The sequence below is a fragment of the Bacillus sp. 05T21 genome (genome assembly GCF_056396785.1).
On record NZ_JBFTMD010000011.1, the window covers coordinates 1 to 57671 of the forward strand.

A 57671-nucleotide genomic window follows, 5' to 3' on the forward strand; every position below is an offset into this window, starting at 1 on the left:
CATTCGCTCGACTTGCATGTATTAGGCACGCCGCCAGCGTTCATCCTGAGCCAGGATCAAACTCTCCAATAAAGTTAGTTTGTCTAGCATCTAAAAATAAAAATTGACGTTCACGTTGTTTGTTTCGTTCAGTTTTCAAAGAACTACTTCGTCGCTCAATTGCGACTTTCTCATGTTAACATCTTCGTATTCCGATGTCAACTAAGTTTTTCAAATTTCTTTTTTTGTCGTTCACTGCGTTTCCGCATCAGCGACGTTTATTAATATATCATGCAGTATATGTAGGGTCAATACTTTTTATAAAAAAATTTCACGTCCCGTTAAAAGCTTAAAAAATCATATCTCCTTATCATTTTACTAAGTTTACACACGAGTGAAAATTCTAAATTTTATGTTATATTATTATTATAGGAGCGTGGTGAGAATGAGCATTAAATATTCGAACAAAATCAATAAAATTCGGACCTTTGCATTAAGTTTAGTATTTATCGGCCTCTTCATTGCATACTTAGGTGTCTTTTTCCGTGACAACATTATTATTATGACAACATTTATGATGGTTGGCTTTTTAGCTGTTATCGCTAGTACTGTCGTTTACTTTTGGATTGGTATGTTATCTACTAAGACTGTACAAATTATTTGTCCAAGCTGCGATAAGCCAACAAAAATGCTTGGTCGTGTCGACGCATGCATGCATTGCAACCAACCTTTAACACTGGATCCGAGTTTAGAAGGAAAAGAATTTAATGAGAAGTACAATAAAAAAAGCTATAAAGGATAACACGTACTTTCACTTTAGTATTTTTTCATCCCTATATAATAAAGAAAGAGGGTGACTTAATCGTCACCCTCTTTCTTTATTATATATTACGCCTTATGACACTCTGGACAAACGCCATAAATTTCTAAGCGATGACTATTAATAATGAATCCTGTCGTTTTCGCAGCTTCCTCTTCAAGCTGTTCCAAACCTCCATAAGGAAAATCAACAATCTTACCACATTTTTCGCAAATCACATGATAATGTTGACTTGTAACATAATCAAATCTACTTGAAGCGTCCCCATAAGTTAATTCCTTTACAAGTCCAACTTCTTTAAACACACGTAAGTTATTATAGACAGTTGCAACACTCATATTTGGAAACTTACCTTCTAATGCTTTATAAATGTCATCCGCTGTTGGGTGCGTCATAGATTCCACAAGGTACTCTAAAATAGCATGACGCTGTGGAGTAATGCGTACACCCGTATTTTTCAGCATTTCTAGCGCTTCTTTTAATTCTTCTTTGACCACCGTCATGCACCCCGATTCTATACGGATTATTATTTTATAATTCTTATAAAGAGTGTACTCCTTTTCTTATAAATCGTCAATATTTCTACTATAAGTATGTGGTTTATTTTTGTATATAGCCTTATTCTTATGTAACTTCCCGTATTTCCTATACATTTACATAGAAAAAAGTGCGACATAATCGCACTTGGAATACTATCATCTGAGGAGGTATGCCCTACACTTTCACTTTATGTATCGCAAGAAAATATGTATAGACGCATGCCTTACATATGTATTTTTTTCCACATTAATATAGATTTATTTTATATAAGAAAGAACGTCCTCAATATGTCCTTTCACTTTCACTTTACGCCATTCTTTTACAAGTTCACCATCTTTATTGATAAGGAATGTAGAACGCTCGATTCCCATGTACTCTTTTCCAAAGTTCTTTTTCAACTTCCAAACATCGTACAATTCTGCTACTTTATGATCTTCATCTACTAAAAGTACAAATGGAAGCTCATGCTTCTCGATGAATTTCATATGTCTGTTCACCGAATCAGGACTTACGCCAAGGATGACCGTGTCCTTCTCTTGGAATAATCCATATGCATCACGAAAATCACATGCTTCGGTTGTACACCCTGGAGTCATATCTTTCGGGTAAAAATATAAAACTACATTTTTACCTCGGAAGTCAGCTAAGCGAATTTGTTCTCCGGTACTTCCCTCTAATGTGAATTCCGGTGCTATTTCTCCTACTGTGATCATTGTTATCACTCCTTTTCTTTTCTATTACTATAACAAATGCTACCTTATTTTTCATTGTCCATTACAGTCCTTACCACAAAAGCAAACGGTAATGTATATCCAATTAATGCTTCTCCAATTGCAATCCATCTTCCGATTCCAATCGGAGCTATATCACCATATCCAACGGACAATAAAGTAACCGCGCTAAAATATAAACATATTTCAACGAGTTGAAAGGAATGAGCACTTAGCCTATCCCCATCTTCTTTTAAAACCGCAAAACCCATTTCCTCTAGCACAACATAACTTAATCCAAACGCAATCAGTACCGTTGTATAAATTAAAAACAACGTAGCTAAATTGTACAGCGAAAAGAAACGATTGGAATTTGAATATGAACTCCATAATAATTGGACACTTCTCAAAATAGCGATTGCCGCAATTAATAGAATAAATCCCCATAACATGTCCTCCACCTCATTTTATATGTATGAGGACTATAGCGGATTTATCCCTTAGAAACGAACAAGCTTCTATAATTAATTTCCCGCACCACGATATCGTTTAACCCCTTGATTCCAGAGGGTAATTGCAATAGTAAAACAGATAACACCAACAATTGGTGTTGCGAAAGCATAGCTATTCCACTCTGTTTTTCTTAAAAAGTATGCTGCTGGATATACCCCAACAAATGCAAACGGTAAAACAAACGTTAAAACAAAGCCAATAACACGGTTATAAATATCAACAGGGTAGCGTCCATAATTCCCTATGTTATACATAAGCGGCATAATGGAACTTTTCGCATCCGACCAAAAGCCAAGACTTGCAAGCGTAACAAATATCCCGCCGTACACAAGTGCCCCCCCCCCTACCATAAGTAGGAATAAGAAGAAATCATACCAGTAAAAAGATAATTGCAGCTCCATTGCTGCATAACCCATCACAATAATCCCCGTAATAGCTCCAATTAAAGATTCAAGTTCCATTCTTTCTAATATAATTTGAAATAAACTATGAATCGGTCTCGTTAATATACGATCCATTTCTCCTTTAATAATGTAACGATCATTAAAATCCCATATATTAAAGAAAGCTGAAAAAATGGCAAACGGTACTAAAAAGAAACCATAAATAAAGATTACTTCTTCTCGGCTCCACCCTTTTAGTGCTTGGGTATGCCCAAACACAACGAGAATGAAGATTAAATTAACAGCTTGTAGTGATAAATCTGAAAGTAATCCGACGATAAAATCGCCACGATACTCCAATTTTGTTTTTATATATTGACTTGCATATTGCAAAAATAATTTTATATATATCATCTCGTCATCCCCCTTGTACGATTAGACGTTTTCTCGCCGTTTTCCACATCAGTACAATTGGAATAATAAGTATAATTGCCCAAATCACTTGAAATAATAAAGCTTCATATAACTTACTTCCTTGTATACCTTCAGAGAAAATCATACTTGGAATATAACTAATTGCTTGAAACGGTAAAAACACCATTGCTTTTTGGGCCCATAACGGATAAAAACTAATCGGTAATAATAAACCAGAAAATAAATCGATAACAACACGTTTCGCATACATAATTCCACTATTATTAAATAAGAAGAATGTAAGCATTCCTGTCATTAAATTTATTTGTGTATTAATGATAAAACTAAATATTAAAGATAGGAAGAAATATAACCACGTTTGAAAATTCGTTGTAATTTGTAATGAAAATAATAACGTAACAATAACCATGCCCGGAATCGAAAAGAAAGCAAAACGAAATATCCCTTCTCCAAGCCCTTGCATAACTTTCATACCTAAATAGTTGTACGGACGAATTAGCTCTACCGCCACACGCCCTTCTTGAATTTCCATCGCAATTTCTCTATCTATATTATTGAAATAAAAAGCGCGTGCCATCCATGCGATCGCAATATACGTAGTCATTTGTGAAATAGATAAACTTTCAATATTCTCTTTCCCGCTATAAATTGCTTGCCATAAAAAATAATACGCACCAATGTTAATCGTATAAATTAAAATCCCGCTGTAATAATTTGTACGATAAGCAAGCATCATTAAAAAGCGAATCCGAATCATTTCAATATACTTACCCATGCATAATACCTTCTTCATAAATGTTACGAATAATTTCCTCTGTAGACACTTCGTTAATTTTCAAATCTTTAATTTGAAAGGCTTGTACTACTTTAGAAATCAACATAGAGATGATAACTTCTTCATTCGGTATTTTTGCAACCCATGCGTTTTCTTCTTTCGCTTTTAACCAAACAACATGACTATCTGGCATAACCATTGATAACTCCTGGTATGAAACCGGGGCAACAAACTGAAAATGTATTTCCTTCTCTACTCCCCACTGCGTACGAAGATTATCTAAAGATCCGTCATACATAATATTCCCTTCATCAAGCATGATGACACGTTCACATAAAGCTTCAATATCAGTAATATCATGTGTCGTTAATAAGATTGTTGTTTTATAACGTTCATTCATCTCTTTTAAGAATTCTCGTATTTTCAATTTCACAAGAACATCTAGTCCAATTGTTGGCTCATCTAAAAATAATAACGGCGGATTATGAATTAACGCTGCTGCCAATTCACAACGCATTCTTTGACCAAGAGATAATTTCCGTACCGGTTTATCTAACAAAGGACCAATATCTAACGTTTCAATAACATGTTCCATATGTTCCTTATACTGAGCGTCTGATACACCGTACACTTTCTTCAATAAACGAAATGATTCTTGTACAGCAATATCCCACCAAAGCTGGGAACGCTGACCAAACACAACGCCGATTGTTCTTACAAATTCTTCTCTCTGTTTGTGTGGATTCATTCCATTCACTGTAATTTGTCCTGATGTCGGAGTCAAAATCCCTGTAAGCATTTTAATCGTCGTTGATTTACCAGCACCATTCTCACCAATATAACCAACCATTTCACCTTGCTTTACAGTAAAAGAAACATCATTTACTGCTGGTACTATTTTATAATTACGATTTAATAAATCGCGAAATGCACCCTTTAATCCCGGACGACTTGAATAAGCTGTAAATTCTTTACGTAACCCTTGTACCTCAATTACCGATTTCATAATCGGACCCCCTTCCTAAATGTCACAACGAATAGTTTACCCAACTGCTCCTTCTATCACAAACAATACGTCTTTTCAAAAAACATGTTAGAATAATACATAGATTTTTGTAAGGAGATGAATTGTAGTGAATTTCACAAAATCAGAAGCGTTACATAAAGAAGCTTTAGAACATATCGTTGGTGGTGTTAATAGTCCTTCCCGTTCTTTTAAAGCAGTTGGAGGCGGTTCTCCTGTTGCAATGGAACGCGGAAAAGGTGCTTATTTCTGGGATGTAGATGGAAATAAATATATCGATTATTTAGCAGCGTATGGCCCTATTATTACTGGACATGCTCACCCACACGTGACAGAAGCAATTAAAACAGCGGCTGAAAACGGCGTACTATTCGGTACTCCAACAGCATTAGAAGTAAAATTCGCAAAAATGTTAAAAGAAGCAATGCCCGCTTTAGATAAAGTCCGCTTCGTGAACTCTGGTACAGAATCCGTTATGACAACCATTCGTGTTGCTCGTGCTTACACTGGCCGCACAAAAATTATGAAATTCGCTGGTTGTTACCACGGTCATTCCGATTTAGTACTTGTAGCAGCTGGCTCTGGTCCTTCTACTCTTGGAATTCCCGATTCAGCTGGTGTGCCACAAAGTATCGCTCAAGAAGTTATTACTGTTCCATTTAATAATGTAGAAACTTTAAAAGAAGCGTTAGATAAATGGGGACACGAAGTAGCAGCTATCCTTGTAGAGCCAATCGTTGGAAACTTCGGTATTGTTGAGCCAAAACCTGGCTTCCTTGAAAAAGTTAATGAACTCGTTCACGAAGCTGGTGCACTAGTAATTTATGATGAAGTTATTACTGCTTTCCGCTTTATGTATGGCGGCGCTCAAGACTTACTTGGCGTAACCCCAGATTTAACAGCACTTGGTAAAGTTATCGGCGGTGGACTTCCAATTGGTGCTTACGGTGGTAAGAAAGAAATTATGGAACAAGTTGCACCGCTCGGCCCTGCATACCAAGCTGGTACAATGGCTGGGAACCCTGCTTCTATGGCATCAGGGATTGCCTGTCTAGAAGTACTTCAACAAGAAGGCGTATACGAGAAATTAGATGCACTTGGCGCAATGCTTGAAAAAGGAATTTTAGATCAAGCTACAAAACATAACATCGATATTACAGTAAACCGTCTAAAGGGTGCATTAACTGTATACTTCACGACAAATACAATTGAAGATTACGATGCWGCCAAAAATACAGATGGTGAAATGTTCGGTAGATTCTTCAAGCTGATGCTTCAAGAAGGTATTAATTTAGCACCTTCTAAATATGAAGCATGGTTCTTAACGACAGAACATACAAAAGAAGATATTGAATATACAATTGAAGCTGTTGGCAGAGCATTTTCTACCCTAGCGAACAATAAATAATCTCTTCATTACAAAAGGAAAAAAGAAAGCCCATCTTTCTTTTTTCCTTTTTTCTATTTCATAAATCCCTCATTAATAGTATAATTATTCATAATTATCTGTTTTATATCCTTTTATATCTTTACTATCCATGTATACAAGGCAGTTCACGCCTTAAATAGTAAGATTATTCAAAAATCATTTTCCAGAGGGGGGATTGACGGATGCTCAATAAAAAAAATAAATGGACACCGTCTTTATTTCGGAATTATAAAAATGCAGAACATGATGCGTGTGGAATCGTTTCCGTTATGGAAAAACGAAGAATTCCTACAAAAGAAAACATCGATCTTTGTATACAATCTCTAGTCAAAATGAATCATAGAGCTGGTTTCATTAATGGCGAAGGAGATGGTATCGGAATTCATATCGACATGCCAAAAGCACTTTGGAATGAAAAACTGAAAAGTAGCGGATATAATCCAACGATTGTGGATCATCCCCACTTTATCGTTGGACATTTTTTTCTAAACAAAAAAGAAAACATTGCCGAGTTAAAAGATTACATTCGTACGCAACTAAACAATGAAAGCTTTACAATTGTTCTCGAAAATGATGATGTAATAAACTCAGATGCACTCGGTCCTCTTGGTAAACAAGAAGAACCTTTATTTTGGCAAATTGCCCTTATCGCCGAAAGTGAAGTTAAAAACATTGAACAAACATTATTTTCTGTAACAATAAAAATCGAAGAAAATGAAGCAATTCATGTTGCCTCATTAAGTCATGAACATGTTGTATATAAAGTTCTCGGTGCTGGCGATACACTCGTTGCTTATTACAATGATTTACAACACCCACTTATCGCTTCAACTATGACACTAGGACATAATCGCTATTCTACTAATACGTTATCTAATTTTTTTCGTGTACAACCATTTAGCATTCTCGGACATAATGGCGAAATTAACACGATTGCAAAATTACGCGATCAAGCTGAAATGATTAATGTACCACTTACTGCCGGGGGCAGTGATTCCCAAGATTTAAACCGCACCTTAGAAACCCTTCTCGTTCAGTATAACTACAGTTTATTTGAAGCAATGGATATATTATTTCCACCAATTATTAATGAAATAAAGCTTTACGAAACAAACTTACAAAACTTATACACTTATATACGTGAGGCTTGGGGGCATTTCGCACAAGGTCCAGCTGGTATTATTTCACGTTATAAAGATGAAGCTGTTTTCAGTGTCGATTCCCTTGGATTACGCCCAGTTTGGAAAGTAGAGACAGAGAGCTCCTATATTTTCTCTTCTGAACCTGGAGTTGTATCACCAACTGAATATGTAGCAGAGCCGAAACCACTCGCTCCTGGAGAAAAAGTTGGATTAAAATGGAATCAACAAGATGAGCTCGTTCTCTATGAATACGACAATTATCAAATTGAAGTATATAACCGTTTTAAGAAACGAATCGATGTTACCAATTATCATGTAAACTTATCTATCCCTGAAACGAAAGAAACTGAGGGATTATGTGATTCGGTTCAAGTTGAAACGAACCAATACGTCGCTTTCGGCTGGGATCGAGAACATATTCAGCTCCTTGAACAAATGGCGACAAAAGGCGTCGAACCAATTCGTTCACTTGGGCATGACTCACCACTTGCCGCACTTGATACAGATAGACGAAATATTGCTGATTTCATTAAGGAAAGTGTAGCCGTTGTTACAAATCCAGCAATCGATCGCGATCGAGAAGTTGAACACTTCTCCACACGTACTGTACTCGGAGAGCGTCCGGGTTTATTAGATAACTCTAAACAACCATTTGTAATCGAGATGCTTTCACCCATTATTTTAGAAGGGAATTTAGCTCAATCTATCGCGGCAGACTTACACACGATTACGTACGAACAACTTATACAGCTATTCATTACTCATAGCTCTGTCTCTACAATTTCTGTTACATTTAGTCCATCAGAAACTCTACAAATCGCATTAAATCGAATTAGTTCCGAAGCGATAGCAGCCGTTAAAAATGGTGCTTCCCTACTATTATTAGATGATGCTAAATCTCATCAAAATGAACTGTTATGGATTGACCCACATTTAGTTACTGCCAAAGTACATCAAGCATTAACTAAAAATAAATTACGCCGGAAATGCTCTCTCGTTATACGTTCCGGTGCCCTTCGCTCCTTACACGATATCGTCACGCTATACGGATTAGGGGCAGATGGTATTAATCCATATTTATTGTTCGCAACGGTAAATGATGAAACAAAAATACCAATTACTAATTTGTATACCGCACTTAATAAAGGACTAGAGAAAGTAATTTCAACGATTGGAATTCATGAATTACGCGGTTACGGTCGCCTCTTCTCCTCTATTGGATTACATGAGGAAATCGCAAATATATTACAAATTACAAACTTCTGCGGTTCAAATAATTTAGCTTTTTCACTTGAATCACTTGCTGAAGATGCAAAAATTCGAGCTGAGGATTTTAACAATCCAAAAGTTAGAATGCGAAAATCATTTCATATATTCCCGCGGATTTGGAAAGCAATTGGTGATGTTGCAAAAGGAAACTCTTATGATGATTACCGCGACAAGTTAAGTGAATTAGAAGAAAACACTCCCATCGCAATCAGGCACCTTGTTCAAACAAAACAAGCACAGCATGTAGTTCCGACTGAAGAAGTGTCCATCGGCATTCACAATCATGATTTACCATTTATTATTAGTTCTATGTCATTTGGTTCTCAAAATGAAATTGCCTTTCGCGCGTATGCAGAAGCTGCCGATCAGCTAAATATGATTAGTTTGAACGGTGAAGGCGGCGAAATTAAAGATATGATTGGTAAGTACCCACATACACGCGGACAACAAGTTGCATCTGGCCGATTTGGAGTAAACGCTGAACTACTAAATTCATCAAATTTAATTGAAATTAAAATAGGTCAAGGAGCGAAGCCTGGTGAAGGTGGACATTTGCCTGGTTCAAAAGTGACTGCCAAAATTGCGGAAGCACGTAATGCTACAATTGGTTCGGATTTAATTTCACCTTCTAACAACCATGATATTTATTCAATTGAAGACTTGGCTCAAATGATTACAGAAATTAAAACGGCTAATCATCTTGCAAAAGTAGCTGTAAAAGTTCCTGTCGTTCCTAACATCGGAACAATTGCTGTCGGTATCGCAAAAGCTGGCGCTGACTTTATTAACATTAGTGGATTTGATGGCGGAACAGGCGCTGCGCGTATTCACGCATTGCAACATGTAGGTCTTCCTGTAGAAATCGGTGTTAAAGCTGCACATAACGCTCTATTAGAAGCACATATGAGACATAAAGTAGAAATTTGGGCAGATGGCGGTATTCGAAGTGTCAATGACGCCTTAAAAATCATGCTTCTTGGAGCAAATCGGATCGGATTTGGCACATTATCAATGATTGCAATTGGCTGTACAACTTGCCGTGGTTGTCATCTCGATACGTGCCACGTCGGAATTGCAACACAAATTGAATCTGAAGCTCAAGCGAAAGAACATGGACTGCGCCGTTTCGTTCCACGTGAATTAGAAAGCGCAGTTACAGGGCTATTAAGCCTATTCACTACTTTCGGTACAGAATTGAAACGTTTAACAGGGCAGCTTGGTTACACAAACTTACAAGATATTATCGGACGATCGGATTTATTAGAACAAACTCGAGGCAAGGACTTATTAGACTTACGTAATTTAATACAAACGATAGAAGATTTATCTGTGAAAATAACGGCATCTGTACAAGAAAAACAATTTGAAACAACAAATTCTCTCCAGTCAAAAGAATTAGTAAGCGTCGGCGTAGAGCAACGCGTAATGGGCGGTCTAGAATCCTGTTATCGTATTCGTAGCAAATTATATGAAAACACTCATCTTGAACCACTTACATTAAAGTATACAAACGGATCTGTTCCCGGAAACGGATTAGGCGCGTACAATAGCGAGAACTTATTTATACACGTAAATGGTGGCGCGCAAGATGGAATTGGAAAAACTTCATTTGGCGGTGGCATTTATATAACGAAAGCAAAAGGAACAGATGGAACATATTATAACGGTTCTGTCGGGAAAGGATTTGGATACGGTGCTCAAAAAGGTGCATTATACGTGCAAGGTAACGCCGATGCTCGTGCTGGCATTCGCCTTTCTGGAGCAGATATGATAATTGGAGGCAGAATTACAAAACCACTCCGCGAAAAAGAACAAGGAAATATCGGAGTATATTCTAATATAAAAGGATTTGCTTTTGAATATATGACAAATGGTCGCGCTCTTGTTTTAGGAGATCCTGGTCCATGGATTTGTGCCGGCATGACTGGTGGTGTTGTTTATTTACATCATGATCCAAACTTAGGTTTAACAGAACACGCTTTAAAAAGAAGAATTGCTAAAGGTGCAAATGTAACATTACAGCCAATTAGTAAAAATGGTTTGCAAGATGTGAATGAATTATTATTAGACTACATTCGTGTATTAAATGAGCACGAACAATATGAAGAAGTCGCTTTGTTAACACCATTATTAGATGATATCCAGCTTCACTTCTATGAAATTATCCCGAAAAAAGAACAGGCGGATCCATCTATTTCAACTGAATGACATGTACAATATTTATTTTCATAAAAAAATTGACGAAGCGAGCATCGCATAGTAATCTAGAATAACAATTTGAAACCTGCTGAAATTCAGCAGGTTTTTTTATTAAAGAATAGATGTTTAAAGAGAATTTGGAGAAATTATAAATTGATTGTAATTTATTTATTAAACTTTTTAACGTCACTAAAATATCACTTGCTAACATATTGTAATGAATGTATAGTATCATGTTGTACATTCATTATGACAAGAGAAAGGATATCAATAAGGGTATGAAACTTGGTGCTCGCATTTTAAAAACGGGTATTGCCATTACATTAGCTTTATTTGCTTGTATTTTACTTCAATTACCGAGTCCTGTATTTGCGGGAATCTCAGCTATCTTTGCTGTTCAACCGTCTGTATACCGCTCGTATTTAACTGCTCTTGAGCAAATTCAAGCAAACGTAATTGGTGCTGTATTCGCTATCGTATTTGCTACTGCTTTTGGACATAATCCTTTTATTATTGGATTAACGTGTATATTAGTAATTGCTCTTACTTTGCAATTACGCTTAGAAAAAACAATATCACTCGCTTTAGTAACAGTTATCGCCATTATGGAGTATCAAGGCGAAGATTTCTTTAATTTTGCCTTACTTCGATTCGCGACGATTATGATTGGAATTATTGCGGCTTCTCTTGTAAATTTAGTATTTATGCCGCCAAAATATGAAACAAAACTTTACCATCGCATCGTTGATAATACAGAGGAAATTGTTAAATGGATTCGTATGAACAGTAGGCAAGCTTCTGATTTTACAACGCTAAAAACCGATATTGATCGCATGAAAGAAAAAATGATTAAACTAAATCATTACTATTTGCTGTATAAAGAAGAAAGAAGCTATACGAAAAAAATACAGTTCGCGAAAATTCGTAAGCTCGTTTTATTCAGACAAATGTTAGCGACAACAAGCCGCGCTTTAAGCACGTTAAAATCATTACATCGCACCGAAAATGAACTGCGCTATATGCCAGAAGAGTTTCAGGAATCTATTCAAAACGAACTTGATTCATTGACGCATTATCACGAACAAGTGTTATTAAAATTTATTGGTAAAGCAAAGAAACAACAATCCGTTGAGATGCTTGATGAAGTTGAAACAGGTAAACAAGAATTGATTGATATCTTTATGGATTATCAAAATAAGGACGATGAGGAAGCATATAAAATATGGTTACACCTCTTCCCTCTTATTTCTTCAATTATTAACTACAGTGAGGAAGTAGAGCATTTAGATTTACTTGTGGATAGCTTCTACACATACCATAAACCAGAAAGCGAACTCCAAATCGAAGATAAAAAAGAAGACGAATAAAAAACAGCTCCTTTTACGCTAAAGGAGCTGTTTCTGTTATATGCTGAAGTTGATATAGATTGTAATAAAATCCCCTCTTTTTCATTAACTCTTCATGAGAACCCTTTTCTTTTATTTCACCATCTTCAACATAAATAATTGTATCAACATGCGTAATCGTCGCTAATCGATGTGCAATAATAATTGTTGTCCGATCTGCAGCTAACGTTTGCAGTGCCTCTTGAATATATCGTTCATTTTCTAAATCTAAAGCGGAAGTTGCTTCATCTAATATAAGTAAAGACGGATTCTTTAGAAAAACCCGTGCGATTGCTACACGCTGTCTTTGTCCACCAGATAATTTCACACCACGTTCCCCAACGACAGTATCATAGCCCTCTGGCAACTCTGTAATAAAATTATGAATTTGTGCAGCTTTGGCAGCTGAAATCACTTCCGCCTCTGTAGCTTTCGGATTGCCATATAAAATATTAGCCCCGATTGTATCGCTAAATAATAAATTATCTTGTAGCACAATTCCAATATGACTACGTAAATTTCTCATATTATACTTTCTTACATCTATCCCGTCTATATAAACTGCACCTTCAGAAACATCGTAAAAACGCGGAATTAAACTAGCAAGAGATGACTTTCCTCCTCCACTTGCCCCTACAAGCGCAACCTTCTCTCCCGGGCGCATAGTTAATGACAGATTATGCAATATTTCTTTTTCATCCGCATTATAACGAAAAGAAACATTATCAAATATAACTTCCCCATCTAGCCTTTTCGTTTGCACCGCATTTGGCACATTAACAATATCGTATTTTTCATCCAACAATTCAAACACTCGATCCATCGAGGCGAAGGACTGTGTTAATGTTGTAGATGAATTAACAAGGCGACGAAGCGGACTATATAAACTATCCATATATCCAACAAAAGCAACCATCGTACCCAGTGTTAACGACCCTTGAATTACCTCATATGCCGCAAAACCAATAACAAGTAACGGCCCTAAATCCGTTAACGTATTCACTACCGAAAACGTTCTCGCCGTCCAACTCGTATGAGTTAGTGCTTTCGTTAAAAATTCATTATTTCTCTTTTCAAACTGTCCTCTTTCATACTCTTCTAATGCAAAACTACGTGTCACTTGCATCCCTTGAATACGTTCATGTAAATACCCTTGCATAGTTGCTAACGCTTGCGAGCGCTCTTTCGTCAATTTTCGAAGGCGCCCGAAAAAATATTTCACTGCAACTACATAAATAGGTAAGATTAATAAAGCAACAAAGGTTAATTTTATATTCATAGAAAACATAACGATAATGGCAATAACAATTGTTGCAGTATCTAACCAGACATTCATAAGACCAGTAATTACAAAGTCCTTCGTTTGTTCTACATCATGGATTACACGTGAAATAAGCTCCCCTGTTTTTGTGTTCGAATAATAACGTAAGCTCAATTTTTGCAAGTGCCCAAAAATGTATTTTCGTAAATCATATAGTATTGTATTGGCAATGCGCTGTGCGAAATATTGACGATAATATTCTATCGGCGGTCTTACTACTGCAAAAATAAAAAAAGCAATCCCAATTGCGGTTATTAATTGAGACGTTTTTTCTTGAAGCGATCCCGTGCCTTGAATAACATCATCAATAATATACTTTAATAACCATGGCATAATAAGCGGGATACCGAACTTCACAAGACCAATAATAATTGTAATAGCAATAAGCCATCGATATGGTTTAACAAATTGTAAATATCTTTTTATACCTTGCACATAATCCCCCCTCTAATAGGACAAACCTGCCGGGAAATTCCCTGCAGGTTTGTTTTAATTTCTGTACATTAAATATCTTTCGTACCACATATCTACGAAATCCGGTGCGAATGGACCTTTCCTTTGATGAATCCACTGTGTTAAATGCGCTACATTTCGTTTTAAAATTGTATCAATAACAGGTGGATACTGCATGATTTGACTATGCTTCTCATACTCATCTTCATCTAAAAGTGTATATGTCATATCTGGATACACTTTAATGTCTAAGTCGTAATCAATATACTTTAATGCTTCAGAGTCATATGCAAAAGGAGAACTTAAATTACAATAATAATATACTCCTTCTTCTCTCAGCATTCCAATTACATTAAACCAATAATTAGCATGGAAGTAACAAATCGCAGGTTCGCGAGTAACCCATGTTCGGCCATCTGATTCCGTAACTACTGTACGATCATTCGCTCCGATCACAAGACTCTGCGTCCCTTTTAAAATCGTTGTCTCTTCCCACATTCTATGAATGGCGCCATTATGTTTATAACTATGTATTTGTACCTTTTCTCCTTCTTTGGGAAATCCCATATATGCTCCCTTCTTTCAACTGCAAATGCCATTCTTAAGTTGTCTTAACTACCCCTTGAACTGCATTCACTTTTTTTCTATTATAACTTTTTTGTCAAAATTTTAAAACTAAAGCGATGGGACACTTGTTTTCATGAGGAATATAATGAAGTTTGTATTATTGAATACCACATCACTAACCCTTTTAACTAAGGAACATTTCCTATGAATTAGCAATACGTATTTTAGAAGATTAAACGAAGATATAACAAAAAGAAAAGTCCCCCTCATCTCTGTTTAAGAAAGGACTTTTCCCTAAAATCAACAACATATCTCACCCTTAATTTCAAATTATTTTTTCGGTTTCAAAAGATTGAATCACATTATTCGTTTGCCGTTCAAATTTTTCATGTAAAAGTTTTAATGCTATTTCTGTTCTGTATATTTCTTGACGGATAAAATGCAATTCTTTTTTATCGCACGTATCCCTTCCACTCATTTCAATTTGCTGATACTTCTCTAAATGTGATTGTAACTTTAAAAGCTCATCCATCGTTTCCAACTGCTCTCCTACCAACTTATCAAAATCGCTCATCACTTACCCCCTTTTTGATTCATTCGCCATTTATAATTCCTATTACATATTTCTAATCGTGAACTTCTTTCTCCTTTGACTACATTTGTTGACTTATTAGAAGTTATGTCGTTCCCTTTATTTTCATTACAGTGACACGCACACAAAGAAAACACTTCTCTCGAATTGGAGAAGTGTTTTTCTTTCATTACTCGTTTGAACTAGAAGATTGTGATTGTTTTGCAGCTGATTGTGCATTTTGTTTTTTCACTGCATGCACATCTGTTTCAGTTGCAAACTCTGTACCATAACTAGCATTTGCACTTTGAGCACCAGAAGCTTGTGCTTTCTGTGCCTCTGATTGTGCGTTTGCTTGTTTTACTGCTTGTACATTCGTTTCAGTTGCAAACTCTGTACCATAGCTAGCATTTGTACTTTGAATGCTAGCACCAGAAGTTGCCTTATTATAACCTTGTTGTTTTTTACTCATCTTTCTCACCTCCACAATCAATAATGTAACCAATTCATTTAGAAGTTATCCTTAATTTTCTTTTAAAAAATTCACGCATATATCTCTTATCACTCATTCAAACTACATATGATGGAGGTGGGAATATGTATACTGGACGTGATATGACTGAGCTAACTATGATTTCCAAAAATGAATGGAAAGCGGATGAATTAGCTTATTTTCATCATTCATTTCAGCAAATTATGCCTTATCTAAATGTAGAGGGCCAAACGATTTATAAAGAAGTTGTGAAAGAAATCGAGTCACGGGGCGGATTATAAACGCGTGGATTTTCAATCTCAAAATACAAATTTATTTTCAATATAAAAAACGTGTTCCAAAGTTCTGGAACACGTTTTTTATTATTTATCCCGCTATTTGCCGGGCAGTAAGACCCCACCTCAAAATGCAGCGAAAGCAAAGAAGGTAGGTTGGGGTCGGGCTACCCATAAAAGCCCGATTGGTGAAGGCTAATAATCAGTGGGGGATGAAGAAACCCCCCACTGATTAAAGTTTCACTTTACTGCATTGTAATTTTCTCAACACACTTTTCGTAAATTGTACGATGTGATTTCGAGAAAGGTAACTGTTCAAACGCTTCTTTCGACACAAACTTTAATGTATCCGTTTCGACAATATTACCTGTTACTTTTCCGTAAAATATAAATATATCCCAAGTACGATGTGTAAAAGTATGTTGTACATTCATCGCGTATTCATCAATAGAAACAGAGAGATCAAAGCTCTCCTTCATATAATCCGTAAGCTGTTGTTTTTGATTACGAATACCTTCACTTAGTTCAATATTCGGGAACTCCCACATATTAGCCAGTAATCCCGTACTTGGGCGTTTATTAATTACGTAACGGCCATCTTCAGTTTGAAGTACTCCTGCAACGAGCGGTACCATTGTAGGTGCTTTCGCTTTACTCTTCACTGGTAGTTCTTTTTGAACACCTTCAGCATACCCTCTGCAATGTTCACGTACAGGACAAAGTAAACAAGATGGATTTTTCGGTATACAAATTAATGCCCCTAATTCCATCAAACCTTGGTTAAAATAAGATGGATTTTCTATAGAAATAATTTCACGCACAATCTCTTCAAAAACTTTTCTTGTTTTCGGTTTTRCAATATCATCCCACACTGATAAAATACGAGATAATACGCGCATAACATTTCCATCAACCGCTGGCTCTGGTATTCCATATGCAATGCTTAAAATGGCACCTTTTGTATATGGTCCCACTCCTTTTAATTTTTCAATTTTCTTTACATCGCTCGGTACTGTCCCGCCGTATACTTCTTTTACCTCTTTTACTGCAGCATGTAAATTTCGTGCTCTAGAATAATAACCTAAGCCTTCCCATGCTTTTAATACTTCTTCATCATCGGCAGTTGCTAGCGCTTCAAGCGTAGGAAACTTCCCCATAAAGTTTGCGTAATATGGTTTTACAGCCTCTACCCTTGTTTGCTGTAACATAATTTCTGAAACCCAAACACGGTATGGATCTTTATTTTTTCGCCACGGTAAATCACGTTGTTCTTTTTCAAACCAACCAATTAAATCATTTTGAAACTGTTCTATGTTAAACTCATTTAATATTTCAAGTGTCAAACTTGATCCCCCTCATTTTTTTGCATATACGTACTATTATAAAGATTTTAGGAAAAAATTTAAGTAAGATGACATAGGAAATAGAAGGCAAAGGACTTGAGGTATCGAATAAAAAGAGTTACATTAATAAAAAACGGAGGTGGATTTCTATGGACACAGCCACTCACCTTGTTATGGGCGTTACTCTAGGCAGTTTGGCAACATTAGATCCAGCTATAGCACAAAGTGATATTGGGCCACAAGCAGTAATGCTTGCAACAATTGCCGGTTCCAATATTCCTGACATCGATACAGTTTTAAAATTGCGTAATAACGCTAAATATATAAGAAATCATCGCGGGATTACTCATTCCATCCCTGCAGTGATCCTTTGGTCACTCCTTATAAGTGGCATCTCTTTCGCCTTCTTTTCAGACGCTCCCTATCTGCATCTGCTACTTTGGTCATTTATTGCCGTCTTTCTTCATGTCTTTGTGGATATTTTCAATGCCTATGGTACACAGGCATTAAGGCCCTTCACAAAAAAATGGGTAGCGCTCGGCATAATTAATACGTTTGATACTGTCATTTTCTTTATCCATATACTAGCTATCGCCTGTATGCTTGTCGGAGCACATAAAGGCTATACTGCTTTAGCAGCGTATATATTAATGTTTGTTTACTACATTGGCCGCATTATGATGCATCGAAATATCAAAAGTGTAGTATACAAACGTTTCAAAAATGTAGAGAAAGTAATTATTTCTCCTTCTTACAAGTTTTATCATTATCATTTAGCCGTCGTTACAACTGAACATTACTACGTCGCAAGATGGCACCGCGGTAACATCCTTGTATATGACAAATTCGATCGCGTACCGTTCCCGAATACCGCCATTATGCAAGCTGCTGTGCGAGATGAAAATATATCTGCTTTCTTATCTTTCTCGCCTGTATATCGCTGGGATATTTTCGATTATGATAACTATTATGAAGTTCGCTTTATTGATTTGCGGTATCGAAGTAAAGATTATTATCCATTCGTCGCAATCGTTCAGCTCGATCAAAATTTGAATATTATTAGTTCATATACAGGATGGATTTTCAGCGAAGAGAAACTTCGAAAGAAACTGGAATTGCTTCCACATTAAAAAAAGCGACCTACGTCGCTTTTTTTAATGTTTCAAATGATCTTCTTGATTGATTAAATGGCTATACTTCGGATTATTTGTACGCATTTCATGAAGGCGCCCTCCATGATTATTAACCCATGTTCGTACCACTTGTTCAGTCATTTCCTCACCTTGGTAACGACCTGATTTAGCATAAGTTGTTCGGAAGTCTTCCCACAGTAATTCAACCCATGCACGAGCTTGTGCGTAAGAAAGGTTGTCATTTTTATCTAATAATTCTTTCGTTAATGTTTCATAAATATCATTCATGTTCTATTCTCCTTTTACCTATTTATTCCCTTAATTTCTAAAGGATAGTTTCTTCTATTTTGCACATTCTATAAGTGATACTTCTTAAAGAGGTATCAACTGATAATGAGGGGGCGTTCTTAATGGGTAGACAAGCCGAATTTTGGTCTGAGTCAAAAAACAACAGCAAAATCGACGGTCAACCGAAAGCGAAATCACGCTTCGCTTCGAAACGACCTAACGGCACAATTAACACGCACCCACAAGAACGTATGCGTGCTGCAAATCAGCAGGAAGAGTAGTACAAATTAAATTCCTACACGAGGTGATAAAGATGAGCTACCGTGATCGTTTAGATAGTCGTTCTGAATTATTTAACCATACGTGGACTCGTCCAAAACATGCGAAAGCGCAAGTTAACGGACAGACGCAACAAACCCAGTCTCTCATTATATTGGCAAACGAATGTAAAAAACGCCAATTTTAGAATCTCCTATCTCCTTTAACGCCTACCAAAGATAAAAACCAGAGAGAGATTCACTCTCTGGTTTTTATTTTTCTTGCAATAGGGAAATCGGTATTCCAATTTCTTCCTTATCATTTTGCTTATATCCCCAAGCAAATACCCCATTGAAATACGTAATTTTAAATACCACACCAGGTTCTTCTACTAATTCATATGTCTCACCAATATGGAATTTATTTATATCTATCATATAAGCACGAGCCATAGCCATTTTTCTCATTAATACATCGAATTCATTTACAATTCCAAGTTGCTCAGCCTTTACTGCTTGCTCCTTCAAAACCCCAATTTCTTCCCTTAGCTCATGTGGTGTCATTTCACTGTAGCGTTTTGGCATACCCATCTTATTTCCTCATCCCTCTTCACGTTTCATTTGTAAAAATATATCTATCTCATCAATAGAGAATCCTTTTCGATATAACGCTTGCTTCACCTTATTTTCGAATGTCCAACCATCATACTTCTTATATTTCTCATAATATTTATTCCCATGATAGTGTAACGCTTCTTGTTGCTGTTCGTCATCTTTTTCGTCTTTCAATTCTTCCAAACAAATTTGAATCACATCTCTAGAATATCCTTTACGAACAAGCATTTCATCTAACTTTAGCTTCATTTGTAAAAATGAATGCTTTTGATAAGATTTTTTCTTCTTTTCTATAAGAAACAAAGCATTCTCCATTTGCTTCTCCTTTGGATACTCTTGTAAACTATGTGTAATGATTAAATCCTGAACACCTTTACTTAATAGCCCTCTCCTAATAACAGTTGGACCTTTTTGATTCACATTACTTTGCGTTCGCACGTATGAAATAGCGTACTCTTTATCATTAATATATCGATCATGTAATAATTTCGAAACGACTTCAGAGATGATGGCCTGTCCCACTTCTTTTTTTCGTAAGAAATCTTCTATTTCTTGTTTTGTTCTCATTTGATAGGATAAATAGGAAATCGCTTGTAAATATGCTTTTTGTACCTCTTCATTGTACAAAATATTCCCTAACGCTACTTCATCAATTTCTAAGCCTTTTTGTAACCCATGTTTCATTAAGATTGATTGATTCACACTAAACCCGTACTCTTCGCCTTGACCTTTATCAATATAAATATTAAATCGTTCTTTCGATCGTTTTTGCACTTCTATTTTTGTAATGACAGTCATACTCTCACCTCTCTATTATTTTAACATAGTCAAGGAACGTTTTTTCTTTTCAAGAATATATATAATGAGGAGGAAATGATTGTGAAAATCGCAATTTCTGGTGGCTCTGGCTTTATAGGCAAATCCCTTTCTAGTTTTTTTATTCAAAAGGGATTTACTGTTTACATTCTTACTCGAAAAAAAACTGCTGAAACTTCACACACTAACCTTCAATACGTACAGTGGACACCGGATTTACAGACCTTCCCTCTCTCCTCTATCGATGTAGTTATTAATCTAGCTGGAGAATCTATTAATAGTAGATGGACAAAAAAACAAAAAGAATCAATTTTAAACAGTAGAATTCAAACAACAAAAGGACTCATTAAACAATTACAAACCCTTGAAATAAAGCCACACACATTTATTAATGCAAGTGCCATTGGATACTATGGGACATCTGAAACCGAATCTTTTATAGAACAGCAAGAGACTCCAGGAGATGACTTTTTAGCAAACACAGTATATTTGTGGGAACAAGAAGCATCTAAAGCCCGCTCCATTGGAATAAGAACTATCTACACAAGATTTGGAGTCGTATTGGGCGCAGACGGAGGAGCTCTTCCAAAAATGCTACTTCCCTATCAATTATATATCGGCGGTACACTTGGATCTGGAAACCAATGGTTATCATGGATTCATATAGACGATGTCGTTCGCATGATTGATTTCATCATTCACAAAAAAGAAATTGACGGACCTTTTAATATTACAGCGCCAACGCCAATACGGATGAAAGAGTTCGGTGAAATTATTGCCACTATAACTAGGCGACCTCATTGGCTACCTGTTCCTTCATTTGTACTTCGCGCTTTACTCGGTGAGATGAGTATACTTGTATTAGAAGGGCAACATGTATTACCCAATAAAGCTATTAAACATGGATATCAATACACATTTCCAACAGTTAACCATGCATTACAAAATATCCTCTTGCATACAATGTAGTACTTTTAAAATACAGTTTTACGGGTAGTCTATCTCCTCCAAGACTTCTTACTTTTTAAACACCGGAGCATTACTACACGAAAAACCTTTCAGTTACTTTGTCTAAACCTATTCTACACATTACAAGGTGACGGAAATGAGGTATCTATGAAAATATTGCTCAAACAAGCCATTGTATATCCTATTACATCCCAAAAGTTTCAAGGAGATGTACTCGTTATAGGAGAACGCATTGCCGCGGTCAAACCTCATATTGATACTACTCAGGATATGACCGTTATAGATGCACGAGCTCTTCATCTCTTGCCTGGATTTATTGATGTTCATACTCACCTTGGCCTCTACGATGAAGGTACTGGTTGGGCTGGTAATGATGCAAATGAAACATCCGAAGTTTCAACACCACATATCCGTTCTTTAGACGGGATCCATCCTTTTGATATTGCATTTCAAGACGCTGTACAAAATGGTGTTACGACTGTTCACGTGATGCCTGGAAGCCAAAACATTATCGGCGGTACTACTTGTGTAATAAAAACTGCTGGAACTTGTATTGATCATATGATTATTCAGGAACCTGCTGGTTTAAAAATTGCCTTTGGAGAAAATCCTAAAAAGTTCCATAGCAACGGCACAAAAGAATCAATAACACGTATGGGAATTATGGGTTTACTTCGTGAATCATTCTACGACGCACAACACTACGGACATGAAGCTGATTTTCGAATGCTACCTATTTTAAAAGCACTCCGCCGAGAAATACCGGTACGTATCCACGCTCACCGCGCAGATGATATCACTTCAGCTTTACGCTTTGCGACAGAATTCAATCTTGATTTACGTATTGAACATTGTACAGAAGGACACTTTATTGTTGAAGAGCTTTCGAAACACAATTTAAAAGTTTCAGTTGGACCTACTCTTACACGACGTTCGAAAATCGAATTAAAAAACAAAACGTGGGATACTTATCATATTTTATCGAAAAATGGAGTAGAAGTTTCTATTACAACCGACCACCCTTATACACCAATTCAATATTTAAATGTTTGCGCTGCTATTGCAGTAAGAGAAGGATTAGATGAGAAAACAGCGTTGGAAGGAATCACTATTTTCCCAGCTCGAAATTTACGTTTGGAGGATAGAATTGGAAGCATTGAAGTTGGAAAAGATGCTGACCTCGTGTTATGGACACATCATCCTTTCCATTATTTAGCCAAGCCTGTACTCACTATGATTGACGGAAAAATAATTTACAAAAAAAATAAAAAAAACTAGTTTATTTTTTTGACTAGATACAGTATTATACGATTATAAACTGAATGAAACCATAATCAATTTGTGTCGTGATTATCATTTTCAAATTGATGAATGGGGAAGGCAAATGGTGCGCCACCAGCGTTAGAAACTGGTTCTAGTGGGTTCGATTCCCACCCCGAAATTTTTTAAAGATTGATATAAAAATTTCGAGGGTGGGTGCTTTTTCGTCATGCTACCCTCGTGTGAGGAGGAGTTAGTGTGTTGAAAAAACGCGACTTACACGACAGCCACGTTCTATACGAATTAATGGTGGATCCTGCTGTCTTCCCTTTTGTGCGTCAAAAGGCCTATTCTTATGAAGAATATTTATTTTTAACGAAACAAACAATCGAAGCCGAAGAGCGTGGAGAATTAATCTCACGCACAATTTTAGATGAATGGGGTAACCCCATCGGCACAATTACTTTATTTGATGTGCAAGAAAAAGCTGGATTCCTCGGAACTTGGCTTGGCAAACCATATCATGGTAAAGGATATAATAAATTGGCGAAAGATTCATTTTTTAGCGAACTTTTCTATGAATTAGATATTGAAACGATTTTTATGCGTATTCGTAAAATAAATATTCGGTCTATTAAAGCTGCCGAAAAACTACAATATGTAAATCTAGCAAACGAAACAAGAAAAACCGTTTATGATGAAATTAACGCGCATGAAGAAGTATATAATTTATATGAAATTCCAAAAGATCAGTATACACTTGCAACAATGCGCGATACAACATTCCAAGAAGCACACCAATTAAAAGAGGCGTAATCTAAAAATTCAGAAATGATAATTAATCATTGCTAGTTTGACATATATGTATATCACCCCATGTCTTTGGAAACGATAGATAGTGACTTTAGGACACGAGGTGATTTGTAATGGATAAAAAGAAACGTGATAAAGCAAAAAACACATTATCTAGTACACAAGAAGTTCTCTATCAGCGAGAATTTCGAAAAGCAGATCGTGCAGCGGGCTATCGCTCAAAAAGTATTTAAAGTGAAACTGAATAATTAGAAGGTTTCCCCCCTAATTATTCAGTTTCATTACATAAGATTTTCCAATGAATTAGCAAAAAAGGTTCCTTATTTATAAGGAATCTTTTTTGTGGACAACCTTATCCACAAAAACCGTAGAATTGTGCATAAATTACAAAAGTATTTTACGAATTCATTTATTTAAATGAATTCTAAACGTGAGAATTGTGGATAATTTTCTAAAAATTGTGGACTATGTGGATATAGTTGTTAATATTTCGACTTTACTGTCTAATAGAAGCGCAATCCTTTGTGGATAAAGTGCAACTTTAATCAGTGGGCGTTTTGTTTATCCCCACTGATTATTAGCCCTCACCAATCGGGCTTTTACGGGCAGCCCGACCCCAACCTAACTTCTTTGCTTTCGCTGACTTTTGAGGTAGGGGCCTTACTGCCCACAAATAGCGGGATAAGTTAATAATTCACGTTTATTTTTTTTACAACAATAAAAAAAACCCTCTTTAAATGCTTAAAAGAGGGTTTCATATTAAGTAAAAGATTCGGCAAGAACTGGTGATTTAATAGGTATATGATTCGGCTCTGCATGATTTTCTGCCAAAATTGTATCCACAATATGACCAGCTGGCTCAGGACGATAAATACTTTTCATTGCTTCTTTCATCTGAAGAAGCTTCATATCATCTTGTAATAATGCCTCTGTTTTTGCAAAAACTTCACTATCATCACGAATTACAACTGCAGCTCCTTTTTTTTCAAAATACAACGCATTTTCATTCTCTTGTCCTGGGACAGGTTTATATAAAATGACAGGTACTTGTAATGCTGCTGCTTCGCTTAATGTAATACCACCTGGCTTCGTAATCATACAAGAAGTAACACGGAACAATTCATCAATGTTTTCAACATAACCAAATACTTTTAAAGCATCAGAACTTTGTTCCTGTAGTTCCATTAAATCCTGCTTTAAAGCTTCGTTTTTCCCACAAACGACAACTACTTGTAAGTTTGGTACTGACATAAATGACTGGCATAGCTCTTTTACACTCCCTAGCACACCATGAGCACCTGCTACAATTAGTAACATCTTTTTATCCTTACATAACTGATATTTATTATATATAATTGCTGGATTTATCTTTAGCTCAAAACTGCTACGAATCGGAATCCCTGTTTCAACAATTTGTTCTGCAGGTACACCGATATCAACCATCACTTTTTTCACATGATCGGTTGCTACAAAATAACGATCTACTTCTCGATGGATCCATATTTTATGCACGCAAAAATCCGTTAATACGTTATAAACAGGAATAGAAATACCTATTTGCTTTTTCAATTCTGGTACAGCGATGATTGGAAAGGTATTAATAACAATATCCGGTTTCTCCACCTGTAATAGCGTCTTCAAACGCTTTCTCCCAAAATTCGCATACCAAGATGCTATTTTTTTATCGTAAATTTTCTCTACACCATAATAAAACAAACGATATAATTCTTTTCCTACCGTATAGCTTTTTAAATATAAATATTTTGTAATATCGGTTATAACTGGATGTGATTCTCCAAACAAGTCGCATACAATTACATCTTCGATTCCTTTTTGGCGAAATGTTTGTTCTAATGTTTTTGCCACTTGCACATGACCGTTACCGTAATGTGCAGTTAATATTAAAACCTTGGGGTTTTTTATCAAACAAATCCACTCCTAGCTTTTTGTTTCTCCATATTGCATATACGACAATAGGAAAAACATTTTCCTTAAAAACTACATACTCGGATTCTAATACTTTCCTGTTAGCTATGTATCTGTCGTGGATATGCAAAGCATATAAGATTGACCCCTTAATCCTATCTGTGCTCATATCTTTACATTATACTTTCCTATAAGAGCTTTCGCAATAACTTACAAATGTTCTATATTCCATAATACTCACTCTTTTACTTCTTAATTCTTTTTACTATTTTGATTTCCCTTTACAATTATGTAAATTTCTCCGCTTATTCTTTACAAAAATATGGATATTCCCTTTTCAGTATACTCTTTTCTAAATATATACTCTAGATTTTATTATGAAGAAACAAAAAGCCTAACCAAATGTTTAGGTTAGACTGCTTGTAAAATATGTTTTGCATGTTCAACATTTTCTTCTGTCGGTGGATTCACATCCGCAAGTGGATACTTATGTCCAAGTGCCTCCCATTTATAAACACCGAGCTTATGATATGGCAGCACTTCCACTTTCTTAACATTAGATAGACTTTGAATAAAGTTTGATAATTTTTGCAAATCCTCTTCACCATCGGTAACACCGGGAACCAATACATGTCTTACCCAAATTGGTTTCTTTCTATCCGATAAATAACGAGCAAATTGTAAAATGTGTTCATTTGGTTTCCCTGTTAATTTACGATGTTTCTTTGAATCAATATGCTTCAAATCCAATAAAACTAAATCTGTATACTCCATTAAAATATCTAGCTTATTTTGGAATTCTGGTTCTTCAGAATAACAACCGCCAGAAGAATCGATTGTTGTATGGATACCAGCTTCTTTGCACTTTTTAAACAACTCAATTAAGAAGTCTAGCTGTAATAGTGGCTCTCCACCGCTAACTGTTATACCGCCTCCAGAAGCTTCAATAAATGGAAGGTAACATGTCACATCCTGCATCACTTCTTCAACTGTTATTTCTTTACCTTTACCGATTTCCCATGTATCAGCATTATGACAATATTGACAACGTAATAAACACCCTTGTGTAAATATGACATAACGAATCCCTGGGCCATCAACAGTACCACAAGACTCTACAGAATGTATTCTTCCTTTTACCATGTTACTTCCTCCTTTATTGAAACAGCCTCCCTCCGCTATATATTAAAAGCGGAGGGACACTTTTTTCACTTACATGCTTTCATGCATTGTACGGTTTATTACATCAATTTGTTGTTCACGAGTTAATTTAATAAAGTTAACAGCGTAACCAGATACACGAATTGTTAATTGTGGATATTTTTCAGGATGCTCCATTGCATCCATTAATGTTTCACGGTTAAATACGTTAATATTTAAGTGGTGTCCTTCTTTTATTGCATATCCATCAAGCATAGATACTAAGTTGCGTACTTGTACATCATCTTCTTTACCAAGTGCTTTTGGAATAATAGAGAATGTATTTGAAATACCATCTTGTGCATCTTCATATGGTAATTTAGCTACAGATAATAATGATGCTAATGCACCTTTTGTATCACGGCCATGCATTGGGTTTGCGCCCGGTGCAAATGGTTCTCCAGTACGACGTCCATCTGGAGTGTTACCAGTTTTCTTACCGTATACAACGTTAGATGTGATTGTTAAGATTGACATTGTATGAACAGAATTACGGTATGTTTTATGTTTGCGAAGCTTGTTCATAAATGTTTTCACAAGATTTACTGCAATTTCATCTACACGATCATCATTGTTACCGTATTTAGGGAAATCTCCCTCAATTTCGAAATCAACTGCAATACCATTTTCATCACGAATTGGTTTTACTTGTGCATATTTAATTGCACTTAAAGAATCTGCTACTACAGATAATCCAGCGATACCTGTTGCCATTGTACGAAGAACATTTGTATCATGAAGTGCCATTTCAATACGTTCATAGCTATATTTATCGTGCATATAGTGAATTACATTTAATGTATTTAAGTATAGACCAGCTAACCATTCCATTGTCATATCGAATTTACGCATAACTTCTTCATAATCTAATACTTCAGAAGTAATTGGTGCGTATTCAGGACCAACTTGTGCTTTTGACTTTTCATCTTTACCACCGTTAACCGCATATAGTAATGCTTTCGCTAAGTTTGCACGTGCTCCGAAGAACTGCATTTGTTTACCGATTCTCATTGCTGATACACAACAAGCAATACCGTAGTCATCACCGTAGTCAGGACGCATAATGTCATCATTTTCGTATTGAATTGCTGATGTTTTAATAGACATTTTCGCACAGTAGTTTTTAAAGTTCTCTGGTAATTGTTTAGACCAAAGAACTGTTAAGTTTGGTTCTGGAGCTGGTCCTAAATTATCTAATGTATGCAAGAAACGGAATGAGTTTTTTGTTACTAACGGACGACCATCTAACGCCATACCACCGATAGATTCAGTTACCCAAGTTGGATCTCCAGAGAATAGTTCATTGTAATCAGGTGTTCTTGCAAATTTCACAAGACGTAATTTCATAATGAAGTGATCCACAATTTCTTGTGCTGCTTCTTCTGTTAAAGTACCATTTGCTAAATCTCTTTCAATGTAAACATCTAAGAATGTAGAGGTACGTCCAAGGCTCATTGCTGCCCCGTTTTGCTCTTTAATTGCTGCAAGATAAGCAAAGTATAACCATTGGAAAGCCTCTTGTGCATTTGTAGCTGGCTTAGAAATATCGAATCCATGAGAAGCAGCCATCTGTTTTAACTCTTGAAGTGCACGCATTTGCTCAGATAATTCTTCGCGTAAACGCATTGTATCTTCGCTCATTACACCACCAGTTAAATTATAATCAGCTTTTTTCGCTTCAATTAAATGATCTATACCATATAGCGCTACGCGGCGATAGTCACCGATAATACGTCCACGTCCATATGCATCTGGAAGACCAGTAATAACACCTGATTTACGAGCCGCTTTCATTTCTGGTGTGTATGCATCAAATACACCTTGATTATGAGTTTTACGCCAGTCTCTGAAAATACTGCTAAGTTCTTTATCCATTTCATATCCATACGCTTCACACGCTTGTTCCGCCATACGAATACCACCATATGGTTGTAAAGAACGTTTAAATGGTTTATCAGTTTGGAAACCGACCACTTTTTCAATATCTTTATTTAAATATCCTGGTTCATGTGATGTAATAGAAGAAACAATTTTTGTATCCATATCAAGAACGCCACCGTTTTCACGTTCCTTTGTTGTTAAATCCATTACTTGATCCCAAAGTTTTTTCGTTTCTTCAGTTGCTTCCGCTAAGAAAGAGTCTTCTCCCTCGTAAACGTTTACATTATTTAAAATGAAATCGCGAACATCAATCTCTGCTTTCCATTTTTCACCTTTAAAGTTTTCCCACGCGTTTTTTACATTTTCTAATACTTGAGTCATCCTAATCTCCTCCATTTTTGATTAGTACAGGACTACGTTTTTTTATATAACAGCTTACACACTTAGAATACTACTTTTTTTCGAAAGTGAACGAAATAGTTGTGACATGTTTGTGAAACATTGAGCAAACCACTGTATACATAGTGTTAACTTCATATAAAACTCTTTATAATTAACCCTTTCTTTAATTGTATTTTTTTGGTATTCTTATATACGAGTCCTATTTTGTAATATAAGAACGATACCCATTGTAGATCTGTAATACTCTTATCTCCTAATCTGTTATAGTTTTTATAACAGAGCAAAAAAGTGTACATACGTTGTACACTTTTTTTGTTACTACTCTAAAACATCTCTTTTTCTATTCCCATCATAGAATCCACCACGACTACCTTCCAATACAATTAATTGCTCTAACCCTTCTATATGATCACCTATAATTCGAAGGACAGCTGGAGGATGACCTATTTTTGCAAAATGTTCACTGGGACGAATACGGTTCATCTTATCGACCTCAACACGACTTACACATGCGATTTCGAATCCTGAAAGAATAGCTTTCACTTGCGCTACGCAAGGTGACAGTAAAGATCTATACCCAATTGCTTGCAAACATGTACGGCTAAACGCATTAGGTACAGCAATAAGAGAGCCTACTCCTAAATCTTTTCTATCACAAGCTAAATTTAATGCATATTTAAATGCTGTTACAAGATGAAGTGGTACTCTCAAATCTAAATAATGATTTAAATCATTTAATGCGACATCCGTTCCATCTGCAATAGCTTTTGCAAAGGGATATAGCTCACTAGCTGGAATAACAAAATCACCGTCTATAAATAAAACAATTTCTCCTTTTGCAAAATAAGTTCCAAGCGAACGCCCCACATCGTTTCCAAGTGCTTCTTTATACACAATTGTTGTTGCTCCCTTGTCTTTTGCAATTGTTGCCGTTTTATCGGACGAACCATTTACAACAACGATGATTTCAAAAGCTTCAATTTTGCGAAGCTCTTCTATAAGGTTTCCAATTGTTTTCTCTTCATTTTGCACAGGAATAATTACCGATAATTGCTCTCCTTTATACAACTTAGATGTAACGCCCCATCCTTGATAAAAATCTTCAAAATTTAGAGTATGATAGACACTCTCTCTTTTCCTATTTCCATCATAATATCCTCCGCGCCCATCGCTGCCTAATATCCGCTCTGCTACAGCTTCTATATGATCACCTATCATTCGTTTTTCAGATTGAGAAAGATCCGTGCCATATGCAGCATGCTCGAATGGACGAAATTTATTTGGCGTAATAACTTCAATTGCACAATGACGACTAATTCTCCATTTACTTTGTGCTAGGCGTAGATGAGCCACAATAGGATTAACAAAACATTCGTATCCAATACTTTGCACAACTTCCTTCGTCAGCGCATGAGGTACAGATAATAAAGAATCAATTTTTAATTCTTCACGCTCTAACATTGCATTTAATATTTGGCGCCATACTGTCACGGAGTGCGGTTTTTGTTTCTTTAAAAATAATGCGTCTACATTATTTAAAACGATGTCCGCCTGATCATGTAAAATCGGATTAAGGAATAATTGTAATTTTGAAGTTTGAATAGCAAAATCTCCATCTACAAACAGTAATACATCACCTATCGCATGTTTTGCACCAACTGCGCGTCCAACGTCGTTACCAAGTGACTCTTTATACTGGATTACTGTACATCCTAAGCTCTCAGCAATCGCTTCTGTACCATCATTACAACCATTTGCTACTACAATAATCTCTACTGGATTCAATGGTTTTACCGATTGAACCACATCTGAAATCGTATCCACTTCATTACATACGGGAATAATAACTGATAACGACTTAGCCATTGTTTTCTTCACGAAACCATTTAATAGTTTCTTTCAATCCTTGTTCCCACGTTACTTTCGCTTGAAACTGAACAAGTTCTCTTAATTTCGTTACGTCTGGTCTTCTATTTGGAATCTCTTCAAATCCATGTGGATATACTTCCTCAAATGGAACGTGCACAATTTTGGAAATAGACTTCGTTAATTTTTTTATATCTTCCGCTACTACCCTTATATTTTTTTCATTCTCAGAACCTATATTAATAATTTCACCATTTACCTTCTCATCCATTGCACAAATTGTTGCCTCGACCGCATCACTTACATACGTAAAGCAGCGTGTCTGCTTTCCATCTCCATACACGAGAATATCGTCACCTTGCAAAGCCGCACGAATAAATCGTGGAATTACTCCTGCGTACGGACCATCTTTCGCTCTTGGACCATAAATATTAAAATACCGAACAATCGTTACAGGTAAACCTTCTAATGCGTACCCTAAACATAATGTTTCCTCTAACGTTTTACAAATTGCATAACTCCAACGTATTTTGGAAGTTGCACCGTATAAACGATCTCCTTCTTCAGAGAATGGCGGCTCTCCCTTTCCATATACTTCAGAAGTAGATGCAAATACTACTTTCTTCTTCCCTTTTAACGCTGCTTGTAAAATATTTCTCGTTCCATCGAAATTTGTTTCAATAAGCTCTACACTTTTTTCCATTGTAGTTTTGACTCCCAAAATTGCAGCTAAATGAAACACCACATCATGTTGATTCACTAATTCATAAATTGAATTTTTATCTAAAACGCTTATTGGAATAACCCGGAGCTCTTTCATTAACTCATTATGATATTTATTTTTTCCTTTATAGAAGTTATCCACAATAGTAACTTCATAACCTCTTTTCACCAACTCTTCAGCTAAATGCGAACCAATAAATCCTGCTCCACCTGTAATTAAACATTTTTCACTCATACACTCACCTTCTTTACGATTCCACGTGTATCTATTAATCGCTCAATCCCTTTAAAAAGATTCCAATCGATACTAGAGTGATCCGTTACAATTAAAATACAATCTGCTTGTTTAATTCTTTGTTCATCTAATGGAACAGATTGATATAGTGTATCTCCAATTTTCGCTGTAGAAATATACGGATCATGATATTCTATCTTGTATCCTTCTTTTATTAATAATTGAATAATTGGCAACGCCGGTGATTCTCTCAAATCATTTACATCTTTCTTATATGCAATCCCTACTATTAAAACCGTTGCGGGTGATTGCACCACACCTTTTACTTTCCCGATTATTTTCGCTGGCATTTCTTCATTAATTACATGTGCTGCCTCAATTAATTGACTAATTGCTCCAGCCTTTCTTATTCTCCATTGAAAATATAAAGGATCTACTGGAATACAGTGTCCTCCTATTCCTGGTCCTGGCCAATACGGAGTAAATCCAAACGGTTTTGTAGATGCCGCTTCAACCACCTCATAAAAATTAATATTCAAACTTTCACAAAGTATATTTAACTCATTTACTAATGAAATATTAACTAAGCGCTGAATATTTTCAAATAGCTTACACATCTCGGCCACTTTCGGAGAGCTAACCGGAACAACGATGTCAAACACCGTACTATACAAATTCTGCACTTTTTGTTTGCACAGCTCTGTCTGTCCACTAATGACCTTCGGAATAGTTTGTACTGAATACTTGCTATTCGCTGGATCAATTCGCTCAGGTGAATACCCAATATAATAATCTTCCCCTACCTTTTTACCTGTTTGAGAAATAATAGGAATGATAACTTCCTCCAGTGTACCTGGATATGTGGAGCTTTCAAAAATGAAGGTTTGTCCTTCTTGAAGGTGTTGTTGTATATAATGGGAGGCTGAAACGAGTGCACTTAAATCGGGTTCTTTATTCTCATTAATTGGCGTTGGCACAGTCACAATAACATACTCACTATTTTGCAACTCCGCAACACCTTTATCTGGTGTATTTACCATTAATTTTCTCTCGTTCAATAATTTTTGTAATACGTTAGAAGAAACATCAGGAATATAACTTTCTCCTTTTATAATTGATTCTATTTTTCTAGTATCCTTATCTAATCCAAGTACAGCATGTCCTCTTTCTGCAAAAAGGACCGCCAAAGGAAGGCCGACATACCCTAATCCAATAATAGTTACTTTACTACTGGCATCCATCTGTATTTTCTTCTTCCCTTCTCAATTGTTGAATCACATCTCTATCCCTTTCTCCATCTGTAAAACCTCCACGCTCGTCTGTATGTTTTAATAAATAAGCAATCGCCTCAAGCTGATCGCCGAAAATACGATCAAATGCAGGAATTCTTCCATTTACAAACCCATGCTGTTCTGGACGTACACGGTTTGGTTTTATTACATCAACAAAGCTTATTGCTCTTATAGAGAAATTAGCTAAAATAGCTTTCATTTGAGCTAATGGTGGAATGACGAGGGATTCGTATCCAATCTTCTCTATTACTTTTTTATGCATAGCGTGTGGTACTGCCGTTAATGAGTTGTTCCATAAGTCTGGTCGTTTTGCCACCAAATTCACGAAATATTTCCCCATACTAATTGGATCTGCGGGGTGAAACATATCTAATAAACACTGTAAATCATTTAACGCCACATCACTTCCATCTTCAATAGCATGTAAAAATGGAATTAGTCTTTTGGCCGGAATAGCAAAATCACCATCTAAAAACAAACAAATATCAGCCGTAGCATGCATCGCTCCTATTGCTCGGGCTACATTATGTCCAAGCGCTTCTCCGAATTCAACAACAATAATATTCTCTAGCTTCGCTTGTTTAATTGTCTCAACATCCGCTCCATTCGCAACAACTATAATTTCATCTACACCTGCTTTTTTCACTTCCTGTATGACAGATCTTATAGTCATTTTTTCTTCTGATACGGGTATAATAGCACTGTATTTCGCTTTTTCCTTTTGTAATAAAACTGGTTTATACTTCCCTATAAACTCTCTATCCCTGTTTCCCTCCGAAAAACCGCCACGTTTACCATATGTTTCGATTACGTATTGCAAAGCACGTAAATGATCACCCATAATGCGACTAGTCGCTTTCGGATAAGGAGAACCAGGTGATGTACCAGTATGCACAGGACGAACTTTATTTGTATGAATTACATCAACCGAAGCCATATCGACAATATCTACTCCTCTAGACATCGCCATCGCTTGAAATAGTGCTGGATCTGCTAAGTTCCACCACCCAAGATTCTGAATAACTTCCCTACTCACCGCATGTGGAATTGCAATTAAAGAACCAACAACAAGCTCTTTTTTATTCAAATAACGATTCAACATACATTTTCCAACTGTTGTATAATGTGGTCTCATCTTTAAATACACAGACCATGTTAAATTATTCACAACGATTTGATGACCCTGCTGAATTCCTTTCACGAAACGTTGTAGCTCTACATTATCAATGACGATATCACCATCTAAAAATAATACGATGTCACCTTTTGCTTCCCTAGCTCCAATTGCCCGTCCAACATCATTGCCAAGAGAATGTTTATAATAAATCACGCGGCAACGATGTTGTAATGCTATTTCTTTCGTCCCATCTGTTGACCCATTATCTACTACGATAATTTCATATGGTTCGAGCTTCTCTACTTCTACTAAAACTTGAGATAAAGTACTTGCTTCATTATGCGCTGGAATAACAACTGATACTTTCATACTTGTATCACTCTTACCCTTCCAAGCGAACATAAGCAATAATAGGAATACGCACAAGTACATCTTCAGGTGGTCCATAAGAAGGAGCTGTACGAACACTTACTGCCCCGTCCGTCACAGATAAAAGAATACCTGCAACAATTTCGGCCGCTGTTACAACTTGCACTAATTCACCAACATGGTTACGCAATTCATCAGTAAATAACATATATAAGTCTCCTTTCTTACGCTTCTTTCATTGATATAATACTTGTAAATGGTAATAAAACTTCTGTTCCTATTCCTTCTTGCAGCGTTAAGAAATCGTCACCAACGGCTACAATAACACCTGTTAACTGTCCAACTGTCACAGTAATTTCTACGTTTTTACCTAAATATTGCTTTGCAATTTCTTTAAATGGTGATGTATTGCATTCTTTTAAAATGTTACAAATAATAGATTGAAATTGACTTGATTCTATAAACTCTTCCGTAGCTTGCTTAGAATTTCTTTGAATAAACTTTGCAAAGTTTTGCGAAAATAAAAGTCGTTCCACAGCAGGCAGTAACTTGTCATCTAAAAAATAGCCTAATTGTCTATTAAACAGTCTGGATAATTTATGCCAATATTTTCTGAACAGACACATATGCTTCTCCTCCTATTATTTTTAAAGTATAAAAATTTACATCCATACATCTTAATTTATACAAAGCAGACTTTTTTTGTGATAGGTAAGGCATACATTTTCTAAAAGAAATAATTGTTTCAGAGCATAAAAAAAGATAGATAGTTTCCCATCTGTCTTTATATATATATTAATTTTCAATTGTCACAATGGCAGCTACGCCGTAATACACAAAATTCGTTTCGCATTGCATGCATGATGCTACTGTATACTCATAAACCTCCCATTTTCCATTTATTTCATTATCGAACCGCACATATATTTCCTCAATACAAAAAAGACTATCCAAAAGGATAGCCTCTTACACTTCAATATTCCGCAACATCGTATAAATGTCGTTATTCACTTTACCAAATGATTTAATGTTATTTTGAATGTTAGATAATAAAACCACATGTACACTACCATTTTTACTAAAACCATTTAAGCAATTCCAACCTGGCATTACACCGTGATTTGAATAGCTTCCTGGATCTACATACCAGCCAAATCCATAATCCTTTTTCACGGCTGTAAACATTTGATTATAACTCTCTTTTGAAATTAATTTTCCAGAAAAGAGTGCTTCATTAAATAAATATAAATCATGCGCGCTCGTATATATATCACCACAACCATATAGTTGTGACATGCTCGGAATATTAGGTGTTGTCATATTGTTATTCACTATTTTATAACCCGTTGATGGGAATCTTGTTTGTTCCAACGCTGTACCGAAACCAGAATGTTTCATACCCGCAGTCGCAAAAATATGTTGTTTTATATATTCTTCGAGCGACTGTCCACTTACCTTCTCAGCAATGTAAGCAAGTATAGAGTAGTTCGAATCGGAATACTTCCATTTCTCTCCTGGACTCCCGATACGCTTTTGATTTCCTATCCTCTTTATCAGTTCTTCATGAGAAATATCCTCTTTTCCCTGCTCATATTCCGGAATGCCTGATGTATGTGTTAGTAGATGTTTTAACTGAATGCTATTACCTTGAGGAAAGTCTGGAATATACTTTGCAACTGTATCCTCTACTTGTAACTTATTTTGATCTTTGAGTTGCATAATAGCAGTCGCCACAAATGCTTTTGAAATAGAACCAATATAAAAGGTCGTCTCTGAATTATTCGACACTTGCTTCTCTTTATTAGCCATGCCGTATCCTTTATTCACAAGAACTTTCCCATTCTTCACAATAACAGCTGTCCCACTAAATCCCATGCTCTGTAAATATTGATCCAATTGAGCGTTTTCATTAATTTCTTGAGGCGGTCCCTCAGCAGGTTTCTCTATAACTTGCGCCTGTTTTATCTGTTCTTCCTGTTCTTTTTGTTTTCTTTGTTTTTCAGCTTCTTGCCTTTTCACTTCTTCTATCTTTTTTATCTCTTCTTGCTTCTTCATTTTTGCTGCTGCTTTTAAAGTTTCCTCTTTTTTATTATGCGCAACAATTTTTGTATACATGAAATATACAAGTGAAAATAGTAGGACGAGAATGATTGTTCTTTTTATGTATACAATCGGACGACGTACTTTCCCATTAACAGTATTTTTTTCCTGATCCATGATTACCTTTTTCCCCTTATTTACCGATAATTTAATTCATCTACACAAGACTTTCTCCAAATCATTTCAGTAGATTATAGACATTCCATTCTATGTCATCCCTACTTTATCACGCGCTGAACATATTACCAACCTATATGTATAAAAAAGAAAAAGAAAATTTACAAAAGTAAGATTCCCTTTAAAATTTCAACATAATAAAAGAGGATATCCTGTAAAAGACTGGTGTTATCAATCTTTTTGGATATCCTCTTATCTAACTATTTATACGTGTTTTTTCATATCATCGGCAACAGATTCAACATTTGTACCTACGATAACTTGTACACTTGTGTTACTTAATTTCATAACGCCTTTTGCACCTGCGCGTTTTAATGCTGGTTCATTTACTAAACTTGCATCTTTCACTTGTAAGCGTAAACGCGTTGCACAGTTATCAATAACTGCTAAGTTTTCTTTTCCGCCTAAAGCTGCTACGTAAGTTTCACCAATTGAACCTGCAACTGGTGCATCACCCTCTTCAGCTAACTCATCGTCATCTTCACGACCAGGAGTTTTCAAGTCGAACTTCTTAATTAAGAAGTAGAATACTGCAAAATAAATTGCTRCATAAATTAAACCGATTCCTGCTAATAATACAGGTTTTGTTGCAATACCGAAGTTTAAAACGTAATCGATTGCACCGGCACTAAATGAGAAACCATCATGAATGCCAAGTGTTGTTGTAATGAATAAAGAAAGACCTGTTAATACTGCATGAATACCATATAGTACTGGAGATAAGAACATGAATGAGAATTCAATTGGTTCTGTAATACCAGTTAAGAATGAAGTTAATGCTAGGCCACCTAACATACCTGTAACCATTTTACGTTTTTCTGGTTTCGCAGCCGCAATCATTGCGAAACATGCTGCCGGTAAACCGAACATCATGATTGGGAAGAAACCAGTCATAAACATACCTGCTGATGGATCTTTTGCGAAGAAGCGTGCAATATCACCATGAACGATATCACCAGCTGCGTTTGTAAAGTCACCAAGTACAAACCAGAAGTATGTATTCATTACGTGGTGTAAACCGATTGGAATTAATAAACGGTTTAATAATCCGAATAAACCAGCACCAACTGAACCTAAGTTTACGATACCGTGTGCTACTGAATCAATACCACTTTGAATTGTTGGCCAAATTTGACCGAATACTAATCCTAACAGAAGCATTACAATTGAAGTAATGATTGGTACGAAACGTTTTCCAGCAAAGAATCCTAACCATTCTGGTAGTTTAATCTTATGGAATTTGTTGTATAGTAATCCAGCAACAACCCCAGCAATAATACCACCGAGTATGGCCATATTTATTTTTGGCGTTAACGCCGCTGCTTTTGAAACTTTTGTCATTGTATCTGCTAATTTAGTTGGATCTGCTGAACCGACTAAATCCTGAACACTTTTCAATTTATCATTCAGCTCTGCTGCTGAATATGCCTTACTTAGAGCGTTTGTTGTATTTTGTAAAACAAGATATCCAATTGCCCCAGCAAGTCCTGCTGCTCCACTACCATCAATAGACAAACCTATTGCAACACCAATTGCAAAAATAAGTGCTAAATTATCAAAAATTGCTGCACCGGCCTGTGCCATAACAGGAATATTAAATACATCTTCTTGCCCTAAACGAAGCAATAATCCTGCTGCTGGTAGCACTGCGATTGGAAGCATTAACGCTTTACCAATACGTTGTAAAAACTGCAACATTTTAATTCCCCCTATCAAATTTATGAAATCGTTATCATTATAAGTACGCCTTAGAAAACGCTTTCTATTTACATAACCATAATAACATATAGTTGTATAGATGTGTAGTTTTTATTTCTGAACTTTTTATGGATAAATCTCCTATTTCCAAACTGTTATATAAAAGGAAAATTTTCCTTTTATATAACACGGAATAATCGAAACTGAAGACTCACTATAGAACATTCAACTTTCGTTTTATCATTCCACTTTTTCATGTTATTATTTATTTCCGAGCATATCGGGAAAAGTAAACTTAGTTAATTCGAAATAGGAGCGTTGGTACTATGCAGTGCATTGAAACAAACAACTTACAGCAGTTGTTAGAACAAGTAAAACCATATACGAAAAAAGGAAAACTTGCTACTTATATCCCCGAACTAGGAAATGCAAATCCAGATGATCTAGGGATTGCTATTTTTCATAAAGAAACAGCATATATCCATGCTGGTAACTCACAAACACTATTTACTCTTCAAAGTATTTCTAAAGTAATTACACTTGCCCTTGCCCTTTTAGACCGTGGTGAAGAATATGTATTTTCTAAAGTTGGAATGGAACCAACTGGTGACCCATTTAATTCTATTATTAAGCTTGAAACGACAAGTTCTTCCAAGCCTCTTAATCCAATGATTAATGCGGGTGCATTAGCTATTACAAGTATGCTAGCTGGTAATGATAACGAGGAGAAGATGGAACGCATTCTTCAATTTGTGCGTGATATAACAGACAATCCTACTATTAGTTATTCTTCTAAAGTTGCCACTTCTGAATTAGAAACAGCTTACTTAAACCGTTCACTTTGTTACTATATGAAACAAAATGGCATCATCGATAACGATATTGAAGAACTTATGGATTTATATACGCGTCAATGTGCAATTGAGGTTAACTGTATCGATCTAGCACGTATTGGTTTAATCTTTGCAATGGATGGATATGATCCTTATAAAAAGAAACAGATCATCCCTAAACATATTACGAAAATTTGTAAAACATTTATGGTTACTTGCGGGATGTATAATGAATCTGGTGAATTTGCAATTCGTGTTGGAATCCCTGCAAAAAGTGGTGTAGCGGGCGGAATTTTCGGCTGCGTAAAAGGCGAAATGGGAATCGGTATTTTCGGACCAGCTTTAGATGCAAACGGAAATAGTATCGCTGGTTTTAAAATTCTTGAATTACTTTCTGCCCAAGAAGGTTGGAGTATGTTTTAATTTAGAAGTTATCCTGCTATATTGGCAGGATTTTTTATTTCACAAAAATCCGTTCTACTAGGCATCAACACACTTCAAAAAACAGTAATAAAAGTTCTCTTTATTATGCATATTTGCTCCCCCCTCCTGAATAATATAGTACAACCTAGCGCTGTATGTGGAGGTGTAAAAGATGAAACTCATATTTCAAATGGAGAAACAACCTGTTCTCGAAAAAACAATTCTTCTTTTCATATTGAGTATTGTAGAAAGTTTGAAACTAAAAGTTGTTTCACTCGATGAAGCTCACCGATACATATTCAATTTAGAAGTGCTTGAACTATTAATGGATCGGAACATCGATGATCAAGTACTAGAACTTATTCATTTCGGAATGGGACTTGAAGACATTTACCATGTACTTCCCGAAGAACTTGAGCATAGTATCGAAGAACTGAAATGGCTTTGTATTCAAGTTTTAAGTGAGTACAGTATGCATGATGATGAATGTGCACAACTAATTGAAGATATACGCTAAAAAGCACCTATGCAGGTGCTTTTACTTTTTTAAACCTTTTTACACACAAAGATTTGTATAATACTTACAATCTTTCATTACCGTGAAAAGATTTCACGTCGATATATGCAATTTCTTAGTGTATTTCCAAGGAAATACTCGAATACTGTTTTCCCTATCATTCTTACAACAATTGATCAATTCCAATAAGAATTAATAACACACCTGCAATTATAGTTGCCCATTTCCCTAAGTATTCAGCTAAAAATCTTTTACCAACATACGTAAAACCACTAATACAAATAAAACTAAAAACTCCAGAAATACATGCCGTAAGCCAAAGATTTAAATTTGTTACTCCAGCATCAAATCCACCTGCAATATTGTTTATGGACAATGCAACTCCTAAAACAATTGCTTCAGAAAAACTAATTGTTTTAGAACCATCAAAATCTGCTTTTTCTGGATCACGTAAAACCCCCATAAGTACACTACTATCTTTAGATTCTACGGTATCTTTTTGACTCAAGAAAGGCTGACATAAAATAAACACCCCGATTATTCCTAAAACGATTGCTCCAATAATGTTTGCTGTGAACTCTGAAATAAATAATGCGATCCAATTCCCAAAAAATCCAGCTAGTAAAGTAAATAAAAATCCAAAAAATGCGATGATAAAATTGTTAAGCCACGAAATTCGAATTTTACGAATGCCATATGCAATCCCAACACCTGCATTATCTAAATTAGACGCAATCCCGATTAAAAAAATTGAAAATAAACCTGCCGTACTCATCATGCAGTCACCCCTTTTCTCACTTTTCATTGCATATTATGAAAATGTTGAGCAACTGTGCCTGTCTGTTTCATATACTTGTAATAAATGCTCAACATTTTTTCAACGATAGACAATAGAAAAGGAGTGCCTACATTATGCCCAATGAAAATCCAAATGAGCGGCTCGGTAAATTAATAAAGAAACTGTTAAAGGAGCGCGCTCTATCTATGCGCCAACTAGGAACACTTACAAATATTGATCCTGCAACAATTTCAAGAATAATTAATGGCAAACAACAACCGAAGCAAAACCATTTACAAAAATTCGCAAACTGTCTACAAGTTCCACCGCAATTATTACTTGATGAAATGTACCCTGACTCTCCACACATAAATAAGGAAAAAGCAGATATGTACACATCTCTCGATACAATTCAGCAAACATTACAATCCTCTAACCTATTCGACTTCGAATACACAACAACTCGTGTGAAACAAGAACTTGAAAATTACGAGCGCTATGCTCAAACTACAGAAGGCGAAAAACGTATTCACGAGAGTTTCAAAAGTAAAATAGAACAAATTGATAGTGCTGGTCCTTTCATTGAGCAATTAACAAATATGTACCAACAATTTTGTACAGAAACCATTTCAACCGAAGAGCGTGCAATTATTGGGGGTGCCTTACTATATTTCATTTTATCAACAGACATTATCCCCGATTATCTTTTTCCAATCGGCTATTTAGATGATGCGATTGCCGTTGAATTAGCTAAAGAGAAATTAATTGAAATAAAACGAAAAACATAGAAAAATAAAGAACTATTTCAGTTGTTTATGTTCAACTCTGAAATAGTTCACTAAAAAAGCGTACAAGTACATACCTGTACAATTTCAACATACTAATCTATTTTTTTGTATGACACCATTCATATATGAACGCTGTTATTACTTTTGTAAATTCAATTAACTGCTCAACTTCAACTTTCTCATTTATTGAATGAGCTTCTTCTAATGTACCTGGTCCGTAAATAACAGCTGGAATGTTAAACTCACTAAACCATCCGCCATCAGTTACCGTTGCTGACATATTTAAAATTGCATTTTTAGATAAAATAGATTCATGTACTGAACTTAGCGTTTTTACAGCAACATGTTCGCTATCTACTTCTAAAGAAGGAAAAATTTCGCCACGATCCACAATCATTGATTCTCCGCCCCACTTAAATTGTGGTGGGTTCTCGCTTAACCATGGATCTGCTGCTGCCACTTTTCCTAAATACTCTTCTATTTCTTCTATTATTTGTTCATGCGTTTCATTTGGATAAAAATGTACGGTTATCCACAATCGGCACTTATCCGCAATAAATGCCGCATGACGTCCTCCTTCAATAACAGCTGGATTAATTGTTGTTGTTCCAGATGGATAGCCTTCATATGTTTTCATGACTGCCCAATGACGCTCTAATTCTTGTAAGCTTTGGACAATCTTCATCATTTTCTCAATCGCACTTGCGCCAAACAAACGGCCTCCAGCATGAATCATTTGTCTACGTGTTGCATCATGAAACGTTTGCGGGCTTTTCACTGTAATCCATCCAGTAATTACGCCTCCCTGCCCTTGCATATGTAAATTACTTGTATCAACTACTACTGCAAAATCAGCATCATAACCACGCTTACAACATTGAAGTGTCCCTGCTTCTCCTACTTCTTCGCCAATTACCGATTGAAAAATTAAATCTCCAGGTAATTCAATTCCCACTTCTTCTAAAAGCTGAATAGCAAATAAGGCTCCAGCTAGTCCACCTTTCATATCTGCCGCGCCTCTCCCAACTAACCAACCATCTTTTATAAACGGCTCAAATGGATTTGTTTCCCACGGCTCGTCCTTTGATACTTCTGCAACATCTATATGTCCATTAATAATGAGACTTTTATGTGACTCACTTGCTATCCCTTTTTTCACTCCAACAACATTCGGATCATTCGGATATACATCCCACTTATCAATACTAAAATTTCGTTTTTTTAGAAACTCTGCCACAAATTCTTGCGCCTCATTTGTATTTCTTGCTGGTGGTGCTGGTGTTTCAAAGCGAATTAAAGCTTTTGTAAGTTCTAGTAGCTCGTCTTTTCGTAAATCAATCTGTTTTAATAGCTGTGAAACTTCTTGATTCATTGCTAATTCCCCTTTGCATACGTAGTATGTTTCCAGCTTTATTTTTACAAAAAAAGAGACTGTTTACAATTCTACAGTCTCTAAATTCCTTGTTATTATAAATTAAATTTCAACTATAAACTTTCTAATTCTGTTGTATTCATCTTTTCGATATGTTCTATTTTACTTTTCTTACTTCTTGTAGCACGGTAAAACAGTAAACAAACGATCATAAATGGAATACCACAATATAATGCCATTCTTTGTTCTGGAATAAAAGCCATAGCTACAATTACTGTTAAATTTAATACTAAAGCAAGAATTGGAACAAATGGATACAGTGGTGTTTTAAATTTCAAATCCTTAATATCTCCCCCTTGCTTCACGTATTTCCTTCTAGCTAATAGGTTAGATAAAGCAATAGATGCCCAAACTAATATCGCTCCAAACCCAGCAATAGAAAGAAGCCATAAATAAACTGTATCTTCCGCATAAATACCTGATAGTAATGAGAGACACCCTACAAACGTACTTACAATCAATGCATAAATAGGAACACCGTTTTTAGATAACTTACCAAAAATCGGGCTAATCATTCCTTGATTAGACATAGACCATAGCATACGGGAAGTTGCATATAATCCTGAATTCGCAACTGATAGTACCGCTGTAATAATAACGAAATTTATAATATCAGCCGCATAAGGAATACCAATTTTATCAAATACAACTACGAATGGACTTTCTATAACTCCTGCTTGCTGCCAAGGAAATAGTCCCGCAAGAATAAAAATAGATAGTACAAAGAAAATAAGTATGCGCCAAACTGTATTATTAATTGCCTTCGGGATAGTTTTCTCTGGATTTTCACTCTCACCAGCTGCAATACCAACTAGTTCTGTTCCTTGGAAGGAAAAATTAACTGCAATCATCGTAATTAAAATGGCTGATAATCCATTTGGGAACAATCCACCATAATCAGTAAAGCTAGAAAACATCGGCGCTGGTTCATTTCCTTTCATATCTAGAAAACCAAACATTGCTGCCCCGCCCAAAATAATAAATGCAATGATTGTAATTACTTTAATACTTGCAAACCAGAATTCAACTTCCGCAAAACTTCTTGAAGATAATGCATTAATAGCAAAGAGCAACACTGCGAACACTACACACCAAATCCATGACGGTACATCAGGAAACCATCGTTTCATCAAAATACTAACTGCAATTAGTTCAATGCCTATCGTAGCCGTCCAGTTTAGCCACGACATCCATCCCACTACATAACCCGCTGCAGGTGAAATATGTTTTGTAGCATATGTTTGATACGATCCTGCATCCGGCATCGCGACTGCTAACTCCCCAAGACAGAGCATCGTTAAATACATAACAAATCCACCGACAAGATACGCTACAATCGCTCCTCCAGGTCCAGCTTCATGAATTGTATAACTGGATCCTAAAAAAAGCCCAGTACCAATAACCCCTCCGAGTGCAATCATAAATATGTGCCGACTTTTCAATTCCCTTTTTAATCCCTGGTTTTGATCCATCATATAAATCCCCCCTTTTCACTTAGTAAACCCTTTTAATGTAAGCGTTTTTAAAACCCTTCATAGTAAAAATAATTATTAAAAAGTGCAAAATACATATTACTACTATTAATCACTACCTGTTATTAAAAGGTCATCCCTCACTGTTATTAATAATTTTTGATCAGCGATAGCTTGTCCTTCTACCACTTCTAATGATTCAATATAACCACTGATTCCCACTTTAATTTCTACTTTCTGTTTATCTATCGTTTCAATTAACGCTAATTTTTCCCACTCATATACGTAAGAACTTTCAGTAACAAATAATTTCTCTACTTTCCCGTAACAAGGACTATACACGCCTTCTATAACCGTCTTCACTTTATAAACTCCCCCTTTTATTAATTGGCACTGAAACGTTGCATAACCTATAAAGATTCATAATCCCCCTACTCTTTAAATTTAGAGATTTCAACTACTATTCATGCAAGATACGTACCAACCTCAATATCTATGTAAAATTAGGATTTCGCACAAAAAAAATCGGCATAACCGCAAAATTTTTCTATCATTTGAAAAGTTTTAAGCAGAAAATAGCAAAAAAATTTTGCGATTTTATAAGAATTTTAATAAAATTATAAAAAGTCAGTCTTCATTAGGGTATAACGAGGAGAAGATAATGCATGCATACAGAAGAAATCAATTTTAAAAAGATTATTGAAATGAATATGCTATATGAAACTTTACTCAATGAACTCGATATCGGGATTCATATTATTAATGAGGAAAGTAAAACGATTATCTATAACCGCAAAATGATGGAAATTGAATCAATGGACCGCTTAGATGTGCTAGATAAAAATCCTTTAGAAGTATTTGCATTTGAAGAAAATAAAAATAGTACTCTTATAGAGGCGTTAAAACTTGGAAAAACAAACAAAAATATAAAACAAACTTATTTTAACAATAAAGGACAAGAAATTACGACGATTAACGATACTTTTCCTATAATAGAAAATGGAAAAATTAAAGGCGCTATTGAAATTTCAAAAGAGATTAGTCATTTAAAGCAAACAATGAAAACGAACCTTTCTCGAAAACAAAATACTAAGTTTACCTTTGATCACATAATTGGTGATTCTAGAGCTATTCAATCGGTCATTGCAGAAGCAAAGAGAGTAATACGTACATCCTCCTCCATACTTATTGTCGGAGAAACAGGGACTGGTAAAGAGCTATTTGCGCAAAGCATCCATAATGAAAGCCAGCGTTCAACAAAGACATTTATTTCGCAAAACTGTGCCGCCATACCAGAAACCTTAATGGAAAGCCTACTATTTGGTACGAATCGAGGTGCTTTTACAGGAGCAATAGATAAACCTGGTTTATTTGAAGAGGCAAATGGGGGAACTTTATTATTAGATGAAATCAACTCATTAAGCCCAGCACTTCAAGCTAAATTATTGCGTGCTATACAAGAAAAAACAATACGAAGAATTGGGGGTGCGCAAGAAAAAGAAATTGATGTTCGTATTATAGCAACTATTAATGAAGACCCTCTTGAAGCCATAGCGTACAATCGATTAAGGCAAGACTTATATTACCGATTAAGCGTTGTTACTTTATGTCTTCCACCTTTACGGGAACGAAAAGAAGATATTGCATATCTTGTTCAACACTTTATTGAAAAATACAATATCCAATTTGATCTTAGCGTAAAAGATGTAGATTTAAACGTAAATAACTTCTTCTATAAATACGATTGGCCTGGTAATGTGAGAGAACTAGAACATATAATTGAAGGATCCATGAACTTAATAGAAGATGAAGATATCATTACAGCGTTCCATATGCCAACGCACTTTCGCGAACTAGCAAAAAAGGAACTCAATATGCAGACTCCACTAACTAGTCACAATACTGATACGCCACAAAATTTAAAACGTATAATCGAAGAAATGGAAAAGAAATATATCCATCAAATTCTTAAAGAAAATAAAGGTAATATCTCACAAGCCGCAAAGTTTTTAGGATTGAGCAGACAAAACTTACAATATCGAATTAAAAAATTGCACTTACACATATGAAATGAATATTTCTCCAAGTACAAGTAACTATTTGGAAAAATATGTTATAATTTACATGTAACATGATAGAAAGGGGCGATATATATGAGTAATGATAAAAAATTAAAGTTATTACAATACTTATACCTTCTTCCTGCCGTTCTATGTATGATGTTATTCATTAATATTGATATGAACAGCTTTCCTTATGCAAAGCTATTAGCCACAATTAGCGGCTCCTTTGCAGCTATTATGCTTGCTGCTTTTTGGAATTTGAAGCTACGTATGAAGAAAGAGAAATCTTCTTAATTTCAGAGTGCAAAAAAATCGAGCCTTATCAGCTCGATTTTTTTACTTATTATCAAAATTCAACATTCTCCAAATACAATCCACTCGCCTCAGCAAGACAATTAATTTGATTACGTTGTTTTTCCTCTAAAATGTTTGGAATTGCGTCCGCCTCTAATTGTCCTAATCCAACTTCAATTAATGCTCCAACAATTTTCCGCACCATGTTATGAAGGAATCCGTTACCACTTACTCTAATTTGTACAAATCCTGATTCTTCGGAAACATCAAGTGTATACACTTCTCGAACCATAGATTTTTTCTTAGACTTTGCATTTGAAAAAGCAGTGAAGTCATGTGAACCAATTAAATGTTTCGCAGCTTCTTTCATGCTTTTCACATTTAATTGTTTATTCACGTGCATGCTGTATTTACGCATAAATGGGTTCGTATGCTCTTCATTCCAAATTTTATAAAGATATGTTTTTGCTTTAGAATTGTAACGAGCATGGAAACGATCTGGTACTTCTTCTACACTCGTAATACTAATATCATTTGGTAAATATTGATTTAAATACTTTTTCACTTTATGTTCTACTAACTTCTCATCACTTTGAAAGTTAGCTACTTGGTTCAAAGCGTGTACACCAGCATCCGTTCTACTACAGCCGATAATTTCAGTTTCTTTTCCGACCATTTCAGATATTATACTTTCGATTTTCCCTTGAATCGTATTGTCATTATTCCCAAGACGTTGCCACCCTTTATAACGCGCACCGTCATATTGAATCGTCAATTTATAATTGTTCATCGTATTCTCCTTACTTCCATTCGCTAAATAAAATATACCCTCACATAGCTCCTGCTTTGTGAGGGACATATCCTTATTGAATGTTACTTTCTAACAAGTTTCACTACATTTTCTACATGAGCTGTATGTGGGAACATATCAACTGGTTGCACATACTCCACTTCATAACTCTTCATTAATGTTTGCACATCACGTGCTAATGAGGATGGATTACAAGACACGTAAACAACTTGTTTCGGTTTCACTTTTAAAATCGTTTCAAGTAATTTATCATCGCAACCTGTACGCGGTGGATCGACAACAATGACATCTGGACTCCAGCCTTCTTTCACCCATTTTGGTAACCATTGTTCCGCTTTACCAGCTTCATACTTTGCATTTGTGAATCCGTGGCGTTTTGCATTTTTCTTTGCATCTTCAATCGCTTCTGGAATTACATCCATACCACGTACTTCCGCTGCATCATTCGCAAGCCAAAGTCCAATTGTACCGACACCGCAATACGCATCCACAATCTTCTCGTTTCCTGTTAAAGCAGCTGCTTTTTTCGCTTCATCGTATAAAACAACAGTTTGTTCTGGATTTAATTGGAAGAATGCGCGTGCTGATAATTCAAATGATAAATCACCTAGTGTTTCTTGAATTACTTCTTTTCCAGCTAATTTAAATGTTTTATCACCGAAAATAACAGATGTTTTACGCCAGTTTACGTTTTGCATAATTGATTTAACACTTGGCATTTGTTTTTGTACTTCTGCGATAAATTGATCTTTATTTGGTAATTCTTCTTTTGTTGTAATAAGTGTGACTTGCACTTCCCCTGTTTGAACTGCAGTACGTGTCACAATTGTGCGTACTAAACCTTTTTGTTTTTTCTCATTGTAAATAGAAACATTTAATTTTTCTAATATACGTCTTACAACTTTTGTCGCTTCATTCGTTGCTTTATGTTGAATCATGCAATGAGAAATATCAATTAACTGATGTGAGTTTTGCTTATATAACCCTGTAATAACCTTTTCGTCTTTACGCCCCACTTGCAATTGACTTTTATTACGATAATGCCATGGATTTTCCATACCAAGCGTCGGGCGAATTTTCTCTTCTAGACTGTCATTCATATACTTCTCGAATGCTTGTACAACGATATCACGCTTTTGATTTAATTGTTCTTTATAATCTAGATGCTGCAATTGACAGCCACCACACTCCTCATATACTGAACATGGTGCTTTCACACGATGTGGTGATGATTTACGAACTTTTTTCACTTTCGCTTCAGCGAAGCCACGCTGAATTTTCGTTGCTTCAGCAACAACTTCTTCTCCTGGCAATGCCCCTGGAATGAAAACAACTTGTCTCTTAAAATAACCAACGCCTTCTCCGTTAATCCCAAGACGTTTAATTGTCACAGGAAACGTTTGACCAACTTCCAACTTACTCTCTTGTTGCTTTTGTATCATTATTACACCTCTACTCTATACTTTTCCATAAATATAACGCTGCATAACTGCAATATGGTTCACACTCTTGTTTCACTTTTTCTAAAAATGCATCATCAGGCTTATTATCTAATTGAAATACACCTTGCACTGCGCGCTGAATTCCAATGTCTGCTTTTGGAAACATATTTTTCCGACCAAGCCCAAACATTAAAAAGTTTTGCACTGTCCATGCTCCAATACCCCTTATTGGTAACAATTGTGCCGATACTTCTTCTTCTGTTTCGTTTTGTATCCTTGCTAAATCTAATTTACCGCCTACAATATGTTTTGCTAATCCTACTATATATTCGGCTTTTCGCTGACTAAACTTCTGCTCTCTCAATTCTTCTATTGAAATGTTTGCTACTCTTTCTGGTGTTGGGAAAAAGAAAACGCCGTTCTTCTCTGTCCCATATCGTTTTACAAATTGATCTGTTAGCACAGTAGCAAATTTCAAATTTATTTGTTGATGAATAATACAGCGAAGAAGACAAGCGAAATAATCAAATTCTAAAATAATTGGAGTATAAGCATATGTTTCAAATAGTGGACGTAATGATGTGTTTAAAAAATGATTTTGTATATTTTGAAACGGTTCATTCCAGTGAAAAATGGATCTCATTCGTTTCATTACTTTCTCTTGATCTCCTGCCTGACTAGAGATCCAAAACTGTGGATTTTGAACAGTACCAATCCCTTGCAAACGAACAACAATCTGTTCTTCGTCTATAAAAAGCGGGACATAAATTACTTTCTCGTCTAATTGAATAACGTTTAACGGGTCGAAAGATAAACGCTTTAGTACTTCCTCAAAATGGTACGGATATTCTAACGTAACATGTTCGCTCCACATACGTTTCCCCATCCTTTTTACACATCATTATAGCATGAGAAAACCGCAAGCATACATGCTTACGGTTGATTGCTTTTTACTAAATCATCTAGGCTTTTAAAATGATACCCTTTCTCGCGCAAATCATCAATGATTTTCGCAAGTGCTTCTGCATTATCTTTTGATATTGCATGAAGTAACAAAACAGATCCTGGATGAATCATAGTCATTACATTATTATGAGCGTATTGCCATCCTCTTTGCTGATCTACTTTCCAATCAAGAAATGCAAGCGACCAAAACACGTTATAATATCCCATGTCTTTCGTAAGCGCTAGCGTTCTTTCACTAAACACGCCTCGCGGAGGGCGTACATATTTCACTTCTTTTTGCCCAGTAACTTTTTTAATCTCTTCCGTTACGCTCGTTAATTCTTCACGAAGTTTTGCATCATTTACTGTTGTAAAATCTGGATGACTCCAAGAATGATTACCAATAATATGTCCTTCATTTTTCATTCTTAATAATAAATCTTTTTGTGTTTTTATATAATGTCCCGTCACAAAGAAAGTTGCTGGTACTTTTTTCTCCTTCAGTACATCTAAAATCTTTCCTGTATATCCATTTTCGTATCCATTATCAAATGTTAAATAAATATCTTTTTTCTTCGTATCTCCTAAATAAAACCCACCATTTTTTTGTAGTAATTCTGTATATAGTTTCCCTGCATCTGGCACCGTTTCATTTTTAGGACGTGGGATTCCCCAGTTATGTGGTGTATTCGTATAAGCAGATGTTGAAACTGGAACAAGTGCCATCATAATTGAAAAAATGAGACCTATATATAACCATTTATATTTCATAAATAGTCTCCTTTCCATATATAATCGTACCTGTAGTTTCTGTTTCCCTGCTTTCTTTCATGCTGAACATGTTTTTCTATATATACCAAAAAAATGCACCTCGAATAATTCGAGATGCACTTCTCTTTACTTAAATACAGGTTCTTTAAAGCTCGCCAATTTTTCAAGTGATGTTTTATCAACATCAGCATGTAGACTTTTACCATGAGAATCCATCGTTACAACTGCTTTAAAACCATCGATACGTAAATGCCACATTGCCTCTGGGATACCGAATTGTAAGAAATCAACATCTTTCACTTCTTTAATACATTCAGCATAATATTGCGCTGCACCACCAATTGCATTTAAGTACACACCACCGTGTTCTTCTAAAGCTGCTAATGTTTTAGAACCCATACCACCTTTACCAATTACAGCACGAATACCGAACTTTTTCATAATATCGCCTTGATATGGCTCTTCACGAATACTTGTCGTTGGACCTGCCGCTTTAATTTGCCAATTATCATTTTCATCTTTCACTACAACTGGACCACAATGATAAATAATTTGTCCCTTTAAATCTACTGGACAATCGTTATCCATTAAATGTTTATGAATCGCATCACGTCCTGTATACATCATGCCGTTAATTGTAACAACATCACCAACACGAAGTTCACGAATTTGCTCTTCTGTAATTGGAGCTTGTAATACGATTTCACGCTGCTCTGTTTGTTCTTGCGCAGCATCTTGCTGAAGTGTATCTTCACCTTCCTGGTACAACCAATCCATAATTTCACCTGTTTCAGGATGAATTGTTACACCAAGACGACGATATGCCCAACAATTATACGCAACAGATACGTAGAAGCTCGCTGGCAAACGATTATATACTCCAATTTTGCAACCTAATAAAGTTGTTTCTCCGCCAAATCCCATCGTACCAATGCCAAGCTTATTCGCATTCTCTAATACATACTCTTCAAGCTTGTGTAATTCTGGAACTGGATTTACATCATCTAATGTACGGAATAATTGATTTTTTGCTAATTCGTAACCTGATGTGCGGTCTCCCCCGATACCGACGCCGATTACTCCTGCGCTACACCCTTGACCTTGCGCTTGATATACTGCATGAAGAAGGCATTTACGAATTCCTTCTAAATCACGCCCAGCTCGTCCAAGTCCTTCTATTTCACAAGGCAGGCTATATTGAATATTTTTATTCTCACAACCGCCGCCCTTTAAAATTAAACGTGCATCAATGTAATCTTTTTCCCATTGTTCAAACTTAATAACAGGTGTACCTGGTCCTAAATTGTTTCCGCTATTGTCTCCAAAAAGAGAATCAACAGAGTTTGGACGAAGTTTACCATCTTTTGTCGCCCGCTCAAGCGCACTATAGATAGCTTCCTTCAGTTTTAATTGATTCACACCAACTGGTGTATAAATTTTAAACGTTGGCATCCCTGTATCTTGGCAAATTGGCGAGATATTATCATCTGCCATTTTAATGTTATTCGTAATTGTGCCAAGTGCCATCGCCGAACGAGTTCCTGCATTTTCTCGTTCTTTCGCTTGTTGAATTGCGCGACGAACATCTTTCGGTAAGTTCGTTGACGTTTCAACAATTAGTTGATACATGCTTTCTTGAAGCTTTTCCATTGTTACTTCCCCCTCAATTGTGAACGCTACCAAAACGTTATGAAATGAAAATTCCATTGTTATACTCTTCAGCTGTTTATTTATTTCACGCCATTAAAGGTTAAATGAAATTTTTCACAACTTGATTATACCTTTTTTTCTATATTCCTTCTATTATCCGTACAGAAAAAGGCTGCCAATTTTGTAGTGGCAGCCTTTTTAATATATTATTCGTCTTTTTTAAATTGCTCACATTTCAGTTCTAATTCATCTAACATTGCAAGAAGACGATCTACATCTTCTAATTCTACCTCTTCTGGTTCAATCGTATCAATTACTTCAATGAACATATTTAAACGTTCTTTCAAATATACTAGTTGTGAATCTTTACCTTGAATTGCTTTTCCCATGAAGGCACTCTCCTTTTAATTCGAGTTGCTTTTATTATACCGCAAAAATGATTGCTATGGGCATGTAATTTCATCAATTTCGTCACAGTAATTCATTATAATGTAAGCCCTCTCTCTTTTTTTACAAAAAAGTTTCACTTTATAAAAAGCTCATATTCTTCTATTATAGAGAATGGACAAATTGTTATTTCAATAGTCAAAGGAGTATTTCATATGACGATATCACAAATAATGAAGCCGATTACTCCTTCTTACGATCCATGGGAAGCGTATATGGACCTTGAAGAGTACGGCAAACTACTATTAACAAACGTTGAGTTTACAACGACGACGTTATGCAATATGCGTTGCGAGCATTGCGCTGTTGGTTACACATTACAGCCGAAAGATCCAAACCCGCTTCCGATGGAGCTTTTATTAAAACGATTAGATGAGATTCCTCATTTACGTTCTTTAAGTATTACAGGCGGAGAACCTATGCTTTCAAAAAAATCCGTCGACAACTATGTAACACCACTCTTAAAATACGCCCATGAACGAGGCGTTCGCACTCAAATTAACTCAAACTTAACTATAGATTTAGCACGTTACGAACAAATTATTCCCTACTTAGATGTATTGCACATTTCACATAACTGGGGAACAATCGATGACTTCGTTGAAGGCGGATTTGCAATGATGGAGCGTAAGCCTACTTATGAACAGCGCGCTAAATTATTTGAAAGAATGATTACAAATAGTAAAGCTCTATCAGAGGCAGGTGTACTCGTATCAGCCGAAACTATGTTAAACAAACGAACTCTACCACATATTGAACATATTCACCGTCAAATCGTTGAAGAAATGGGCTGTAAACGTCATGAAGTTCACCCGATGTATCCGAGTGACTTCGCTAGCACACTTGAAATTTTAACAAAAGAAGAAATTCGAAATGCAGTTGAACATTTATTAGAGATCCGTGATGAAAATGTGTGGATGTTATTCGGAACATTACCTTTCTATGCATGTAGTGATAATGAACACGATTTAGCTACACTAAAGAAATTACATGAAAGTAAAAATGTAACTGTCCGCAATGATCCAGATGGTCGTTCTCGTTTGAACGTAAATATTTTCGATGGAAATATTATCGTGACCGACTTCGGTGATGTCCCGCTTCTAGGTAATGTACAAACAAATACACTACAAGAAGCTTACGACAAATGGTGTGACTCAAAAACAGCAAAATCATTAAGTTGCCATTGTCCTGCCGTGAAATGCCTTGGACCAAACGTTCTTGTAAAAAATAGCTACTATCCAAAAGAAGATTTCTTATCAAAAACATCAAACATTATGTTATAAAGTGAAACTTTAATCAGTGGTTGTTTTGTTCATCCCCCACTGATTATTAGCCCACACCAATCGGGAGTTTACGGGCAGCAGGGCCTCCCACCTAACTTCTTTGCTCCAGCCGAATTTTGAGGTGGGAGTTTTACTGCCCGCAAATAGCGGGATAAATAAAAAACGTCAGCTTATAAGCTGACGTTTTTTATTTCATTGTGCATGCGATGAAGAAACAAATTTAAAAAATAAATGATCATGAATTGGAATAGCGGCTCCGATTCCTTGAGATGTAATATTTTTCACGACAAGCTTTTTTTGATTCCCTTTTAACACAAGGTAGACTTCTCCAAATGTTACTTTTCCTTTTTCATTTACTGCTGGTGTATACGCATATAAATATCCAAGTTGACTTGGACTAATATTATAAACACGCTCATGTCCGGTACCATAACCAATGGTTGTTTTAAATGAAAGTGGCAATTGTACTTTTTCAAGCGCTTTTAGAAGCATCATTTTTTTCACATCTGTAGTATCTTTCATATCTGCTGTTAAATCACCTTCGATTGTCTTTTGGGTTTCTTGCTTATAGCGAAGTGGGTATAAGCGATCCCCTCCGCGATTATCATATACATTTCGATTTACTTGCTTATATTCCCAATTAATCGATGTGTCTATTGACTCATAATTTAATGCCCATTGCCCTAAATAAATTTTCGCTCGGTACCCTACTGCAAGCGGTGCATTCGAAATTGTCGTTTCATTAAACATTCGAATTAAATCTGGGTTTTCAATTTTGATATTTGCTGTTTTCAATAGTTCTTGCGCAAACTTACTTGGCTGTAAACGCGGTAAATCTTGTGCGTCATTTGGAAATGTATTATCCTTTGAAATATTTAAAACAGATGAAGGCATTTTTACTTCTACCGTTGTCTTTGCAAAACTACTGTTAGGAAATAATAAAATAAACGAGACCATGGTTGAAAGACATATGCTGTATACTCGTTTCACCTGTCTGGCTCCTTCCTATGTAAAGGTATATAAATTACTGTATTTAGTGTTTTCCCTCTGAAGCATTGTTATCCCTATTTTTCATAATAAATAAAAACCAATTCCCATAATGACATACGCAGCTAATAAAGTGCCTCCTTCAAACCAGTTTGTATCCCCATCATTTGAAATGGCGATAGTTAAGAAAACAGCTGTAATCATAGAAACAAGCTCTGGTATTGTAAATACTAGAGGCATCTTTTGTGCAAAAAGCATCGAAAGAAGTACTAACACAGGAGCAACAAACATGGCGATTTGTAATGTAGAACCTACTGCAATTTCTACTGCGATATTTACTTTATTTTTATATGCCATAATAATCGCAGATGCATGTTCTGCTGCATTACCAACAATCGCAACGATGATAACCCCTATAAATAACTCTGACCAGCCAAATGACTTTGCAACCGTTTCAAAAGTATGTACGAGTGCCTCTGACACATAAGCAACTGCAAGTGTTGCTATCGCTAAAATGAGTAGCGCTTTACCTTTGGACCACTCTGGCTCTTCCTCATGCGCTACTTCATCACTTTTATGTTGATATACACCACGGTGCGTAACTAACTTAAATAGCAATGCAGCAAGGTACATAATGATCATGATAATAGAAACACCAATACTTAATTGATACGTCTTTCCAGCATCCATCTTCATTGAAAAAATCTCTGGAATAACAAAAGCTACGACAACAGCAAATATTAATAAAGCTGAATTATGTCTTGCATCATAAACATTGAAACTTTGTCTTTTATACTTAAGGCCACCTATAAAGAAGGATAACCCTCCTACCAGTAATAAGTTTCCAAGTACAGAACCAGTTAAGGAAGCTAAAACAACTTCTGTTAATCCTGCCTGGAGTGCAAAAATTGAAATGATAAGTTCCACGGCATTACCGAAAGTTGCATTTAATAAACCACCTATCCGAGGCCCAGAAACAATTGCTAAACTTTCTGTCGCCCTCCCCATAAAACCAGCTAATGCAATAATAGTAATGCAGTATACAGCAAACATAATAGTTTGTGGCCAATGAAGTGTTTTTCCGATTACAGAAAGTGGTACACCTATAAGCGCTACTATGAGAAATATTTTATTAAACATGCTTTTCATCCTTCCATCGTATGTATTTCTCCTCGATATTATTATTATTCATCTCCTAACTTGTCCGATTTCATCACAATTACGTTTAAAAAATCGGATTGAAGAAAACAGTATGAAAGATATTTAAATTATCTTGTCCAGACAGAAAAAATTATGAATTATGAAAAGAGGCTAAAAATATGCACTTAAAAGAAAAAATCGCAACTATTATTCAAGGTCAACGTACTGGTGTATTATCTACTGTACGTAACGATAAGCCACATAGCGCCTTTATGATGTTTTTCCACGAAGATTTTGTACTATATGTTGCAACAGATCGAAATTCAAAAAAGATAACAGATATCGAGAAGAATCCAAATGTGCACGTACTACTTGGACGAGAGGGAAAGAAATTAGATGAAGATTACATTGAAGTTGAAGGTATCGCTTCCATCGAAGAAGATCAAACATTAAAAAACAAATTTTGGACTAATAGCTTAAAACGCTGGTTACTCGGTTCGGAAGATCCTAATTACGTACTAATAAAAATCAATCCTGATACAATTTATTACATCGATAGTGCTGGTGCGACCGATCCCGAGTTTTTACGACTATAAAATAAAAACAAGCCCCCCTTAGGTGGGCTTGTTTTGTCGAAAGGTTCTTCTGAAAAAACAATAAAATAGGTGGAACTTTCTAAAGATTCTGTTATATAATAGCAGTAACTTAAATAAACTGTATTAAAACAGATTGAGGGGAGAAATAAAAATTGATGAAAAGAGAAGAACGAAAAAACATGATTGAGTTTATTGAAAAGAAAAAAGGGATTGAACGTGACGAATTATTATTTATG

58 protein-coding genes and 1 rRNA gene (1 of these 59 running past the window's edge) are annotated in these 57671 nt (G+C 35.8%); 20 read left to right on the top strand and 39 right to left on the bottom strand.

The window, feature by feature from the left end:
• Window positions 1-72, bottom strand: a 16S ribosomal RNA gene (locus AC1DKZ_RS18880); the annotation flags it as partial.
• A gap of 352 nt (window positions 73-424) precedes the next feature.
• Here AC1DKZ_RS18880 and AC1DKZ_RS18885 point away from each other — a divergent pair.
• Window positions 425-781, top strand: coding sequence for a YgzB family protein (locus AC1DKZ_RS18885; RefSeq protein WP_002063699.1), 357 nt, complete (start codon window positions 425-427; stop codon window positions 779-781).
• Window positions 782-867: 86 nt separating this feature from the next.
• On the opposite strand, the gene perR is transcribed toward AC1DKZ_RS18885, so the two are convergent.
• The 6 genes from perR to AC1DKZ_RS18915 all read right to left on the bottom strand — a co-directional run bounded on the left by perR (window position 868) and on the right by AC1DKZ_RS18915 (window position 5161).
• Window positions 868-1296 carry a peroxide-responsive transcriptional repressor PerR gene (perR, locus tag AC1DKZ_RS18890; protein WP_165762387.1) on the bottom strand — a complete coding sequence of 143 codons (429 nt, stop codon included), beginning with the start codon at window positions 1294-1296 and terminating at the stop codon, window positions 868-870.
• Between the two features lie 300 nt (window positions 1297-1596).
• Window positions 1597-2052 (bottom strand): thioredoxin-dependent thiol peroxidase, encoded by a 456-nt coding sequence (bcp, locus tag AC1DKZ_RS18895; protein ID WP_002010353.1) that lies wholly within the window; start codon window positions 2050-2052, stop codon window positions 1597-1599.
• Between the two features lie 44 nt (window positions 2053-2096).
• Entirely contained in the window at window positions 2097-2501 is a 405-nt protein-coding gene (locus AC1DKZ_RS18900; RefSeq protein WP_002091112.1) for a potassium channel family protein, read from the bottom strand.
• 72 nt (window positions 2502-2573) lie between these two features.
• Window positions 2574-3359, bottom strand: coding sequence for an ABC transporter permease (locus AC1DKZ_RS18905; protein ID WP_002091114.1), 786 nt, complete (start codon window positions 3357-3359; stop codon window positions 2574-2576).
• Between the two features lie 4 nt (window positions 3360-3363).
• On the bottom strand, window positions 3364-4155 hold the full coding sequence (locus AC1DKZ_RS18910; RefSeq protein WP_000521522.1) for an ABC transporter permease: 792 nt from the start codon (window positions 4153-4155) through the stop codon (window positions 3364-3366).
• Complete coding sequence (locus AC1DKZ_RS18915; RefSeq protein ID WP_002010347.1) at window positions 4148-5161, bottom strand: ABC transporter ATP-binding protein; 1014 nt, start codon at window positions 5159-5161, stop codon at window positions 4148-4150. Before AC1DKZ_RS18915 ends, AC1DKZ_RS18910 begins: the two co-directional genes overlap by 8 nt.
• A 127-nt stretch (window positions 5162-5288) precedes the next feature.
• On the opposite strand from AC1DKZ_RS18915, the gene hemL reads away from it, so the two are divergent.
• From hemL to AC1DKZ_RS18930, 3 genes are all read left to right on the top strand, one after another.
• A complete protein-coding gene (gene hemL, locus AC1DKZ_RS18920) occupies window positions 5289-6587 on the top strand; it encodes a glutamate-1-semialdehyde-2,1-aminomutase (protein WP_476996842.1) in 1299 nt (432 codons plus the stop codon).
• Between the two features lie 203 nt (window positions 6588-6790).
• Window positions 6791-11227: a glutamate synthase-related protein gene (locus tag AC1DKZ_RS18925; protein ID WP_476996843.1), complete on the top strand. Its 4437-nt coding sequence runs from the start codon at window positions 6791-6793 to the stop codon at window positions 11225-11227.
• 269 nt (window positions 11228-11496) lie between these two features.
• A complete protein-coding gene (locus AC1DKZ_RS18930; protein WP_002063696.1) occupies window positions 11497-12585 on the top strand; it encodes an aromatic acid exporter family protein in 1089 nt (362 codons plus the stop codon).
• A gap of 13 nt (window positions 12586-12598) precedes the next feature.
• Here the strand turns inward: AC1DKZ_RS18930 and AC1DKZ_RS18935 are convergent, their stop codons facing one another.
• The 4 genes from AC1DKZ_RS18935 to AC1DKZ_RS18950 all read right to left on the bottom strand — a co-directional run bounded on the left by AC1DKZ_RS18935 (window position 12599) and on the right by AC1DKZ_RS18950 (window position 15987).
• On the bottom strand, window positions 12599-14359 hold the full coding sequence (locus tag AC1DKZ_RS18935; RefSeq protein WP_002091119.1) for an ABC transporter ATP-binding protein: 1761 nt from the start codon (window positions 14357-14359) through the stop codon (window positions 12599-12601).
• A 54-nt stretch (window positions 14360-14413) separates the two neighbouring features.
• Window positions 14414-14944, bottom strand: coding sequence for a nucleoside tri-diphosphate phosphatase (gene ntdP / locus AC1DKZ_RS18940; protein ID WP_113937952.1), 531 nt, complete (start codon window positions 14942-14944; stop codon window positions 14414-14416).
• A gap of 325 nt (window positions 14945-15269) precedes the next feature.
• Window positions 15270-15518, bottom strand: a complete 249-nt coding sequence (locus AC1DKZ_RS18945) for a YgaB family protein (RefSeq protein WP_476996844.1) — start codon at window positions 15516-15518, stop codon at window positions 15270-15272.
• A gap of 187 nt (window positions 15519-15705) precedes the next feature.
• A complete protein-coding gene (locus tag AC1DKZ_RS18950; RefSeq protein ID WP_002091122.1) occupies window positions 15706-15987 on the bottom strand; it encodes a gamma-type small acid-soluble spore protein in 282 nt (93 codons plus the stop codon).
• Window positions 15988-16112: 125 nt separating this feature from the next.
• Between AC1DKZ_RS18950 and AC1DKZ_RS18955 the strand changes: the two genes are divergently transcribed.
• Window positions 16113-16289 carry a hypothetical protein gene (locus AC1DKZ_RS18955; protein ID WP_181777951.1) on the top strand — a complete coding sequence of 59 codons (177 nt, stop codon included), beginning with the start codon at window positions 16113-16115 and terminating at the stop codon, window positions 16287-16289.
• A 239-nt stretch (window positions 16290-16528) separates the two neighbouring features.
• Here AC1DKZ_RS18955 and mutY read toward each other — a convergent pair whose 3' ends face one another.
• Window positions 16529-17626, bottom strand: coding sequence for an A/G-specific adenine glycosylase (gene mutY / locus AC1DKZ_RS18960; RefSeq protein WP_476996845.1), 1098 nt, complete (start codon window positions 17624-17626; stop codon window positions 16529-16531).
• 149 nt (window positions 17627-17775) lie between these two features.
• On the opposite strand from mutY, the gene AC1DKZ_RS18965 reads away from it, so the two are divergent.
• A complete protein-coding gene (locus AC1DKZ_RS18965) occupies window positions 17776-18756 on the top strand; it encodes a metal-dependent hydrolase (RefSeq protein ID WP_002010329.1) in 981 nt (326 codons plus the stop codon).
• Between the two features lie 24 nt (window positions 18757-18780).
• Here the strand turns inward: AC1DKZ_RS18965 and AC1DKZ_RS18970 are convergent, their stop codons facing one another.
• Complete coding sequence (locus AC1DKZ_RS18970; RefSeq protein WP_002010328.1) at window positions 18781-19047, bottom strand: YfhJ family protein; 267 nt, start codon at window positions 19045-19047, stop codon at window positions 18781-18783.
• Window positions 19048-19169: 122 nt separating this feature from the next.
• On the opposite strand from AC1DKZ_RS18970, the gene AC1DKZ_RS18975 reads away from it, so the two are divergent.
• Window positions 19170-19328, top strand: a complete 159-nt coding sequence (locus AC1DKZ_RS18975; RefSeq protein WP_002010326.1) for a small, acid-soluble spore protein K — start codon at window positions 19170-19172, stop codon at window positions 19326-19328.
• A 32-nt stretch (window positions 19329-19360) separates the two neighbouring features.
• Window positions 19361-19513, top strand: a complete 153-nt coding sequence (locus AC1DKZ_RS18980) for a YpzG family protein (RefSeq protein WP_000122093.1) — start codon at window positions 19361-19363, stop codon at window positions 19511-19513.
• A gap of 64 nt (window positions 19514-19577) precedes the next feature.
• Here the strand turns inward: AC1DKZ_RS18980 and AC1DKZ_RS18985 are convergent, their stop codons facing one another.
• Window positions 19578-19895: a YfhH family protein gene (locus tag AC1DKZ_RS18985; protein ID WP_002139556.1), complete on the bottom strand. Its 318-nt coding sequence runs from the start codon at window positions 19893-19895 to the stop codon at window positions 19578-19580.
• Between the two features lie 9 nt (window positions 19896-19904).
• Complete coding sequence (gene recX, locus AC1DKZ_RS18990; RefSeq protein WP_002029629.1) at window positions 19905-20717, bottom strand: recombination regulator RecX; 813 nt, start codon at window positions 20715-20717, stop codon at window positions 19905-19907.
• A gap of 81 nt (window positions 20718-20798) precedes the next feature.
• Between recX and AC1DKZ_RS18995 the strand changes: the two genes are divergently transcribed.
• The 4 genes from AC1DKZ_RS18995 (at window position 20799) to AC1DKZ_RS19010 (ending at window position 24010) form a co-directional block, all read left to right on the top strand.
• Window positions 20799-21704 carry a TIGR01777 family oxidoreductase gene (locus AC1DKZ_RS18995; protein WP_476996846.1) on the top strand — a complete coding sequence of 302 codons (906 nt, stop codon included), beginning with the start codon at window positions 20799-20801 and terminating at the stop codon, window positions 21702-21704.
• A 147-nt stretch (window positions 21705-21851) separates the two neighbouring features.
• Complete coding sequence (locus tag AC1DKZ_RS19000; RefSeq protein ID WP_113937957.1) at window positions 21852-22982, top strand: amidohydrolase; 1131 nt, start codon at window positions 21852-21854, stop codon at window positions 22980-22982.
• A 240-nt stretch (window positions 22983-23222) separates the two neighbouring features.
• Complete coding sequence (locus tag AC1DKZ_RS19005; protein WP_427279455.1) at window positions 23223-23780, top strand: GNAT family N-acetyltransferase; 558 nt, start codon at window positions 23223-23225, stop codon at window positions 23778-23780.
• Window positions 23781-23890: 110 nt separating this feature from the next.
• Window positions 23891-24010 (top strand): YfhE family protein, encoded by a 120-nt coding sequence (locus AC1DKZ_RS19010; RefSeq protein ID WP_000358484.1) that lies wholly within the window; start codon window positions 23891-23893, stop codon window positions 24008-24010.
• 526 nt (window positions 24011-24536) lie between these two features.
• Here the strand turns inward: AC1DKZ_RS19010 and AC1DKZ_RS19015 are convergent.
• From AC1DKZ_RS19015 to nagE, 12 genes are all read right to left on the bottom strand, one after another.
• Window positions 24537-25703, bottom strand: coding sequence for a diglucosyl diacylglycerol synthase (locus AC1DKZ_RS19015; RefSeq protein ID WP_002139554.1), 1167 nt, complete (start codon window positions 25701-25703; stop codon window positions 24537-24539).
• Window positions 25704-26114: 411 nt separating this feature from the next.
• On the bottom strand, window positions 26115-26846 hold the full coding sequence (pflA, locus tag AC1DKZ_RS19020; RefSeq protein WP_044444343.1) for a pyruvate formate-lyase-activating protein: 732 nt from the start codon (window positions 26844-26846) through the stop codon (window positions 26115-26117).
• 69 nt (window positions 26847-26915) lie between these two features.
• The gene (gene pflB, locus AC1DKZ_RS19025) at window positions 26916-29165 is read right to left on the bottom strand and encodes a formate C-acetyltransferase (protein ID WP_113937958.1); all 2250 of its coding nucleotides are present in this window, start codon (window positions 29163-29165) and stop codon (window positions 26916-26918) included.
• Window positions 29166-29504: 339 nt separating this feature from the next.
• Window positions 29505-31052 (bottom strand): glycosyltransferase family 2 protein, encoded by a 1548-nt coding sequence (locus AC1DKZ_RS19030; protein ID WP_476996847.1) that lies wholly within the window; start codon window positions 31050-31052, stop codon window positions 29505-29507.
• Window positions 31045-32010: an NAD-dependent epimerase/dehydratase family protein gene (locus AC1DKZ_RS19035; RefSeq protein ID WP_476996848.1), complete on the bottom strand. Its 966-nt coding sequence runs from the start codon at window positions 32008-32010 to the stop codon at window positions 31045-31047. Before AC1DKZ_RS19035 ends, AC1DKZ_RS19030 begins: the two co-directional genes overlap by 8 nt.
• A complete protein-coding gene (locus tag AC1DKZ_RS19040) occupies window positions 32007-33251 on the bottom strand; it encodes a nucleotide sugar dehydrogenase (protein ID WP_431182634.1) in 1245 nt (414 codons plus the stop codon). Before AC1DKZ_RS19040 ends, AC1DKZ_RS19035 begins: the two co-directional genes overlap by 4 nt.
• On the bottom strand, window positions 33238-34851 hold the full coding sequence (locus AC1DKZ_RS19045) for a glycosyltransferase family 2 protein (protein ID WP_431182640.1): 1614 nt from the start codon (window positions 34849-34851) through the stop codon (window positions 33238-33240). Before AC1DKZ_RS19045 ends, AC1DKZ_RS19040 begins: the two co-directional genes overlap by 14 nt.
• A complete protein-coding gene (locus tag AC1DKZ_RS19050) occupies window positions 34802-34996 on the bottom strand; it encodes an LSm family protein (protein ID WP_002169217.1) in 195 nt (64 codons plus the stop codon). Before AC1DKZ_RS19050 ends, AC1DKZ_RS19045 begins: the two co-directional genes overlap by 50 nt.
• A 16-nt stretch (window positions 34997-35012) precedes the next feature.
• Window positions 35013-35414: an LSm family protein gene (locus AC1DKZ_RS19055; RefSeq protein ID WP_033715617.1), complete on the bottom strand. Its 402-nt coding sequence runs from the start codon at window positions 35412-35414 to the stop codon at window positions 35013-35015.
• 169 nt (window positions 35415-35583) lie between these two features.
• A complete protein-coding gene (locus AC1DKZ_RS19060; RefSeq protein WP_476996849.1) occupies window positions 35584-35742 on the bottom strand; it encodes a hypothetical protein in 159 nt (52 codons plus the stop codon).
• A gap of 12 nt (window positions 35743-35754) precedes the next feature.
• On the bottom strand, window positions 35755-37005 hold the full coding sequence (locus tag AC1DKZ_RS19065) for a serine hydrolase domain-containing protein (protein WP_476996850.1): 1251 nt from the start codon (window positions 37003-37005) through the stop codon (window positions 35755-35757).
• Between the two features lie 264 nt (window positions 37006-37269).
• A complete protein-coding gene (nagE, locus tag AC1DKZ_RS19070; RefSeq protein ID WP_476996851.1) occupies window positions 37270-38763 on the bottom strand; it encodes an N-acetylglucosamine-specific PTS transporter subunit IIBC in 1494 nt (497 codons plus the stop codon).
• Window positions 38764-39089: 326 nt separating this feature from the next.
• Between nagE and glsA the strand changes: the two genes are divergently transcribed.
• Window positions 39090-40019, top strand: coding sequence for a glutaminase A (gene glsA / locus AC1DKZ_RS19075; RefSeq protein ID WP_002010291.1), 930 nt, complete (start codon window positions 39090-39092; stop codon window positions 40017-40019).
• A gap of 172 nt (window positions 40020-40191) precedes the next feature.
• Window positions 40192-40536 carry a DUF3969 family protein gene (locus tag AC1DKZ_RS19080; protein WP_002091149.1) on the top strand — a complete coding sequence of 115 codons (345 nt, stop codon included), beginning with the start codon at window positions 40192-40194 and terminating at the stop codon, window positions 40534-40536.
• A 163-nt stretch (window positions 40537-40699) separates the two neighbouring features.
• Here the strand turns inward: AC1DKZ_RS19080 and ytaF are convergent, their stop codons facing one another.
• Window positions 40700-41311: a sporulation membrane protein YtaF gene (gene ytaF / locus AC1DKZ_RS19085; protein ID WP_002091150.1), complete on the bottom strand. Its 612-nt coding sequence runs from the start codon at window positions 41309-41311 to the stop codon at window positions 40700-40702.
• A 137-nt stretch (window positions 41312-41448) separates the two neighbouring features.
• Here ytaF and AC1DKZ_RS19090 point away from each other — a divergent pair, with 137 nt between their 5' ends.
• The gene (locus AC1DKZ_RS19090; protein ID WP_002091151.1) at window positions 41449-42102 is read left to right on the top strand and encodes a helix-turn-helix domain-containing protein; all 654 of its coding nucleotides are present in this window, start codon (window positions 41449-41451) and stop codon (window positions 42100-42102) included.
• A 97-nt stretch (window positions 42103-42199) separates the two neighbouring features.
• On the opposite strand, the gene AC1DKZ_RS19095 is transcribed toward AC1DKZ_RS19090, so the two are convergent.
• The 3 genes from AC1DKZ_RS19095 to AC1DKZ_RS19105 all read right to left on the bottom strand — a co-directional run bounded on the left by AC1DKZ_RS19095 (window position 42200) and on the right by AC1DKZ_RS19105 (window position 45369).
• Window positions 42200-43474: an acetylornithine deacetylase gene (locus AC1DKZ_RS19095; RefSeq protein WP_476996852.1), complete on the bottom strand. Its 1275-nt coding sequence runs from the start codon at window positions 43472-43474 to the stop codon at window positions 42200-42202.
• A 113-nt stretch (window positions 43475-43587) separates the two neighbouring features.
• Window positions 43588-45009, bottom strand: coding sequence for an amino acid permease (locus AC1DKZ_RS19100; RefSeq protein ID WP_002166992.1), 1422 nt, complete (start codon window positions 45007-45009; stop codon window positions 43588-43590).
• A 105-nt stretch (window positions 45010-45114) separates the two neighbouring features.
• Window positions 45115-45369, bottom strand: coding sequence for a biotin/lipoyl attachment domain-containing protein (locus tag AC1DKZ_RS19105; protein WP_000859494.1), 255 nt, complete (start codon window positions 45367-45369; stop codon window positions 45115-45117).
• Window positions 45370-45671: 302 nt separating this feature from the next.
• Here AC1DKZ_RS19105 and AC1DKZ_RS19110 point away from each other — a divergent pair, with 302 nt between their 5' ends.
• Together AC1DKZ_RS19110 and AC1DKZ_RS19115 are read left to right on the top strand one after the other, a co-directional pair.
• Window positions 45672-47075 carry a sigma-54 interaction domain-containing protein gene (locus AC1DKZ_RS19110; protein ID WP_476996853.1) on the top strand — a complete coding sequence of 468 codons (1404 nt, stop codon included), beginning with the start codon at window positions 45672-45674 and terminating at the stop codon, window positions 47073-47075.
• A gap of 84 nt (window positions 47076-47159) precedes the next feature.
• Complete coding sequence (locus tag AC1DKZ_RS19115; RefSeq protein ID WP_431182631.1) at window positions 47160-47363, top strand: hypothetical protein; 204 nt, start codon at window positions 47160-47162, stop codon at window positions 47361-47363.
• 52 nt (window positions 47364-47415) lie between these two features.
• On the opposite strand, the gene truA is transcribed toward AC1DKZ_RS19115, so the two are convergent.
• The 6 genes from truA to AC1DKZ_RS19145 form a co-directional block, all read right to left on the bottom strand.
• Entirely contained in the window at window positions 47416-48153 is a 738-nt protein-coding gene (gene truA / locus AC1DKZ_RS19120; RefSeq protein ID WP_476996854.1) for a tRNA pseudouridine(38-40) synthase TruA, read from the bottom strand.
• An 83-nt stretch (window positions 48154-48236) separates the two neighbouring features.
• The gene (gene rlmD / locus AC1DKZ_RS19125) at window positions 48237-49616 is read right to left on the bottom strand and encodes a 23S rRNA (uracil(1939)-C(5))-methyltransferase RlmD (RefSeq protein WP_219300347.1); all 1380 of its coding nucleotides are present in this window, start codon (window positions 49614-49616) and stop codon (window positions 48237-48239) included.
• Between the two features lie 10 nt (window positions 49617-49626).
• Window positions 49627-50490, bottom strand: a complete 864-nt coding sequence (locus tag AC1DKZ_RS19130; RefSeq protein WP_002125025.1) for a DNA-3-methyladenine glycosylase family protein — start codon at window positions 50488-50490, stop codon at window positions 49627-49629.
• A gap of 59 nt (window positions 50491-50549) precedes the next feature.
• The gene (pdaA, locus tag AC1DKZ_RS19135) at window positions 50550-51332 is read right to left on the bottom strand and encodes a delta-lactam-biosynthetic de-N-acetylase (RefSeq protein ID WP_476996855.1); all 783 of its coding nucleotides are present in this window, start codon (window positions 51330-51332) and stop codon (window positions 50550-50552) included.
• Between the two features lie 126 nt (window positions 51333-51458).
• Window positions 51459-52982 carry a class I fumarate hydratase gene (gene fumA / locus AC1DKZ_RS19140; RefSeq protein ID WP_088038340.1) on the bottom strand — a complete coding sequence of 508 codons (1524 nt, stop codon included), beginning with the start codon at window positions 52980-52982 and terminating at the stop codon, window positions 51459-51461.
• 206 nt (window positions 52983-53188) lie between these two features.
• A complete protein-coding gene (locus AC1DKZ_RS19145; protein ID WP_002010264.1) occupies window positions 53189-53371 on the bottom strand; it encodes an SE1561 family protein in 183 nt (60 codons plus the stop codon).
• Window positions 53372-53584: 213 nt separating this feature from the next.
• Between AC1DKZ_RS19145 and yfkAB the strand changes: the two genes are divergently transcribed.
• Window positions 53585-54712, top strand: coding sequence for a radical SAM/CxCxxxxC motif protein YfkAB (yfkAB, locus tag AC1DKZ_RS19150; RefSeq protein WP_002125019.1), 1128 nt, complete (start codon window positions 53585-53587; stop codon window positions 54710-54712).
• A gap of 192 nt (window positions 54713-54904) precedes the next feature.
• On the opposite strand, the gene AC1DKZ_RS19155 is transcribed toward yfkAB, so the two are convergent.
• Together AC1DKZ_RS19155 and cax are read right to left on the bottom strand one after the other, a co-directional pair.
• Complete coding sequence (locus tag AC1DKZ_RS19155; protein WP_002125017.1) at window positions 54905-55702, bottom strand: YfkD famly protein; 798 nt, start codon at window positions 55700-55702, stop codon at window positions 54905-54907.
• A gap of 81 nt (window positions 55703-55783) precedes the next feature.
• Window positions 55784-56839: a calcium/proton exchanger gene (cax, locus tag AC1DKZ_RS19160; protein WP_002125016.1), complete on the bottom strand. Its 1056-nt coding sequence runs from the start codon at window positions 56837-56839 to the stop codon at window positions 55784-55786.
• A 179-nt stretch (window positions 56840-57018) separates the two neighbouring features.
• Between cax and AC1DKZ_RS19165 the strand changes: the two genes are divergently transcribed.
• Together AC1DKZ_RS19165 and AC1DKZ_RS19170 are read left to right on the top strand one after the other, a co-directional pair.
• Complete coding sequence (locus AC1DKZ_RS19165) at window positions 57019-57435, top strand: pyridoxamine 5'-phosphate oxidase family protein (RefSeq protein ID WP_431182627.1); 417 nt, start codon at window positions 57019-57021, stop codon at window positions 57433-57435.
• A 155-nt stretch (window positions 57436-57590) separates the two neighbouring features.
• On the top strand, window positions 57591-57671 hold the 5' portion of the coding sequence (locus tag AC1DKZ_RS19170) for a BH0509 family protein (protein WP_000817786.1). The gene runs 66 nt beyond the window's last position; only the first 81 of its 147 coding nucleotides appear in the window; it begins with the start codon at window positions 57591-57593; its stop codon lies off the right edge, out of view.

Bases quoted from the DNA above. Each gene is read 5' to 3' on its own strand.
- AC1DKZ_RS18905 (WP_002091114.1), bottom strand. From the start codon at position 3,359: ATGATATATATAAAATTATTTTTGCAATATGCAAGTCAATATATAAAA.
- AC1DKZ_RS19110 (WP_476996853.1), top strand. From the start codon at position 45,672: ATGCATACAGAAGAAATCAATTTTAAAAAGATTATTGAAATGAATATG.
- AC1DKZ_RS18925 (WP_476996843.1), top strand. From the start codon at position 6,791: ATGCTCAATAAAAAAAATAAATGGACACCGTCTTTATTTCGGAATTAT.
- AC1DKZ_RS19115 (WP_431182631.1), top strand. From the start codon at position 47,160: ATGAGTAATGATAAAAAATTAAAGTTATTACAATACTTATACCTTCTT.
- fumA (WP_088038340.1), bottom strand. From the start codon at position 52,982: ATGGAAAAGCTTCAAGAAAGCATGTATCAACTAATTGTTGAAACGTCA.
- cax (WP_002125016.1), bottom strand. From the start codon at position 56,839: ATGTTTAATAAAATATTTCTCATAGTAGCGCTTATAGGTGTACCACTT.
- AC1DKZ_RS19095 (WP_476996852.1), bottom strand. From the start codon at position 43,474: ATGAATCAAGAAGTTTCACAGCTATTAAAACAGATTGATTTACGAAAA.
- AC1DKZ_RS18985 (WP_002139556.1), bottom strand. From the start codon at position 19,895: ATGGGTATGCCAAAACGCTACAGTGAAATGACACCACATGAGCTAAGG.
- AC1DKZ_RS19010 (WP_000358484.1), top strand. From the start codon at position 23,891: ATGGATAAAAAGAAACGTGATAAAGCAAAAAACACATTATCTAGTACA.
- rlmD (WP_219300347.1), bottom strand. From the start codon at position 49,616: ATGATACAAAAGCAACAAGAGAGTAAGTTGGAAGTTGGTCAAACGTTT.
- AC1DKZ_RS19055 (WP_033715617.1), bottom strand. From the start codon at position 35,414: ATGTGTCTGTTCAGAAAATATTGGCATAAATTATCCAGACTGTTTAAT.
- pflB (WP_113937958.1), bottom strand. From the start codon at position 29,165: ATGACTCAAGTATTAGAAAATGTAAAAAACGCGTGGGAAAACTTTAAA.
- AC1DKZ_RS18910 (WP_000521522.1), bottom strand. From the start codon at position 4,155: ATGGGTAAGTATATTGAAATGATTCGGATTCGCTTTTTAATGATGCTT.
- pflA (WP_044444343.1), bottom strand. From the start codon at position 26,846: ATGGTAAAAGGAAGAATACATTCTGTAGAGTCTTGTGGTACTGTTGAT.
- AC1DKZ_RS19100 (WP_002166992.1), bottom strand. From the start codon at position 45,009: ATGATGGATCAAAACCAGGGATTAAAAAGGGAATTGAAAAGTCGGCAC.
- AC1DKZ_RS19040 (WP_431182634.1), bottom strand. From the start codon at position 33,251: ATGGATGCCAGTAGTAAAGTAACTATTATTGGATTAGGGTATGTCGGC.
- AC1DKZ_RS19000 (WP_113937957.1), top strand. From the start codon at position 21,852: ATGAAAATATTGCTCAAACAAGCCATTGTATATCCTATTACATCCCAA.
- AC1DKZ_RS19145 (WP_002010264.1), bottom strand. From the start codon at position 53,371: ATGGGAAAAGCAATTCAAGGTAAAGATTCACAACTAGTATATTTGAAA.
- AC1DKZ_RS19080 (WP_002091149.1), top strand. From the start codon at position 40,192: ATGAAACTCATATTTCAAATGGAGAAACAACCTGTTCTCGAAAAAACA.
- pdaA (WP_476996855.1), bottom strand. From the start codon at position 51,332: ATGAAATATAAATGGTTATATATAGGTCTCATTTTTTCAATTATGATG.
- truA (WP_476996854.1), bottom strand. From the start codon at position 48,153: ATGAACAATTATAAATTGACGATTCAATATGACGGTGCGCGTTATAAA.
- AC1DKZ_RS18930 (WP_002063696.1), top strand. From the start codon at position 11,497: ATGAAACTTGGTGCTCGCATTTTAAAAACGGGTATTGCCATTACATTA.
- AC1DKZ_RS19045 (WP_431182640.1), bottom strand. From the start codon at position 34,851: ATGTACTTGTGCGTATTCCTATTATTGCTTATGTTCGCTTGGAAGGGT.
- AC1DKZ_RS19030 (WP_476996847.1), bottom strand. From the start codon at position 31,052: ATGGCTAAGTCGTTATCAGTTATTATTCCCGTATGTAATGAAGTGGAT.
- AC1DKZ_RS18955 (WP_181777951.1), top strand. From the start codon at position 16,113: ATGTATACTGGACGTGATATGACTGAGCTAACTATGATTTCCAAAAAT.
- AC1DKZ_RS19035 (WP_476996848.1), bottom strand. From the start codon at position 32,010: ATGAGTGAAAAATGTTTAATTACAGGTGGAGCAGGATTTATTGGTTCG.
- AC1DKZ_RS18885 (WP_002063699.1), top strand. From the start codon at position 425: ATGAGCATTAAATATTCGAACAAAATCAATAAAATTCGGACCTTTGCA.
- glsA (WP_002010291.1), top strand. From the start codon at position 39,090: ATGCAGTGCATTGAAACAAACAACTTACAGCAGTTGTTAGAACAAGTA.
- recX (WP_002029629.1), bottom strand. From the start codon at position 20,717: ATGACTGTCATTACAAAAATAGAAGTGCAAAAACGATCGAAAGAACGA.
- AC1DKZ_RS18965 (WP_002010329.1), top strand. From the start codon at position 17,776: ATGGACACAGCCACTCACCTTGTTATGGGCGTTACTCTAGGCAGTTTG.
- AC1DKZ_RS19130 (WP_002125025.1), bottom strand. From the start codon at position 50,490: ATGTGGAGCGAACATGTTACGTTAGAATATCCGTACCATTTTGAGGAA.
- AC1DKZ_RS18950 (WP_002091122.1), bottom strand. From the start codon at position 15,987: ATGAGTAAAAAACAACAAGGTTATAATAAGGCAACTTCTGGTGCTAGC.
- ytaF (WP_002091150.1), bottom strand. From the start codon at position 41,311: ATGAGTACGGCAGGTTTATTTTCAATTTTTTTAATCGGGATTGCGTCT.
- AC1DKZ_RS18970 (WP_002010328.1), bottom strand. From the start codon at position 19,047: ATGAATGATATTTATGAAACATTAACGAAAGAATTATTAGATAAAAAT.
- AC1DKZ_RS19065 (WP_476996850.1), bottom strand. From the start codon at position 37,005: ATGGATCAGGAAAAAAATACTGTTAATGGGAAAGTACGTCGTCCGATT.
- AC1DKZ_RS19090 (WP_002091151.1), top strand. From the start codon at position 41,449: ATGCCCAATGAAAATCCAAATGAGCGGCTCGGTAAATTAATAAAGAAA.
- bcp (WP_002010353.1), bottom strand. From the start codon at position 2,052: ATGATCACAGTAGGAGAAATAGCACCGGAATTCACATTAGAGGGAAGT.
- AC1DKZ_RS19165 (WP_431182627.1), top strand. From the start codon at position 57,019: ATGCACTTAAAAGAAAAAATCGCAACTATTATTCAAGGTCAACGTACT.
- AC1DKZ_RS18915 (WP_002010347.1), bottom strand. From the start codon at position 5,161: ATGAAATCGGTAATTGAGGTACAAGGGTTACGTAAAGAATTTACAGCT.
- AC1DKZ_RS18975 (WP_002010326.1), top strand. From the start codon at position 19,170: ATGGGTAGACAAGCCGAATTTTGGTCTGAGTCAAAAAACAACAGCAAA.
- AC1DKZ_RS19050 (WP_002169217.1), bottom strand. From the start codon at position 34,996: ATGTTATTTACTGATGAATTGCGTAACCATGTTGGTGAATTAGTGCAA.
- AC1DKZ_RS18900 (WP_002091112.1), bottom strand. From the start codon at position 2,501: ATGTTATGGGGATTTATTCTATTAATTGCGGCAATCGCTATTTTGAGA.
- AC1DKZ_RS18980 (WP_000122093.1), top strand. From the start codon at position 19,361: ATGAGCTACCGTGATCGTTTAGATAGTCGTTCTGAATTATTTAACCAT.
- AC1DKZ_RS18945 (WP_476996844.1), bottom strand. From the start codon at position 15,518: ATGAGCGATTTTGATAAGTTGGTAGGAGAGCAGTTGGAAACGATGGAT.
- yfkAB (WP_002125019.1), top strand. From the start codon at position 53,585: ATGACGATATCACAAATAATGAAGCCGATTACTCCTTCTTACGATCCA.
- ntdP (WP_113937952.1), bottom strand. From the start codon at position 14,944: ATGGGATTTCCCAAAGAAGGAGAAAAGGTACAAATACATAGTTATAAA.